The 55,169-nt window shown below is 57.0% G+C and carries 57 protein-coding genes and 1 pseudogene (1 of these 58 running past the window's edge); 32 read left to right on the top strand and 26 right to left on the bottom strand.

Features of this window, described 5'->3' with window-relative positions; all coding sequences use genetic code 11:
- Nucleotides 1-40 precede the first annotated feature (40 nt).
- The 3 genes from IFU29_RS01840 to IFU29_RS01830 are packed head-to-tail and all read left to right on the top strand — an operon-like array spanning nucleotide 41 to nucleotide 1,462.
- A complete protein-coding gene (locus IFU29_RS01840; RefSeq protein ID WP_191932409.1) occupies nucleotides 41-433 on the top strand; it encodes a YgiW/YdeI family stress tolerance OB fold protein in 393 nt (130 codons plus the stop codon).
- Between the two features lie 60 nt (nucleotides 434-493).
- Nucleotides 494-1,003 carry a hypothetical protein gene (locus IFU29_RS01835; RefSeq protein WP_191932408.1) on the top strand — a complete coding sequence of 170 codons (510 nt, stop codon included), beginning with the start codon at nucleotides 494-496 and terminating at the stop codon, nucleotides 1,001-1,003.
- Between the two features lie 12 nt (nucleotides 1,004-1,015).
- Nucleotides 1,016-1,462 (top strand): DUF421 domain-containing protein, encoded by a 447-nt coding sequence (locus IFU29_RS01830; protein ID WP_191932407.1) that lies wholly within the window; start codon nucleotides 1,016-1,018, stop codon nucleotides 1,460-1,462.
- A gap of 51 nt (nucleotides 1,463-1,513) precedes the next feature.
- Here the strand turns inward: IFU29_RS01830 and IFU29_RS01825 are convergent, their stop codons facing one another.
- On the bottom strand, nucleotides 1,514-1,738 hold the full coding sequence (locus IFU29_RS01825; protein ID WP_191932406.1) for a hypothetical protein: 225 nt from the start codon (nucleotides 1,736-1,738) through the stop codon (nucleotides 1,514-1,516).
- A gap of 149 nt (nucleotides 1,739-1,887) precedes the next feature.
- On the opposite strand from IFU29_RS01825, the gene IFU29_RS01820 reads away from it, so the two are divergent.
- The 3 genes from IFU29_RS01820 (at nucleotide 1,888) to IFU29_RS01810 (ending at nucleotide 3,644) form a co-directional block, all read left to right on the top strand.
- Entirely contained in the window at nucleotides 1,888-2,805 is a 918-nt protein-coding gene (locus tag IFU29_RS01820) for a sugar ABC transporter substrate-binding protein (protein WP_191932405.1), read from the top strand.
- 82 nt (nucleotides 2,806-2,887) lie between these two features.
- A complete protein-coding gene (locus IFU29_RS01815) occupies nucleotides 2,888-3,358 on the top strand; it encodes a ribonuclease domain-containing protein (RefSeq protein ID WP_191932404.1) in 471 nt (156 codons plus the stop codon).
- 1 nt (nucleotide 3,359) lies between these two features.
- Entirely contained in the window at nucleotides 3,360-3,644 is a 285-nt protein-coding gene (locus IFU29_RS01810; RefSeq protein WP_191932403.1) for a barstar family protein, read from the top strand.
- Here IFU29_RS01810 and IFU29_RS01805 read toward each other — a convergent pair.
- The 4 genes from IFU29_RS01805 to IFU29_RS01790 form a co-directional block, all read right to left on the bottom strand.
- The gene (locus IFU29_RS01805) at nucleotides 3,641-6,031 is read right to left on the bottom strand and encodes a virulence factor SrfC family protein (RefSeq protein ID WP_191932402.1); all 2,391 of its coding nucleotides are present in this window, start codon (nucleotides 6,029-6,031) and stop codon (nucleotides 3,641-3,643) included. The genes IFU29_RS01810 and IFU29_RS01805 overlap by 4 nt on opposite strands.
- Entirely contained in the window at nucleotides 6,028-9,012 is a 2,985-nt protein-coding gene (locus IFU29_RS01800; RefSeq protein WP_191932401.1) for a virulence factor SrfB, read from the bottom strand. Before IFU29_RS01800 ends, IFU29_RS01805 begins: the two co-directional genes overlap by 4 nt.
- Nucleotides 9,012-10,442, bottom strand: coding sequence for an SrfA family protein (locus tag IFU29_RS01795; protein WP_191932400.1), 1,431 nt, complete (start codon nucleotides 10,440-10,442; stop codon nucleotides 9,012-9,014). The genes IFU29_RS01800 and IFU29_RS01795 overlap by 1 nt, the downstream gene beginning before the upstream one ends.
- Before the next feature lie 184 nt (nucleotides 10,443-10,626).
- Nucleotides 10,627-11,268, bottom strand: coding sequence for a Vat family streptogramin A O-acetyltransferase (locus IFU29_RS01790; RefSeq protein WP_191932399.1), 642 nt, complete (start codon nucleotides 11,266-11,268; stop codon nucleotides 10,627-10,629).
- A gap of 128 nt (nucleotides 11,269-11,396) precedes the next feature.
- Between IFU29_RS01790 and IFU29_RS22700 the strand changes: the two genes are divergently transcribed.
- Nucleotides 11,397-12,188, top strand: coding sequence for a hypothetical protein (locus IFU29_RS22700; RefSeq protein WP_191932398.1), 792 nt, complete (start codon nucleotides 11,397-11,399; stop codon nucleotides 12,186-12,188).
- Nucleotides 12,189-12,259: 71 nt separating this feature from the next.
- Here IFU29_RS22700 and mqo read toward each other — a convergent pair whose 3' ends face one another.
- Nucleotides 12,260-13,915, bottom strand: a complete 1,656-nt coding sequence (mqo, locus tag IFU29_RS01780; protein ID WP_191932397.1) for a malate dehydrogenase (quinone) — start codon at nucleotides 13,913-13,915, stop codon at nucleotides 12,260-12,262.
- 352 nt (nucleotides 13,916-14,267) lie between these two features.
- Here mqo and IFU29_RS01775 point away from each other — a divergent pair, with 352 nt between their 5' ends.
- From IFU29_RS01775 to IFU29_RS01755, 5 genes are all read left to right on the top strand, one after another.
- The gene (locus IFU29_RS01775; protein ID WP_191932396.1) at nucleotides 14,268-14,852 is read left to right on the top strand and encodes a cytochrome b; all 585 of its coding nucleotides are present in this window, start codon (nucleotides 14,268-14,270) and stop codon (nucleotides 14,850-14,852) included.
- Between the two features lie 13 nt (nucleotides 14,853-14,865).
- Nucleotides 14,866-15,396: a tetratricopeptide repeat protein gene (locus tag IFU29_RS01770; protein ID WP_191932395.1), complete on the top strand. Its 531-nt coding sequence runs from the start codon at nucleotides 14,866-14,868 to the stop codon at nucleotides 15,394-15,396.
- A gap of 26 nt (nucleotides 15,397-15,422) precedes the next feature.
- Nucleotides 15,423-15,938, top strand: a complete 516-nt coding sequence (locus IFU29_RS01765; RefSeq protein WP_191932394.1) for a sigma-70 family RNA polymerase sigma factor — start codon at nucleotides 15,423-15,425, stop codon at nucleotides 15,936-15,938.
- Nucleotides 15,935-16,732, top strand: coding sequence for a hypothetical protein (locus IFU29_RS01760; protein ID WP_191932393.1), 798 nt, complete (start codon nucleotides 15,935-15,937; stop codon nucleotides 16,730-16,732). The genes IFU29_RS01765 and IFU29_RS01760 overlap by 4 nt, the downstream gene beginning before the upstream one ends.
- Nucleotides 16,733-16,821: 89 nt before the next feature.
- Nucleotides 16,822-17,217: an SgcJ/EcaC family oxidoreductase gene (locus IFU29_RS01755; protein ID WP_191932392.1), complete on the top strand. Its 396-nt coding sequence runs from the start codon at nucleotides 16,822-16,824 to the stop codon at nucleotides 17,215-17,217.
- On the opposite strand, the gene IFU29_RS01750 is transcribed toward IFU29_RS01755, so the two are convergent.
- Nucleotides 17,214-19,001: a sigma-54-dependent Fis family transcriptional regulator gene (locus IFU29_RS01750; RefSeq protein ID WP_191933094.1), complete on the bottom strand. Its 1,788-nt coding sequence runs from the start codon at nucleotides 18,999-19,001 to the stop codon at nucleotides 17,214-17,216. The two genes, IFU29_RS01755 and IFU29_RS01750, sit on opposite strands and share 4 nt — an antisense overlap.
- Before the next feature lie 284 nt (nucleotides 19,002-19,285).
- On the opposite strand from IFU29_RS01750, the gene exaC reads away from it, so the two are divergent.
- From exaC to IFU29_RS01735, 3 genes are all read left to right on the top strand, one after another.
- On the top strand, nucleotides 19,286-20,806 hold the full coding sequence (gene exaC, locus IFU29_RS01745) for an acetaldehyde dehydrogenase ExaC (RefSeq protein ID WP_191933093.1): 1,521 nt from the start codon (nucleotides 19,286-19,288) through the stop codon (nucleotides 20,804-20,806).
- 26 nt (nucleotides 20,807-20,832) lie between these two features.
- Nucleotides 20,833-21,858, top strand: a complete 1,026-nt coding sequence (gene adhP, locus IFU29_RS01740) for an alcohol dehydrogenase AdhP (RefSeq protein ID WP_191932391.1) — start codon at nucleotides 20,833-20,835, stop codon at nucleotides 21,856-21,858.
- A 192-nt stretch (nucleotides 21,859-22,050) separates the two neighbouring features.
- Complete coding sequence (locus tag IFU29_RS01735) at nucleotides 22,051-22,959, top strand: LysR family transcriptional regulator (protein WP_191932390.1); 909 nt, start codon at nucleotides 22,051-22,053, stop codon at nucleotides 22,957-22,959.
- A gap of 40 nt (nucleotides 22,960-22,999) precedes the next feature.
- Here the strand turns inward: IFU29_RS01735 and IFU29_RS22435 are convergent, their stop codons facing one another.
- The gene (locus IFU29_RS22435; RefSeq protein WP_274604273.1) at nucleotides 23,000-23,173 is read right to left on the bottom strand and encodes a YnfU family zinc-binding protein; all 174 of its coding nucleotides are present in this window, start codon (nucleotides 23,171-23,173) and stop codon (nucleotides 23,000-23,002) included.
- A 395-nt stretch (nucleotides 23,174-23,568) separates the two neighbouring features.
- Here IFU29_RS22435 and IFU29_RS01730 point away from each other — a divergent pair, with 395 nt between their 5' ends.
- On the top strand, nucleotides 23,569-24,018 hold the full coding sequence (locus IFU29_RS01730; RefSeq protein WP_191932389.1) for a DUF4385 domain-containing protein: 450 nt from the start codon (nucleotides 23,569-23,571) through the stop codon (nucleotides 24,016-24,018).
- Nucleotides 24,019-24,030: 12 nt separating this feature from the next.
- On the opposite strand, the gene IFU29_RS01725 is transcribed toward IFU29_RS01730, so the two are convergent.
- Nucleotides 24,031-24,450 (bottom strand): GNAT family N-acetyltransferase, encoded by a 420-nt coding sequence (locus tag IFU29_RS01725; RefSeq protein WP_191932388.1) that lies wholly within the window; start codon nucleotides 24,448-24,450, stop codon nucleotides 24,031-24,033.
- Nucleotides 24,451-24,682: 232 nt separating this feature from the next.
- Between IFU29_RS01725 and IFU29_RS01720 the strand changes: the two genes are divergently transcribed.
- Nucleotides 24,683-26,515, top strand: a complete 1,833-nt coding sequence (locus tag IFU29_RS01720; protein ID WP_191932387.1) for a methyl-accepting chemotaxis protein — start codon at nucleotides 24,683-24,685, stop codon at nucleotides 26,513-26,515.
- A gap of 48 nt (nucleotides 26,516-26,563) precedes the next feature.
- On the opposite strand, the gene IFU29_RS01715 is transcribed toward IFU29_RS01720, so the two are convergent.
- Nucleotides 26,564-27,772, bottom strand: coding sequence for a diguanylate phosphodiesterase (locus IFU29_RS01715; RefSeq protein ID WP_191932386.1), 1,209 nt, complete (start codon nucleotides 27,770-27,772; stop codon nucleotides 26,564-26,566).
- Nucleotides 27,773-27,986: 214 nt separating this feature from the next.
- On the bottom strand, nucleotides 27,987-29,135 hold the full coding sequence (locus IFU29_RS01710; protein WP_191932385.1) for a Gfo/Idh/MocA family protein: 1,149 nt from the start codon (nucleotides 29,133-29,135) through the stop codon (nucleotides 27,987-27,989).
- Between the two features lie 287 nt (nucleotides 29,136-29,422).
- Between IFU29_RS01710 and IFU29_RS01705 the strand changes: the two genes are divergently transcribed.
- Nucleotides 29,423-30,313 carry a BadF/BadG/BcrA/BcrD ATPase family protein gene (locus IFU29_RS01705; protein ID WP_191932384.1) on the top strand — a complete coding sequence of 297 codons (891 nt, stop codon included), beginning with the start codon at nucleotides 29,423-29,425 and terminating at the stop codon, nucleotides 30,311-30,313.
- Nucleotides 30,310-31,431 carry an ROK family transcriptional regulator gene (locus IFU29_RS01700; protein WP_191932383.1) on the top strand — a complete coding sequence of 374 codons (1,122 nt, stop codon included), beginning with the start codon at nucleotides 30,310-30,312 and terminating at the stop codon, nucleotides 31,429-31,431. The genes IFU29_RS01705 and IFU29_RS01700 overlap by 4 nt, the downstream gene beginning before the upstream one ends.
- A 71-nt stretch (nucleotides 31,432-31,502) precedes the next feature.
- Here the strand turns inward: IFU29_RS01700 and IFU29_RS01695 are convergent, their stop codons facing one another.
- Entirely contained in the window at nucleotides 31,503-32,594 is a 1,092-nt protein-coding gene (locus tag IFU29_RS01695) for an ABC transporter ATP-binding protein (RefSeq protein WP_191932382.1), read from the bottom strand.
- A gap of 12 nt (nucleotides 32,595-32,606) precedes the next feature.
- Nucleotides 32,607-33,206, bottom strand: coding sequence for a GNAT family N-acetyltransferase (locus IFU29_RS01690; RefSeq protein ID WP_191932381.1), 600 nt, complete (start codon nucleotides 33,204-33,206; stop codon nucleotides 32,607-32,609).
- A gap of 530 nt (nucleotides 33,207-33,736) precedes the next feature.
- Here IFU29_RS01690 and IFU29_RS01685 point away from each other — a divergent pair.
- Genes IFU29_RS01685 through IFU29_RS01675 form a run of 3 tightly spaced genes read left to right on the top strand, consistent with a single transcriptional unit; the run spans nucleotide 33,737 to nucleotide 36,828 of the window.
- The gene (locus IFU29_RS01685; RefSeq protein ID WP_191932380.1) at nucleotides 33,737-35,080 is read left to right on the top strand and encodes an ABC transporter substrate-binding protein; all 1,344 of its coding nucleotides are present in this window, start codon (nucleotides 33,737-33,739) and stop codon (nucleotides 35,078-35,080) included.
- A gap of 60 nt (nucleotides 35,081-35,140) precedes the next feature.
- Nucleotides 35,141-36,010 carry a carbohydrate ABC transporter permease gene (locus IFU29_RS01680; protein ID WP_191932379.1) on the top strand — a complete coding sequence of 290 codons (870 nt, stop codon included), beginning with the start codon at nucleotides 35,141-35,143 and terminating at the stop codon, nucleotides 36,008-36,010.
- A 2-nt stretch (nucleotides 36,011-36,012) separates the two neighbouring features.
- Nucleotides 36,013-36,828: a carbohydrate ABC transporter permease gene (locus IFU29_RS01675; protein ID WP_191932378.1), complete on the top strand. Its 816-nt coding sequence runs from the start codon at nucleotides 36,013-36,015 to the stop codon at nucleotides 36,826-36,828.
- A gap of 14 nt (nucleotides 36,829-36,842) precedes the next feature.
- Here IFU29_RS01675 and IFU29_RS01670 read toward each other — a convergent pair whose 3' ends face one another.
- On the bottom strand, nucleotides 36,843-37,280 hold the full coding sequence (locus IFU29_RS01670) for a GNAT family N-acetyltransferase (RefSeq protein WP_191932377.1): 438 nt from the start codon (nucleotides 37,278-37,280) through the stop codon (nucleotides 36,843-36,845).
- 20 nt (nucleotides 37,281-37,300) lie between these two features.
- Complete coding sequence (locus IFU29_RS01665) at nucleotides 37,301-37,513, bottom strand: hypothetical protein (protein WP_062743257.1); 213 nt, start codon at nucleotides 37,511-37,513, stop codon at nucleotides 37,301-37,303.
- Between the two features lie 100 nt (nucleotides 37,514-37,613).
- Here IFU29_RS01665 and IFU29_RS01660 point away from each other — a divergent pair, with 100 nt between their 5' ends.
- Together IFU29_RS01660 and IFU29_RS01655 are read left to right on the top strand one after the other, a co-directional pair.
- Complete coding sequence (locus IFU29_RS01660) at nucleotides 37,614-38,150, top strand: cytochrome b/b6 domain-containing protein (protein ID WP_191932376.1); 537 nt, start codon at nucleotides 37,614-37,616, stop codon at nucleotides 38,148-38,150.
- A gap of 73 nt (nucleotides 38,151-38,223) precedes the next feature.
- On the top strand, nucleotides 38,224-38,643 hold the full coding sequence (locus tag IFU29_RS01655) for a GFA family protein (RefSeq protein WP_191933092.1): 420 nt from the start codon (nucleotides 38,224-38,226) through the stop codon (nucleotides 38,641-38,643).
- A gap of 16 nt (nucleotides 38,644-38,659) precedes the next feature.
- Here IFU29_RS01655 and IFU29_RS01650 read toward each other — a convergent pair whose 3' ends face one another.
- Complete coding sequence (locus IFU29_RS01650; RefSeq protein ID WP_244633605.1) at nucleotides 38,660-39,649, bottom strand: aldo/keto reductase; 990 nt, start codon at nucleotides 39,647-39,649, stop codon at nucleotides 38,660-38,662.
- Nucleotides 39,650-39,803: 154 nt separating this feature from the next.
- On the opposite strand from IFU29_RS01650, the gene IFU29_RS01645 reads away from it, so the two are divergent.
- Both IFU29_RS01645 and IFU29_RS01640 read left to right on the top strand, forming a co-directional pair.
- Nucleotides 39,804-40,739, top strand: a complete 936-nt coding sequence (locus IFU29_RS01645; protein ID WP_191932375.1) for a LysR family transcriptional regulator — start codon at nucleotides 39,804-39,806, stop codon at nucleotides 40,737-40,739.
- Nucleotides 40,740-40,795: 56 nt separating this feature from the next.
- Entirely contained in the window at nucleotides 40,796-41,545 is a 750-nt protein-coding gene (locus IFU29_RS01640) for a hypothetical protein (protein WP_191932374.1), read from the top strand.
- Between the two features lie 20 nt (nucleotides 41,546-41,565).
- On the opposite strand, the gene IFU29_RS01635 is transcribed toward IFU29_RS01640, so the two are convergent.
- The 3 genes from IFU29_RS01635 to IFU29_RS01625 all read right to left on the bottom strand — a co-directional run bounded on the left by IFU29_RS01635 (nucleotide 41,566) and on the right by IFU29_RS01625 (nucleotide 45,361).
- Complete coding sequence (locus tag IFU29_RS01635) at nucleotides 41,566-42,678, bottom strand: glycosyltransferase family 9 protein (RefSeq protein ID WP_191932373.1); 1,113 nt, start codon at nucleotides 42,676-42,678, stop codon at nucleotides 41,566-41,568.
- Between the two features lie 159 nt (nucleotides 42,679-42,837).
- Complete coding sequence (locus IFU29_RS01630) at nucleotides 42,838-44,043, bottom strand: MFS transporter (RefSeq protein WP_191932372.1); 1,206 nt, start codon at nucleotides 44,041-44,043, stop codon at nucleotides 42,838-42,840.
- A gap of 202 nt (nucleotides 44,044-44,245) precedes the next feature.
- Nucleotides 44,246-45,361, bottom strand: coding sequence for a metallophosphoesterase (locus tag IFU29_RS01625; protein WP_191933090.1), 1,116 nt, complete (start codon nucleotides 45,359-45,361; stop codon nucleotides 44,246-44,248).
- A gap of 169 nt (nucleotides 45,362-45,530) precedes the next feature.
- Here IFU29_RS01625 and IFU29_RS01620 point away from each other — a divergent pair, with 169 nt between their 5' ends.
- Nucleotides 45,531-45,776, top strand: a complete 246-nt coding sequence (locus tag IFU29_RS01620) for a YmjA family protein (RefSeq protein ID WP_062743265.1) — start codon at nucleotides 45,531-45,533, stop codon at nucleotides 45,774-45,776.
- Between the two features lie 112 nt (nucleotides 45,777-45,888).
- Here the strand turns inward: IFU29_RS01620 and IFU29_RS01615 are convergent, their stop codons facing one another.
- Entirely contained in the window at nucleotides 45,889-46,419 is a 531-nt protein-coding gene (locus IFU29_RS01615; RefSeq protein ID WP_191932371.1) for a hypothetical protein, read from the bottom strand.
- A gap of 169 nt (nucleotides 46,420-46,588) precedes the next feature.
- Between IFU29_RS01615 and IFU29_RS01610 the strand changes: the two genes are divergently transcribed.
- Together IFU29_RS01610 and IFU29_RS01605 are read left to right on the top strand one after the other, a co-directional pair.
- A complete protein-coding gene (locus IFU29_RS01610) occupies nucleotides 46,589-47,017 on the top strand; it encodes a hypothetical protein (protein WP_191932370.1) in 429 nt (142 codons plus the stop codon).
- A gap of 106 nt (nucleotides 47,018-47,123) precedes the next feature.
- Nucleotides 47,124-47,612: a hypothetical protein gene (locus tag IFU29_RS01605; protein WP_062743268.1), complete on the top strand. Its 489-nt coding sequence runs from the start codon at nucleotides 47,124-47,126 to the stop codon at nucleotides 47,610-47,612.
- Between the two features lie 148 nt (nucleotides 47,613-47,760).
- On the opposite strand, the gene arsC is transcribed toward IFU29_RS01605, so the two are convergent.
- The 5 genes and pseudogenes from arsC to IFU29_RS01580 all read right to left on the bottom strand — a co-directional run bounded on the left by arsC (nucleotide 47,761) and on the right by IFU29_RS01580 (nucleotide 51,088).
- Nucleotides 47,761-48,186: a glutaredoxin-dependent arsenate reductase gene (gene arsC / locus IFU29_RS01600; protein WP_191932369.1), complete on the bottom strand. Its 426-nt coding sequence runs from the start codon at nucleotides 48,184-48,186 to the stop codon at nucleotides 47,761-47,763.
- 15 nt (nucleotides 48,187-48,201) lie between these two features.
- Entirely contained in the window at nucleotides 48,202-49,488 is a 1,287-nt protein-coding gene (locus IFU29_RS01595; RefSeq protein WP_191932368.1) for an arsenic transporter, read from the bottom strand.
- A gap of 44 nt (nucleotides 49,489-49,532) precedes the next feature.
- On the bottom strand, nucleotides 49,533-49,853 hold the full coding sequence (locus IFU29_RS01590) for a metalloregulator ArsR/SmtB family transcription factor (RefSeq protein WP_191932367.1): 321 nt from the start codon (nucleotides 49,851-49,853) through the stop codon (nucleotides 49,533-49,535).
- Between the two features lie 460 nt (nucleotides 49,854-50,313).
- Nucleotides 50,314-50,505, bottom strand: a pseudogene (locus IFU29_RS01585) (helix-turn-helix domain-containing protein); the annotation flags it as partial.
- A gap of 199 nt (nucleotides 50,506-50,704) precedes the next feature.
- The gene (locus tag IFU29_RS01580) at nucleotides 50,705-51,088 is read right to left on the bottom strand and encodes a nuclear transport factor 2 family protein (protein WP_191932366.1); all 384 of its coding nucleotides are present in this window, start codon (nucleotides 51,086-51,088) and stop codon (nucleotides 50,705-50,707) included.
- 308 nt (nucleotides 51,089-51,396) lie between these two features.
- Here IFU29_RS01580 and IFU29_RS01575 point away from each other — a divergent pair, with 308 nt between their 5' ends.
- Nucleotides 51,397-52,788 carry a glycoside hydrolase family 10 protein gene (locus tag IFU29_RS01575; protein ID WP_191932365.1) on the top strand — a complete coding sequence of 464 codons (1,392 nt, stop codon included), beginning with the start codon at nucleotides 51,397-51,399 and terminating at the stop codon, nucleotides 52,786-52,788.
- Between the two features lie 244 nt (nucleotides 52,789-53,032).
- Nucleotides 53,033-53,395 (top strand): cupin domain-containing protein, encoded by a 363-nt coding sequence (locus tag IFU29_RS01570; RefSeq protein WP_191932364.1) that lies wholly within the window; start codon nucleotides 53,033-53,035, stop codon nucleotides 53,393-53,395.
- Between the two features lies 1 nt (nucleotide 53,396).
- Here the strand turns inward: IFU29_RS01570 and IFU29_RS01565 are convergent, their stop codons facing one another.
- Nucleotides 53,397-53,894 (bottom strand): GNAT family N-acetyltransferase, encoded by a 498-nt coding sequence (locus IFU29_RS01565; protein WP_191932363.1) that lies wholly within the window; start codon nucleotides 53,892-53,894, stop codon nucleotides 53,397-53,399.
- Nucleotides 53,895-54,072: 178 nt separating this feature from the next.
- Between IFU29_RS01565 and treZ the strand changes: the two genes are divergently transcribed.
- Nucleotides 54,073-55,169, top strand: partial view of a malto-oligosyltrehalose trehalohydrolase gene (gene treZ, locus IFU29_RS01560; RefSeq protein ID WP_191932362.1) — the 5' portion only. It continues 691 nt past the right edge of the window; the window shows 1,097 of its 1,788 coding nt (coding positions 1-1,097); its start codon is at nucleotides 54,073-54,075; its stop codon lies beyond the right edge, outside the window.

Genomic DNA, 55,169 nt, shown 5'->3' with positions numbered 1-55,169 from the left:
TCATGTGCCAGGCTTAATCCTCATATACCCAGGAGGAAGAATGAAATCAGTTATCTTAACAGCAGTGTTATTAGCGGTGACCGGTTCAGCAATGGCAGAAAAAGGCGGCTTTGAAGCCGGTGAGCAGGCTCCCCCGGCTCACAAGCAGGATGCCGGCTATAAGGGCACGGAAGACACCACGGAAAGCCAGGTAAAAACCCTGCGGGATATGAAAGAAGGCAGCTGGGTCACGCTTGAGGGCAATATTACTGAAAAGCATTCCGACGATCGCTACACCTTCAGGGACAAATCAGGCTCTCTTCCGGTGACCATCAGCCAGAAGGTGTGGAAAGAGCGAACGTATAATGCCGCCGACCTGGTCCGCATCAGCGGGCGCACGGAGGGCCAGGGCAAAAATATAGCCCTTAATGTCGAGCGCCTGGATGAACCTTAAACAGCGGGCGTGATGTCCGGCGCGGCGGGTGGAAGAACAGACACCCTGACAGGTGATCACATGACTGAAAAAGAGCCCCCTGTGACCCCACGCGGCGTTGATGAACGTCCACGCTGGATCGCTATTGAGCAAAAGATCAGGGCCTGGGGCACCCTGTTACTTTTTATCTTTACCTGCGCAGGCGCGCTCGGTCTTTTTTCAAAAGGCTATCTTAGCGAAGGCGTGGTGGCAAACTCCACCGGCGATCTTAGCGTAGAATATGAACGCTTTGGCCGGATAATCAGCGATATGGACCTGAAGGTCACCTGGCGGGGAAGCGGGGGAACCGGCTCCACGCTGACCCTCGGCGGGGATTTTATGGATCGCTTTGAAGTCCTAACCCTGCATCCCCGTCCGCTGCGTGCTTACAGCCGCGATAGCCAGCTTATTCTTGAATATCCTGCCAGCGATGCGCAGCACATTCATACACTGTGGATCGGTGTGCAGCCCCGTCAGGCCGGAGTGGGCCGGGCAACGTTCCGCGTTGACCGCAAGGAGCCCGTGACCCTGTCCCAGCTGATCTATCCGTAACGGGAGCAGACTATGGAAACCGTACTTCGCGCCGTGGGGATCTACTTTATTCTGCTGATTGTCTTTCGTATCGCCGGCAGGCGGGCGCTTTTGCAGATGACCTCATTCGACCTGATCCTGCTGCTGATTATCAGCGAGGCAACTCAGCAGGCGCTGCTGGGCGATGATTTTTCGGTTACCGGAGCGGCCCTGACCATTATTACCCTGGTGGTGTTAGACATCACGCTGGGCTATATCAAGAAAAAGACCGGGTGGTTTGATTATCTACTGGATGGCTCTCCGGTTATTCTGGTGGAAAATGGCAGGGTGCTGGAGAATAAGTTGAAAAAATCCGGAATAACGCTCGATGATATTTTAGTCTCTGCCCGGACTAATCAGGGGGTGTATGAGATAGCCAAAATTAAATTCGCCATCCTGGAGAAAAACGGTCATATATCCATCATCCCCTTTGACCAGTAGTGTCCCGAATGGGCGTCCACGTTCCCACGCCAGTGCCCACAGACAGGCAAGTTATTGATCGTTTTTTCCGGCATGGTAGCCTTCAGCCAGCAGCGCGGTGGTGGGGGATAGCAGATAGCTGGTGGGGGAGAAACAGAAATGTACGGCCGGTAAAAAAATACCCGGTATACACCGGGTGGTATAATCTGCACCATTAACGGAACCAGCAACGATCCCGGCCGTAAGAATAGCCTCAGGTAGCAAAAGCGCCAGTCCGCTCGCAATAAATATTTTCACCGTCTTTTTCCCTTTCACAAAGCGTGATGAATGTTACGATTCCGTTAAATTTCGATTGCTGAAAAATCATTTATTTCATTATCCTCAACATGCGGTTGTAGCATTTCATTTTTCCAGCCGCAGATACGTTGCTGCCTCTGGAGATGATCATGAAAACGATAAAAAAACTGCTGCTTGTCGCGGCGTTAAGCTGCTCTTCGTCCGCTATGGCGGAAACCATTGGAGTGTCGATGGCCTATTTCGATCAAAACTTCCTGACGATTATCCGCCAGGCCATCGATAAGGAAGCCCAGGCGCGTGGCATCACCGTGCAGTTCGAAGATGCGCGCGGGGATGTAGGCCGCCAGACGGATCAGGTACAGGCCTTCATCAGCGCCGGAGTGGATGCCATAATTGTTGATCCGGTAAACTCTGCCGGGACACCGGCCATGACGAAACTGGTCAGTCAGGCGAACATTCCGCTGGTCTATGTCAACCGCACGCCGGGCGATAAGACACTGCCGCCGGGCGTGGTATTTGTCGGCTCCGACGAAAAACAGTCGGGAACGCTGCAGATGGAAGCGCTGGCGCGTCTGGCCAATTATCAGGGCAATGTCGGCGTGATGATTGGTAACCTCAGTGACGCGGGCGCACTGCAGCGCACCCGGGACGTGGAGCAGGTGGTGGCTAAATACCCGAAAATGAAAGTGGTCCAGAAGCAGACGGCAAACTACTCCCGCAGCGAGGGTATGGACCTGATGTTGAGCTGGATCACCAACGGTGAAGCGATCGATATCGTCGCGGCTAACAATGATGAAATGGCCATCGGGGCCATTATGGCACTTGACCAGTCGGGCAAGAAAAAGGGCAGCGTGCTGGTGGGGGGTATCGATGCGACACCGGACGGACTGAAAGCGATGGCCTCCGGCAAGATGCAGGTGACGGTTTTTCAGGATGCGGTCGGTCAGGGTAAAGCCTCAGTGGCGGTGGCCCAGCGCATGATAAAAGGGGAGAAGGTGGACTCCTATCACTGGATCCCGTTCGAGCTGGTAACGCCGGAAAACATGAAACATTACGCGGAGAAATAATCCCTTCCTGACGCGCGGCCTCCCGACAAAGCCGCTGCGTTTTCTTCTACGCCTGGCGTTCACCGTTTGCTAAACTGCGCCCATGAATAAGAAACTGATTATTGCCGCCATCCTGGCGCTGGTGGCCAGCTATGCCGGGCTGCGCGAACACGGGCAACCGCAGCAATCCGCCGTCCCGACTTCAACGCCAGTATCTGCGCCCCAGTCCCCGGGCGATGACATCAGCGTGCTGACGCAACAGCAGCGCGTGGCAGACTACCTGCGTCAGCATCGCCAGCTTCCTGGCTACTACATCCGCAAAGGGGAAGCGCGTCAGCAGGGCTGGGACCCGTCTAAAGGCAATCTGTGTCAGGTGCTGCCGGGGCGGGCGATCGGCGGCGATCGCTTCAGCAACCGGGAAGGGGGCCTGCCGCAGAAAAGCAGCCGGCGCTGGTTCGAGGCGGACGTTAACTACGCCTGCGGGCGACGCGGCACGGATCGCCTGCTCTATTCCAGCGACGGTCTGATTTACGTCACCCGTGACCACTATCGTCACTTTCAACAGGTGAACTGAGATGCAAAGGGTGACGTTTGATTTACAACATATCGGCAGTGCTGGTGAATTTTACCGACAGTTTGCCCGCAAGTTCGACCTGTGTTATTTCGGTGACAATCTGGATGCGCTATGGGATATGTTAACGGCAGGCATTCCTTTGCCGGTGCGAATTACCCTGCGCCACCTTAACGGCCACCCGCAGCAGGCAGCGCTGCTGCGGATCCTGCAGGTCATGCAGGAGGCCGAAGAGGAAACCGGCGGGGCTTTCAGCGTGCGCGTCAGCGCCAAGCCCCCCGGGGATTAACGGCGGATCAGTTTTAAAATCTGTGCCAGCTTCTCACGCTGCTCCTGGCTGATTTCGCGTGAGGCGGCATAGCCGGCGTTCTGCACAATCATCTCATTGAGCCCCACCAGCCAGTCATAGATGTAAAACGCAGCATGGTTGTTGGGCTTTAATGCCAGCCGCGTCAGACGCTGCCCCGGACCCAGATTAACGGTCTGCGCCTCCGGCTTGGCAAAAATCTTCTGCCCGCGATTGATGCGGCTGTCAGGTCGCTGAGCCTCCGGCAACTGCTGGAAGCCCAGCCAGGCGACAAAATCACCCAGTACGCTGAGCGCCCGTGAGACCTGACGGTCAGCGATCTGTTCGGCAGGCAGTCCCTGAGCATCGCTGTCTGCCAGCACCCGCACCAGCGCACCTTCCAGCTCCTGACGGACGCTGGCGGTGATCAGCTCTTCGGTCAGCATCTCCAGCGTGGGTTTGCTGACGCCCAGCAATTCCAGCAGCGGCGCGTTATCCGGCAGCAGGCGCAGCTGATTAACCCAGTGACGATAGACGCTCTGCGCGAATTCCGCCTCCTGGTCGACGACCGGCACACTGTGATAGCTGGTCTGTACGGCCGTCAGCGGCTCGTCGCTCAACAGATCAATGGTCATGCCGATGCCGAAGGGATCGTCTTCGCTGATGCTGTATTCATCGGCGGCCGTCCGTTCGGTACGGAGCTGGCGCTGCAGGAACAGGTGACGCAGGGTATCGCGCACGGGCACCAGCCGCTCTAACAGTTCACCGTGAACCCCGGTACGGGTTTGCAGGGCTTTCAGCAGGCTTTCGGCGATGCGCAGACGCTCCGCCGGGTCTTCGCCTTCGGCCGCCTGATACCAGCGCCCGAGCAGGTTGTCACACAGTTCACGCTGGATCTCCACGCGCTGGGCGGCAATGCGGGCAAGCTTGCTGTCAGCACGAACCTCATTGACCAGATACCCGGCCATGCGCTGTACCCCTTTCTCATCCATCGCCAGCATCGCCCCCCAGGCATCACCGGGGTTACCCACGAAACGCTGTACCGCCGCATCGTGGTTATGACCGTGGGTAATGCGCTGATCGAACGGCGTCATGGCCCAGATCAGTCCTGGTTTACGCCCGCTGCGCAGGGCAGTGGTTTCCCCCTGGGTCTGCTTAACCCAGAAATCGAGCAGGCGGCCAGTACGGCGGGTTTCATTCCGGTGTACCGAGGCGCTGCAAACCAGCAGATGGGTGACATCCTGTTCAACGGCGGCACGCTGCAGCAGGAACGGACGTCGGGCCTGTAAAAACTCCAGCGCCAGCTCATGCTGCTCATCGTCAGGCAGTACGGTTAAATCAATAAAGCCCGGGAAGTCGAGCAGATCGACTTCACTGAACAGCGCCTCACGCGGTGCGCTGTACAGGGGCAGCAGCACTTCCCGGCTGAGCAAGGTCAGTTCCGCCAGCGCCACGCTGACCGGTGCCAGGCTGCGGCCCGCATGGCGCGGTACCACCTGCAACGTCAGGTCGGCTGTGGCGTTAAACTGGCTGACGCCGGTGCTGTTCAGCAGGCTGTAAGAGGGCTCATCCAGCACGCTTAACGGTGCCAGCACCCGCGTTACGCAGGCAAGGTGATGCAGAACGTGTGCCAGCTGGCGGTAAAGGGCGGTGAGCTGACGATCTTCGCCCCACAGCAGAGAGAACAGGCGGGCACGATCGTCCACGCCCAGCAGCGGTGCCAGCTCGACGGCCTGCGGCCAGAAGTGGCTGTCCAGCGCGCTGCTGCGCGCCAGGCTGATATTCAGGCCGTCCCACAGTGCAACCATCTGATGACGGTTGATCCCGTCGACCGGTTCGGGTTGGCGGTACATCGCCACGTTCTGCACCCGATCGCCCAGCTGGGATTCATCCAGCGGCGCGGCAACGTCGCCACGGCGCTGTGCGTACTGCAGCGCCAGCACCGCGACCAGTTCACATTCGGTCAGCAGATCCAGCTGAACCGGCCAGCTGCTGTCGCTGCTCTGCTGCTGCCCGCTGAAACGCTGTACCAGGTTGGCAGTATGCTGCTGAGGATTAAGCTGGCTGGCGTAATCGAGCACGCTGTTGCCCAGCGCGCACTCCATGCGGCCTTTTTCGCTGGCGGCGAGGGCATTGATCAGGTAGGACTTACCCGCCTGCGCCAGGCCAAACAGCCCGATGGCGCAATTCTGCGGCGTATTACGTGCCAGTACGCTGGCATGATTGTGCTGACGCAGAAGCTTGATCGCCAGACGGTCGGCTTCCATATTCAGACGCGGGGCCTGCTGGCGGTTAACCTCCAGCCAGGCGAGCGCCTGCTCAATACCCTGGGTCAGGGCATCACGCTTTTTATTGGCCTGTGCGGTCAGGATTTTATTGAGAGATTTCATTTCTTAAAGACGCTCCCGCTGTCAATCCAGTAATGCGCCATACCCGAGGCCCCGCTGGCCAGCGTATTCAGGCGCAGGCGCAGGTGCTCCAGCGGCACCTGGCTGCCGTCGTCCAGGACGGCATCGGCGATATCAAATCGTTCCGGGCCAAACTCTCCAAACGGACGGCTGACCGCCAGTTTGATACGTAATACTTTATCCCCGGCGACGCTGCGCGCCAGCTGCGGGTCGACGATAGTCAGCGTATAGAGCGGCGAGGCGGGCCAGCGGTCATTGTCCAGCTGACGGAAACCGAGGGTGATCGCCCCCCGCACCTGGAAGCGGCTGCGCACATCCAGGGTAAAAGCGTGCTGATCCAGGTCGATATCGCTGTACCAGACATTGTCGGCCGTCAGCGCACCAGTACCGTCCAGCATCCCCAGATAGCGAATGGTCGAGTAGGGCTGGAAGTCACCGGCCTTAAACCAGAAGTTGGCCAGGCGCAGATCGAGCGACAGCAGGCAGAGCATCGCCCCCACCGCCGCCGTCGATTTCGGGTTCTCGATTTTTCCCTGCTTATTGAAGGGATACCAGTCGTTGGTGTGGTAGCCATCCAGCGACAGAATACGGCTCACCGGCAACGGTTGCAGGTGGCGGAACAGCGCCTGCACGCCGGGGAAGCGTGAAGGGCGGCCGGTCAGCAGCAGCACGTCGCAGTCGTATACCGCCACCACCTCTGACATCGACCGCAGACTGTGGGTGATATTCATGCGCGGCGACAGGAACTCGGCGTGCAGCTTGCTGAGGCGAACAATCAGCGGCACCGCCAGGATATCAAAGCCTTTCGCTTCGCCCGGCAGTTCGCGCTGGATCTCCCGGTTGATGTAGTCGAGCAGCTTTTCCGTCGGTGCCTGGGCCAGCAGCTCACCGAAGCGCGCGTCAATTTCAGCGGTCAAATCAAGCGGGTCGAACGTTTCATAAGCTTCGAGGATCGCCTGACCTAACGGAATAAAGATCTGTAGTGTGACCTGCTGCCGCAGGGTGGAGTGCCCGTCAAGACGGCCTTCGTGCCCAAACAGTCGGGTCATCACCGCTTCCGGGTTGACCATGCCTGCCTGCTTAAAGGCAGCCTGTAAGGCGGGCAGGACGTACAGCTGGATCACATCCAGCAAAATATCGTCACCCGCCAGCTTAAAGCCTTCGCGGAACAGCAGGCGGGGCATAATTTTAACGTTGTTGCCCACGCCATCGTCCAGACGGTACTGCGTGATGGCCAGGTCAGTGGTACCACCGCCGATATCAATCGAGGCGATACGCAGGGTTTTTCCTGCCGGTTCATCAGCGGCGCGGGCGCGATCCGGGCGCGCCATGCTGGCAAAGAACGCCTCAGCGCGGCCGCCAAAGTTAACCTGCGTTTCATTATACAGATAGACCATCTGGCCGCAGGTGGCCTCATCCCACTCCATCTGCACGTCGGGAACCGGTACGCTGCTTTTCGCTTTATCTTCCGCGTGAGTGAAATCGTCATCCATCGGGTGCCAGCCCATTGATTTCCACACCAGGGCGATAGCCTCCAGCATGCGGCGGCGGAAGATCTCCCGCTCCGGCTTCGGCATGGCCGAGGGCAGGGTAAGGATGATATTGCGCAGCTGGCGTGGCGCGCTGCTGTGCAGCATCTTCTGCCGCTGTAAGGGGCTGTTCATCTGCAGCAGCGCCTGCGCCAGCAGTTCGGAGAGCATCAGGCTCATCACCGAGCTGCGGCTGTAATGCGGGGCAAACACCGGCAGGCGCTCTTCCAGCGGAATCGTGTACAGAGGCTGGCCTTCATCGTTGATCAGATAGGTCAGCGGCAGTGCGGTGGCCAGCGGCTCCTGCTGCAGATTGCCCGGTGTGTGGCTGAAGCGCCACCCGGGGGTGTAACTCTCTTCATCCCACAGATAACGGCGCGGGCTGGAAAGGCCGGTTGCCCCTTCGGTCCCCAGGCGCTGGAGCGCCAGCTGGCCCGCCTCACGTCCCACGCGGGTAATCGACGGCCAGATAAAGGCGTCGTCGCGGCCGCTTTCCAGCGAAAAGTTTTGCTTACCGAAGCTGGCCTGGGCAAATTCCACGCGGCTTTCAAACAGCTCGTTATAGAGCTGATGCGGCTCACTGAGATTTCGCATCTGTAATTCGTAGGTGTGCTTGAGGCCCTGGTGATCATCGACATGATCTTCCACCATAATGCCGCAGGTGTGGGAGTTACCCACGTCGAGGATCAGATCGACAGCAATCGCTGGCTCCTGCAGCGTCGCCGCGCTGATTTTGAGTTCAGGAATGGAGAGCTGCTGCCCGAGCAGATGCAGGATATTCAGATAGTGCGCCTGATACTCAAACTCACGCAGGGCAGCTTTGATATTGACCTGCGGACGCAGTTCCAGTGCCGAGGCGGCTTGGGTAAAGGCTTCACGCAGCCAGCCGTCCACCCAGGTGTGATCGAGGAATTCTCCCAGTTCGTCGCTGCGGTGCGCCAGCGCAAAGCTGACGCCATTTTTCACATCATTTTCATTCAGCGCCAGCGACTCATCTTCGCCATCTGCCCAGACTTTGGTATCGAACGCCAGCACCACGCGGTGGCTGTTGCCACTGGCATCCGGTTTATCCAGCGCCACCACGCGCACGCGCGCCCAGTTATCCGGGCCGCCGATAAACGTTCGCGGCGGGTTAAAGCGGAAAAACGGCAGCGGCAGCCACTGGCCGTTAAGCAGTGTCAGCGACTGGGCCAGCGGGAAACTGAATTCAGGCTTCACCACTTCCGGGCTGCTGCCTGCGGCCTGCGGCAGCAGGTATTTTCCGGTCTGCGCATGGTAATTCAGGCGCAGCAGCGGGCCGTTGGCGGTCTGCCGGACAAATTTGCCCGGCCAGTCAGCATTGAGATCCGGTATCAGGGCAAAGTCGAGGAACTGGACGCCGCTGTTCTGCACCAGCGTCATGTTTGGTTTAAAATCCGCAATTGTCGCCAGCATTATGATTTACTCTCACGCTTCATGGTCATCGGCAACACCGTATCGGCGTTATAGCTACCGCTGCACTCGGCAGGGCCGGTCAGGCCCTGTTTACACACCAGCTCCGGCATCTGATAGCGGGAGCCATCGCTGCAGCGCGCTTTAGTGCGGCTGTTGATCACCAGGTTACCGGAGGACATCAGCCCGGCGAAGACCTCCACCTTACAGCTGACGCCGTCACCCTGAGTAATGCGCGCGGTGCCTTTGCCATTCTTCATCTGATACTTGAGCATCGGCGGGGTACCGGTCGGCAGGTTTTTCTGCACCAGGACGCGCCAGCTGCCGTTAAGGAACTTGGTTGAACCCAGTTTGACCGCATCACCCGGCAGGACCAGATCGTCCCGGGCAACGGGACGCGCCTCCGCGACGGTTTCCACGGCTGGTGCCGGTGCGGGAGCAGGGGCAGGCGTGACTGGAGCAATCACGGCCGCCGCCAGCGGTAAGGTTGTCGGTTTAACGTCTGCGACCGGGGCACGCTGGGCGATCGCCGGGGTAACAGCCGGCGTGACCGCCGGTACCGGCGGGGTGACAGACGGTGTTGCGCGGGCCACCGGTGCGTCCGGTACCACTTCTGCCGGTTTGTCGCTGCCTTTTTTCAGTTGGAAACCAAACACCACCAGCAGTGCCACTGCAGGTAGCACCCAGCCATAGCGCAGCCAGATATTCACCTTTGGCTTCACCGGCAGCGCAGCGGACGGCGTTTCATCTGCAACGTCTTCTGGCTCATCGATAATGTCCAGCGCGGGCATCGGCGGAACAACCACCGGTGGAGGGACAGGAACCGTCGCCGCAGCGGCGGGTTCAGGCGTAATCAGCGGCGCAATCACCGGGGAGACGGAGGCAGCAACCGACAGCGGCGTTGCCACGGGGGCAGGGGCCAGCAGGGAGAGACCCGGTTTGGGCTCATCGTCCTCAATCTGCAGGCAGTCAAATACGTCCTGGCGGGATTTTTTATCCAGGCTGACAAACCCCCAGAAGGTGATCACCGGTTTACCGCCCACCAGATACACGTAGTTCTGGTCAGGGAACTGCAGGGCTTTATTCAGCAGGGCGCCAAACAGTTTCTGGCTGGGCTTATCAGACTGCCGGGCACGTTCACCGATTTCCGCAATGGCGGTCTGGCAGGCCTGCAGCTGACTGAGCGCGGCGGTACGCGCGCTGTTGCTGGCGGCGGCCCAGGAGGTCACCTTACCTGCCACCGGTGAGTACCAGTCCAGGCGGGTGCCTGCGTCGTCAGGCTGGGGGATCGCCAGACAGTCGGCAACCTGCGACTGTTTTCTCAGGCGCAGGGTTTCGCGCAGTTGCAAAGCCGAAAGATATACCGGCTGTCCGTTCTCACCCAGAGCGAGAACAGCGTCAAGATTACCGCTGCGTAAGAAGATTTTTGCCACGCAAAGAGACCTTATAGTCAGAGTTCGGAAGTAAAAAGCGTGTGTAATCAGACTATTTTAGTGGTACGTGACTTAAATCAAATGCGCAAATAAGCAATAAAACAGGTGAGTACTTAGGGCTTAGGCTCGCAGCCACGTCAGTACGGAAGGGCCGACCAATGAAAAGGTCGACCCGTGAAACGTTCTATGATGCGCTCTGAAGCGCCTTTAAGCGCGCAATATCCCCGGACGTTATCGCCGCCAGATTCTGCGTGATCTTCTCTGGCGGCCAGTCCCACCAGGCAATGTTTTCCAGCTCAACAATCACTTCATCGCTGAAACGCTGACGGATCACCTTTGCCGGATTTCCTCCAACAATGCTGTACGCAGGAACATCAGACACCACCACTGAACGTGACGAGATAATCGCGCCGTTACCGAGGGTGACGCCGGGCATCACCAGGCAGTCATAACCGATCCAGACATCATTACCCACGCGGGTGTCGCCTTTATACGGCAGGTCACCGGGCTGCGGCGCAGCACTTTCCCAGCCGTTGCCGAAGATAAAGAAAGGGAAGGTAGAGAGGCCGGAGGTCTTGTGATTGGCCCCATTCATGATAAATTTCACCCCGCGCGCCAGGGCGCAAAACTTACCAATAATCAGCTTATCGCCGATGAACGGGTAGTGATAGAGCACGTTGCGCTCAAAGTTCTCTGCACCTTCCGGGTCGTCGTAATAGGTGTAATCACCAATGATGATATTGGGACGGGTGACGCTGTTTTTAATAAAACAGACCTGAGGGAAGTCAGGTAAGGGATGTTTCTCGTCCGGATGGGGTCCGTACATAAAGTCCTCCTGTAGTCATAGCGTAAAGAGAGTGTAATTCAGAGGATACCGATCCGCCTAAGCTGTATTCAGGCACAGAGGGGCGTTATGATAGCTGCGCCAAATTCGGCCGAGGAGAATTCGCCATAATGTTGTATCGTTTTACGCTGGCAGCTGTCGTTGCCGCCACCACGCTGACCGGATGTGCTGCTTTTAAACCGGCGTCCACGCAGGCCCCGGTGACGGAGGCCGCCACTGCGCCCGTTGCCACCGCACAACCGGCAGAATCTGCACAGCCGGTAGAGGCTGCACAACCTGTCCCGCCTGCCCAGCCGGCAGAATCAACGCCGTCGGCAGACACCGCGCAGCCAACACCTGTCGAACAGCCGGTGCAGACGCAGCCGATCACCGCACCGGGTGCCGTTACAGAGCCCGTCACGCCAGCGGCGGCGACCGCAGAGACACCGGCCAGCAAGGCCGAAGCGCCAGTCACCTCACCGTCAGCCGACGCCCCCGCTGCGACCGCCAGCGCGCCGGTCCCCGTCGAAGAGACGGCACCTGCTGCGGCGGCACCGGTGAAGGACGAGAAAATTTCAGCGGCAGAAAGCACTCAGGCCGTGGCACCGTTCAGCAGCGGCCCGACGCAGATTGATGTTTCGCATATCGTGACCCGTGCAGATGATGGCTCTTCCATCACGCTAACCATTGACGGGACGGAAGCGGGGGTCCTCAAACGGGGGGAGAAACGGGTGGTATTTGTCGAACCCGGCAAGCATCAGGTGGGCGGTTACGTGCAGACGCTGTTCGGCCTGGGCCGCGTGACCATCCCGCCGGTGGAAATCACCACCGTACCCGGTAAAGTCAAAAAGGTGGCTTACTCGGTGACCCGCACCAAACCCGCTTTTACAGAAGCAACGGACAGTCAGAACAGCGCGGGCTGATGTGCATCCCCGTATTCAGCGCATAAAAAAGGCCGATCCTGAGGATCGGCCTTTTTCACGTCAGAAGGCGCTTACAGTGCCATGTCGTGCTGCGGGTTGTCGGCGCGCTTCTCTGGCTGAGAAGGGGCGTCTGCCTGCTTGTTGTGATCCATATCGATAACCGGTGGCTTAACCAGCTGCAGGGTGGCGGCGGTATCATCCCACACCTGCTGAGTCAGCGCGCTGTTGCCGTTTAACTGCTGGCCATAGCTCGGCACGATAGTGCGGATCTTGCTCTGCCACTCCGGAGAGTTAAACTGCTCAGGGAACAGTTTTTTCATCACGTTCAGCGCAATAGGAGCCGCCGTGGAAGCACCCGGGGAAGCACCCAGCAGGGCCGCCAGGGTTTTCTGCTGATCGGTCACAATTTCCGTACCCAGTTTCAGCACGCCGCCTTTTTCTTCATCTTTTTTGATGATCTGAACGCGCTGGCCTGCCTGAATTAACTTCCAGTCTTCTTTACGCGCGGCGGGGTAGTACTCTTTCAGTGCTTCAAAACGGTCGTTGTCATCCAGCATCACCTGACCAATCAGGTATTTCACCAGGTCGAAGTTATCCATACCAACGTGGGTCATTGGCATGAAGTTGCTGGTGGTGGTGGTGCTTAACAGATCGAACAGCGAACCATTTTTCAGGAACTTGGTGGAGAAGGTCGCGAACGGCCCAAACAGTACCACGCGTTTGCCGTCGAGGAAGCGGGCGTCCAGGTGAGGTACGGACATCGGCGGCGCGCCCACGGAAGCCTGACCGTACACTTTTTCAGTGTGCAGTTTGGTGATTTCCGGGTTCTCAGTCACCAGGAAGGAACCGCCTACCGGGAAGCCTGCGTAGTTATCCGCTTCCGGAATGCCGGTTTTCTGCAGCAGCTTCAGCGCGCCGCCACCCGCACCGATAAACACATATTTGGCATCGACTGCGTGCTCTTCACCGGTTTTGACATCGGTGATGGTCACATGCCAGGAGTTATCCGGGTTACGTTTGAAATCGGTCGCTTCAGCGGAAGTTTCCAGCTGGAAGTTTTTATCTTTCTTCAGGCTGCCGATCAGCTGACGGGTAATTTCACCGTAGTTGACGTCGGTACCCACCGGGGTCCAGGTCGCCGCGACTTTCTGCTGCGGATCGCGGCCTTGCATGGTCAGCGGTGCCCACTGTTTGATCTGATTCTGATCGGTGGAGAACTTCATGCCCTGGAACAGGGTGGTCTGCTGCAGCGCTTCATAGCGCTTGGTCAGGTAGTTAACGTTGGTGTCACCCCAGACCAGACTCATATGCGGCGTAGAGTTAATAAATGAGTGCGGGTTGTTCAGGATGCCGCGTTTGACCTGGGCCGTCCAGAACTGACGGGAAATCATAAACTGTTCGTTAATGTCCAGTGCCTTAGACACATCAATAGAACCATCCGGACGCTCGGGCGTGTAATTGAGCTCCATATTGGCGGAGTGACCTGTACCGGCATTATTCCAGCCGTTAGAGGATTCCAGCGCCACGCCGTCCAGCTTCTCTACCATCAGCTGTTTCCAGCCCGGCTGAAGTTCCTGTAACCAGGTACCCAGAGAGGCGCTCATAATACCGCCGCCGATCAGCAGGACATCGGTTTTTTCCGTGGCAGGAGTTTCAGCCCAGGTACTGGTGCACACCAGCACTGCTGACAGCGAAAGCAGGGGGATCGTTCTTTTAAAGTTAGACATATTAAATAAGGCATCAATATAGGTTAACAAATTGAGCGCATATTTTAGGCTCAATTTAACGAAAAGTTAATAACTATTTATTATATTTAAATCAAATCCCTAAATTAATTTACTTACTTAACGTTTAATTTAATTACCCTCTGAGTTTATTTACTTATAAATAGGCAAAAGCCTGTTATTCAATTATCGCGGGAAATGAAAAAACAGCAGCGGACTTTATGCCCGGGACGGGGCAATGCCGCACACTCTCTTGCCCACGCTGTCGGCCAAAAAAGGTGACACTTTTTTCGAATAGAACACCGTCCTCAGGTGTTAACTGAACATCTTCCACTGCGACAGGAAAACCCTCGCGATGTCATTACCTCCCTCACGGCCCCTGCGTCAGCGCTATGACGCTCTGACCCTGGCGCTGCACTGGCTCACCGCCGGCAGCGTTATCTTTCTGTTTGCATCAGCGCATATCTGGGCGCTGCTGGAGCGCGGGACGCCGCTGCGTAAAGGCTTACAGTCAGTGCATATCTCCTGCGGCATTCTGCTGGCGACCGTCATGGTTATCCGTCCGCTGTGGCGTATCTTCAGCCAGCACCGGGCGCGCTTTGCCCTGCCACCTGCAGCGGGATCGCGCCTGTCACGTGTTGCCGCGCACGCCGTCCACGGGGCGCTGTATCTTCTGCTGTTCACGCAGACAGGCCTCGGCTTTATGTTGCGCTGGGCGCAGCAGGAGCCCTTTACCTTCTTCGGTCTGTTTCATATCCCTGCGTGGATCGCCGTCGATCCCGGCCGACGCCATCAGCTGGCAGGCTGGCACGACAATGTGGCGTGGGCGCTGATTATTCTGGCGGGCGCACACGCGCTTGCCGCACTGTTCCATCACTATGTTCTGCGCGACAGCGTCCTGCGCCGAATGCTGCCCGTTCGCAACACTTCCGCTTCCTGACAGGATAACGACCATGAAAAAAATGATGTTACTGATGACGCTTCCGGCGCTGCTGTTTACCCTGCACGCACCGCTGGCGCAGGCCATGGGTGATGACAATAGCGAGAGCAAAACCCCGGACTGCCCGAAAGGTCAGGTGTATGACAGTACCCGCAGGCAGTGCGTCGTGGAAAAAACCAGCCGCCTCAGCGATGAGGATAAAACCCGCTACGCCTACCACCTGGCGAAGAAGGGCGATTATCAGGCCGCGCTGAATCTCCTGGACAGGCTTAAAAATCCGGATACCCGCGAGGCATGGAATTATCGTGGCTATGCCACGCGGAAATCAGGGCGTACGGATGAGGGGATAGGCTATTATCAGCGCTCGATAGCGCTCGATCCACACTATGCCCGGGTACGCGAATACCTCGGTGAGGCATGGATGATTAAAGGGCGTCCTGACCTGGCGCGCGAGCAGCTGGCGGTTATTCGCTCCCTGTGCGGGGTGAACTGTGAAGAGTACCGGGATTTACAGGCGGCGATTAACGGCCACCCTGAGTCCTGAACGGCCGGCGGCCTGGAGAAGAAAACATGACCAGCAGCGAAGTCCGCCATCATCTGGCAGACCATCTTACGCGCCTGTGGCGCTACGGGATGGTGCTGTCCCGTAACAACGAGGTGGCCCGGGAGCTGGTGCAGACCACCTGCGTCCGGGCGCTTGAGCGCAGCGCACAGTTTACCCCCGGTACGCGCATTGACCGCTGGTTATTTACGCTGCTGCATTCGGTGTGGATCAACGATCTGCGCGCGCAGCGCGTGCGCCAGGGGCAGGGATTTGTCGACAGCGACGAGCTTTATGCCCCGGACACCTGGCAGCATGACGATAACCATCTGCACTATCAGCAGGTGATGCAGCGCGTGGCCAGACTGCCCGAGGCGCAGCGGAATGCCGTGTTCCTTGTCTACGTTGAAGGTTTTACCTATCAGGAAGCAGCTGACACGCTGACCGTACCGATCGGCACCATTATGAGCCGTCTGGCGGCGGCAAGGACTACGCTGGCACGAGCCGAAACCGGTACAGCGACCGTAAAGGAGAAACGCCTGTGAACAGAGAACGGTTAAGCGCCCCCTGGAGCGATGAAGCGATTACCGCGTGGCTGGACGGTGAGATGAGCGCAGACGAGATGCAGGACTTTGAGCAGCAGCTGAAGCGTGATCAGACGCTGTCCGCCCGCACCGCCGCACTGATGAAGAGCAACCAGCCGTTTGAAGCGGCCTTTGAGCCGCTGCTGGCGGCGGCACCGGCGGCGCAGATGAAGAAAGACCTCGATCGCCTGCTGGCGCAATCGCCCGCCCCGGCAGCCACCGGACAGGTCAGCCGGCGGGCGCTGATTGCCGCCTCGCTGAGTTTCCTCGCGATCGGCTCCAGCCTCGGCTATTTTGCCCGGCCCGATGGGGCGCAGCGTGAAAGCGAGAAGATCCGCGACCTGGAAGCCGGGTATATGTCCCTCTACAGCCCGCAAACGCTGGCCGACGTGGACAGCTCCGCGCCGCTGATTGCGCGGGCGCTGGAACGCACCTCGCAGCAGATGGGCCTGCAGCTCAGCGCGGAACAGCTGGCGTTACACAATGCCGCGCTGAAAAGCGTGCGGCTGCTGCGCTATGACGATACCAGCATCGTGCAGATCGCCTGGGAACATGCCCAGTGGGGGCCGGTGGCACTCTGCGTCTCGCGTGAAAAGCATGAAAATGAAACCGAGATACAGGCGGAGCGGCGTCACGGGATGAACCTTGCCTGGTGGCACGCCGGGGGATATCAGTTCGTGCTGATTGGCCGCAGTCCGGCACAACAGCTGCAACAGAGCGCCGGGAGGCTGAGGCAGGGGTTGAGCGCAGCCTGAGACAAACAGAAAAAAGGGGTAAATCCCTTGTTTTCTGGCACCGTTATGACAGGGTGAAAAACCAACCTTATCCGTCAGGAGCCATTAACGTGAATTCACACCCGATACGACGCATCATAGAAGCCTGTGACCGGGCGATCACCGCCCGGGATTTTGACAGCCTGATGGGCTGGTATGCCGCTGATGCCAGCCTGGTGGTGAAACCCGGGATGATTGTGCAGGGGCACGATGCCATTCGCCGGGCCTTTGTGGCGATTGCCGACCACTTTCAAGGCCAGCTCAGGGTAGAGCAGGGCGAGATGCAGGTCATCGAAGGCAGCGGAAACGCCCTGGTGATAATGGAAACGGTCCTGCACTATCCTGACGGCGCGGGAGGAACCGTCACCACCACGCGCCGGGCCACCTATGTCTATCGTCAGGAGCCGGATGGCGGCTGGCTTTGCACTATCGATAACTCTTACGGCACCACGCTGCTGGACGGTTAATCTCCGCAAGACTGGCGCGCCGCCCGCCGGTAGAGCGTGCTGCGCGCCACCCCCAGTGCCTCCGCCGTTTTACTGACGTTGCCGTTAAAGCGTTGCAGCGTTGCCGCAATCAGGGCGTCGTCATGCTGTTGCAGTGCGGGGCGCGGTGGGGCAGCACAATGCTGATACTCCGGCGGCAGACTGTCCGCATCCAGTTGGGTGTCATCATCTGCCAGCGCCAGTAACACCTTCAGCACGCTGCGCAGCTGCCGGACATTTCCCGGCCACGCCTGCTGTGTCAGGGTAGCCAGCAGCCGCGGCGACAGACCGATGCCCCGCTGTTCCCCACCCATTTCCTGCCAGAGCTGCAGAATAAAGGCGGGCAGTTCCGGCCACTCGCGCAGGGGGGGCAGAGTCAGTGAAAATTCCTGCAGACGGTAGAGCAGGTCTTCGCGGAACTCACCGCTGGCGACCCGCGCGGGCAGGTTGCGGTGCGTCGCGCAGATCACAGCAAAATTTACCGGCCAGCTGCGGCTTGATCCCAGCGGAGCGACCTCTTTTTCCTGTAAAACACGCAGCAGACGGGTCTGCAGCGCCAGCGGCATATCGCCAATTTCATCCAGAAACAGCACCCCGCCGTCGGCTTCGCGAATTTTACCGATATAGCCGTTCTTGCTGGCACCGGTAAAGGCCCCCGGCTGATAGCCAAACAGTTCCGATTCGATCAGCGATTCGGGGATCGCTGCGCAGTTAATGGCAACAAATTTCCCCTGACGCCAGCGACTCTGCTGATGCAGCATCCGGCTGACATACTCTTTGCCGCTGCCGGTTTCGCCCTGTACGCAGAGAGATACCCCGGCATTCAACAGGCGCACCAGCTTATCTCCGCCGTCACGCAGCGGCAGCGGGAGAGGGCAGGCTCCGGTCTGCAGGGCAGGAACGTGGCGACGTGCCGGGGCTCGCAGGCGGAAAAAATAACGTTGTGCATCACAGGTGGTCAGGGACTGCGGGACCTGATTAGCGTGCTGTTGCAGATGCGGGAAGAGCTGCTGAAAGGTCAGGCTGCCCATCTGTTCAGCGCGCAGCGTCAGCTCACGCATCGCGACACGGTTGGCCGCCATCAGAATATTGTCAGAAAACACCAGTAACAGCTCTTCAGCCCGGTCCAGCCCCTGCAACTGCAGATGCAGGCTCATCAGCCACTGGTCAGGATGCAGGGTCTGCTTCACCCAAAGATACTCAATTTGTCTGGCTGCCTCATTGATCCATGCCAGCGTATGCGGATGGGCAAAATGCGCCGGACCGGAAATATCCAGTACCCCGGCGACCTGCCCGCCGGGGGTTTGCAGCGGAATGGCCGCGCAGTACAGGCCCTGGTTACGGGTGAGAAAATGCTGCTGACCGTCGATTTCACAGCAGTCATCAATGGCCAGCGCCGTGCCGATGGCATTGGTGCCGCGCCCGCACTCGCTCCATAAATTACCGGGTGCCAGTGCAAAACGTTCGGCTTTTTTCAGCGCCTGCATATCGCCAAAGGTGTTCAGGACCAGACCGCTGGCGTCGGAGAGGATCACCACGGCCTGCTTGTCGGCCACTTTTTCGGCGAGGGCATGGATGGCAGGCCGGGCAAACTGCTGCAGCGTGGCGTGGTGGGCCAGCACATCCGCCAGTTCCCCCTGACGCAGTCGGGGAAAATCATCGGAAAGGCGATCCAGACCGTATAGCTGGCTGCGAAACCAGGAGTCGCTCAGAAGGGGATCGGGCGCGATCGCGGAGGGAATGGCCGGTGACGAAAATCCCTGCATTGATAACCTCATACCGTCGTCAGAGTGTTGCGACATTGTAGCTATCTGGTATTCAGGGTGTTGCGATTTGCAACACAGTTGCGGAATTTCGCTCTCAAACTTCCCGTTACTGATAAAAAGAACAGCCCATCCTGCTGATTTTTAACATCATTATAAACGGTGACATATCGTCCCGAAACTGGCACGCCATATGCAAAAGGGATCGTTCAACCGTGACAACGTATGAACAACAGTACGGCGCGGTTGATTATCTCTCTGAGAACCCCCTACAAGAGGATTTTGCGATGCGTTATTCCCATCCCGGCACGCCCGGAGCCCTGGTGTCCTTTAAGGCCGCCTACGGCAACTTCATTGATGGCAAATTCGTCGAACCGCTGAGCGGCCAGTATTTTATGAATACCTCGCCGGTGAACGGCAGTGACATTGCACAGTTTCCACGTTCCGATGCCCGTGATATTGACGCCGCGCTGGATGCCGCACACCGTGCAGCGGACGCCTGGGGAAAAACCAGCGTTCAGCACCGTTCCAACCTGCTGTTGCAGCTGGCGGACCGGATCGAAGCGAACCTGGAATACCTGGCCGTGGCAGAGAGCTGGGACAACGGGAAACCGATCCGCGAAACCCTCAATGCGGACCTGCCGCTGGCCGTGGATCACTTCCGCTACTTCGCCGGATGTCTGCGGGCGCAGGAAGGCAGCGCCGCCGAGATTGATGAGAAAACCGTTGCTTATCACTTCCACGAACCGCTGGGCGTGGTCGGGCAGATTATCCCGTGGAACTTCCCGCTGCTGATGGCGGCCTGGAAGCTGGCCCCGGCGCTGGCAGCCGGTAACTGCGTGGTGCTGAAGCCCGCTGAACAGACACCGCTGGCGATCACGCTGCTGCTGGAACTGGTCGGGGATCTCTTCCCGCCCGGGGTGCTCAATGTCGTGCAGGGCTTTGGCCGGGAAGCCGGAGAAGCCCTGGCCACCAGCCGGCGTATCGCCAAGATTGCCTTTACCGGTTCAACGCCGGTAGGCCGCCATATTATGGCCTGTGCGGCGGAAAACATCATTCCCTGCACCGTGGAGCTGGGCGGTAAATCACCGAACATTTACTTTGCCGATGTGATGAACGGGGAGCCTGATTTCATTGATAAAGCGGTAGAAGGGCTGGTGCTGGGCTTCTTCAACCAGGGCGAAGTCTGCACCTGCCCGTCACGCGCCCTGATCCATGAAGCGATCTATGCACCCTTTATGGAAAAAGTGATGGCAAAAGTCGCCACCATCAAACGCGGTGACCCGCTGGACACAGAGACGATGATCGGGGCGCAGGCATCACGCCAGCAGTTCGATAAGATCCTCTCCTACATCGATATCGCCCGCCTGGAAGGCGGCAAAATTCTCACAGGCGGTGAACGCGCCAGCCTGGGCCCGGAGCTGGACAGCGGCTACTACATCCAGCCGACGCTTATCCAGGGGGATAACCAGATGCGCTGTTTCCAGGAGGAGATTTTCGGGCCGGTGATTGGCGTGACGCGCTTCCGGGATGAAGCGGAGGCGCTGGCCATCGCCAATGAAACCCAGTTTGGCCTGGGGGCGGGCATCTGGACGCGCGACTCGAATCTTGCCTATCGCATGGGCCGCAGCATCAAGGCCGGACGCGTGTGGACTAACTGTTATCACATATACCCGGCTCACGCCGCCTTTGGCGGTTACAAGCAGTCGGGCGTCGGGCGCGAGACGCACAAGATGGCACTGAACGCCTATCAGCAAACTAAAAACCTGCTGGTCAGCTATGACACAGCACCGTTAGGGCTGTTTTAAGCCTGTTTTCCCGTAAGGAGTGCATAATGAAAACCATGAAAGCTGCCGTCGTGAAAGCCTTTGGTCAGCCGTTAGTGATTGAACAGGTGCCGATCCCCGAGGTGGGACCGGGTCAGCTGCTGGTCAAAGTCATCGCCACCGGCGTCTGCCATACCGACCTGCACGCCGCCGAAGGTGACTGGCCGGTCAAGCCGCAGCCGCCGTTTATTCCGGGGCATGAGGGTGTCGGGTATGTGGTGGCGGTCGGCGAAGGCGTCAAACATATTAAAGAGGGCGACCGCGTGGGCGTACCGTGGCTCTACTCCGCCTGCGGCCACTGCGAACACTGCCTGGACAGCTGGGAAACCCTCTGCCATTCGCAGCAAAACGCCGGTTATTCGGTGAACGGCAGCTTTGCCGAGTACTGCCTGGCCGATGCTAACTACGTTGGGATCCTGCCGGACAATATCGATTTTAATGAAATTGCCCCCATTCTGTGTGCCGGTGTCACGGTCTATAAAGGACTGAAAATGACCGAAGCCAAAGCCGGGGACTGGGTGGTGGTGTCCGGTATCGGCGGGCTTGGCCATATGGCGGTTCAGTACGCGGTGGCCATGGGCTTTAACGTGGCGGCAGTCGATATTGATGATGACAAACTGGCCTTTGCCAGACGACTGGGGGCCAGCGTCACGGCCAACGCCCGCAACGTTGACCCGGCGAAGGTGTTTAAAGAGGCGTTCGGCGGCGCACACGGCGTACTGGTCACGGCCGTCTCGCCCAAAGCCTTTGAGCAGGCCATTGGCACACTGCGCCGCGGCGGAACCATGGTGCTGAACGGGCTGCCGCCGGGCAAGTTTGACCTGTCGATTTTCGATATGGTGCTGGATGGCATTACCGTGCGCGGGTCGATTGTGGGTACGCGTAAGGACCTGCAGGAAGCTCTGGACTTCGCCGGTCGCCACAAGGTGGCGGCGAATATCGCCGTCGAGCCGCTGGCCAATATCAACGATATTTTTGCCCGCATGCATGCCGGTAAAATTGAGGGGCGTATCGTTATCGATCTGGCTCTGTAGCCCGGCCGGCCGGGCCACCTCCGGCCGCCATCACAGGCGCGGCAGCGCGCTGTGCCTGTTCGCAAACCACCCACTTTCAGTGCTATCATCGGGCGGATGTTTCCCTGGTAAAAAACCCGCTTATGACGCTGACCCTGCAGGATATTGAGCACTTGATGGCACCGACTGGCTTTGCGGCGAGCGTGCGCTGAGATGGCTGAAGCTGATTTGAACTTGCTGATCGCCCTGGACGTCCTGCTGGCCGAAGTCAGCGTGGCGGCGGCTGCGCGCCGTCTGGGGCTCAGTGCCTCCGCCATGAGCCGCACCCTGAGCCGCCTGCGCAGCGTGACCGGCGATCCGCTGCTGGTGCGGGCGGGGCGGCAGATGGTGCTGACGCCCCGGGCCGAAGCCCTGCGTGAAAGCACCCGGCGTGCCGTAACCGAAGCCCGTGCCGTGCTGCGGCCCGCCAGTACGACGCTGGAACCGGCCACCCTCGATCGTGAGTTCACCCTGCGCGCCAACGACGGCTTTGTGGAAGCCTTTGGTCCGGCGCTGATCGCCGCAACCGCCAGCGCAGCCCCTCTGGTGCGGCTGCGGTTTGCTCCAAAACCGCAAAAGAGCATAAAGCCGCTGCGAGAAGGTCTGGTGGATATTGAAATTGGTGTCGCCGGAGAGATGGGCCCGGAAATTCGCCTTCAGGCGCTGTTTCGCGATCGTTTCGTCGGCGTGGTCCGCCGGGATCATCCGCTGGCGCAGCAGGCGGACGTCAGCGTCACTCAGTATACGGCTTATGGCCATGTCGTGGCCTCACGCAGCGGCCGCAGCACGGGGCCGGTGGATGCGTCGCTGGCGGAACTGGGCCTGCAGCGCAAGGTGCAGGCCGTGGTGCCGGGCTTTCCCGCCGCACTGGCGGTGGCCCGGGCCTCTGACCTGGTGGCGCTGGTGCCGGCATCCTTTTTAATTAATCAGCCGGAGGGCTGGCTGGCGATGTTTGAACTGCCGGTGAAAACTGCCCCCATTACCGTGTCGCAGATGTGGCACCCGCGATCGGAGGTCGACCCCGCCCACCGCTGGCTACGGCAGTTGCTGCTCACCGTTTGCCGTCAGCACGTTCCTTTGTGACAGTGTCACACTAAGCCGTCTGCGTCGGCAAATCGCAAGGTCAGGAATGGGGAACGACAAACAGGGATTTGCAGGCGGGGCAGAGCAGCGTTTTTTGTTGACGAATTTTGATCGCAGCATGGGATGAGCGATGCCCGCAAACCGGACACACGGCCTGGGTAGTTGACGCCGTGGCGCTGGTTAAGCGCTTCATAACATCATTGATAAATGACATAAAACCTCACTGACTGGCGGTGAATATTATTGCTGCGAGAGTGCCGCTGACGGTTCCCTGGCCGGAAATAAACAACCTTTCGACATGCCAGAGGAGCCGGTTATTGCCGGGAACCAGCAGAAAACGCGCCCGGCCTGAGTGCCGACACTTTATACCGACAGAAGCACAGTGTCCGGTTAAACGCGCCAAATAATGTACAACGCCGCAATGTCTGTTTTATTTAGCGTTGCCTTCTTTAGTGCGCCGCTTTGCGCTGCTAATCAGCAGATATCACTATCGCCTGTACCCTAACCAGCATCACTGTCTGAGTTATTCCGCGTGCGTCTGGCGGCAAAGCCGTTCAGCCTGTGCCAGGCTGGATAAACGAACGAGGCTAATTTAGCTAAGGAACGGAGATGAAGGCGTTTGACTACCAGAAGGACTACACACAGCTCGACTGCCGCAGGCATCCGGAACACTACCAGGTCGGGCGCGGGGAGCAGGGCGTACTGATGGTGGAGCCCTATAAAGGGGAGATCCTGCCGCACTGGCGTTTTAAAACGGTGGCGATAGCGGAAGCCTCCGCTAAAAAGATTATGGCAATGTTTGAAGACTACCGGAATAACGACGATTTTGTTGGCATGGACATGGCCCGCAAATTTATTCAGATGGGTTACACGCGCGCCCGCCGCTATGCCAACCATCAGGGCGGTAAGAAATACGACGCTGACGGAAATATTCTGCCTTATACCCTGAATGAAGAGAAAGCCGCTGCGGCCGCCGTGTTTAAAGCCTGCTGGGACAGCATTCGCGCCGATAAAGATTACCTGGCGCGCAGGAAAAAACATCAGCAACAGTATGGATAATACTGGCAGGGGCTACACCAGACATTTAGTCAGATAATATCGCTGTATGCCCGGGTCGGGAAAATCCGCTAAGGTCATCTGCAACTGATAGCCCTGTTTTTGATAAAAGGGCAGCGCCTGAAAGCTGAAGGTATCCACCAGTGCCTGGCGCGTCCCTTTTTTAATCCCTTCGCGCTCCGCCGTCTGGAGCAGCGTCGCCCCCAGCCCGCTGCCTCTGGCCGCTTCGCTGACCCACAGGTATTCAACATTCAGCCACAGCCCGACTCTGGAAGCGATCAGCCCGCCCAGAAGGACGCCGTTATCACCGCGACTAAACAAGCCAAGATCGCCCCAGTTATCTTTATTGATAAACTGGCGGTTATAGCTTCTTAATCCGGCCAGCAAATCCTCTTTGTCCGACTCTGAAATATGTTCAACAACGGTTACATTCATGAGTCACCTTATACGCAGGAATAAAAAAGACAGAGCAGTGGCCGGTAAACATAGTCGGGAATTCAGGATAATAACAGGAAAAAAAAGACTTTTTCGTTAACTCAGTGGCAATAACAAATTGTTACCAATAGGTGATAATAAAGTAACTAAATAAACTATTTCTCGCCCCTGCGCTGCCGATAACAGAGCGATTTACTAAAACAAGCGTCGTTCAACAAAGGAAGTTTATTTAATGAAAAAGTTGTTTGTTTACTTTGAGAATATGGCCGTTGGAAAAAAGTTAATGTCAGGTTTTGGCCTGGTTCTGATCCTGAGTATTGCCGTGGCACTCTGCGGGATCAAAAGTCTGGATGATATTGGCGATCGCGCCGGTAAAGTGCGGATGTTGAAAATACTGACCGATCAGTTTGCTTTAGCGAAAGATTCCCGCCTGCAATATATCAAAACACACGATGAGCAATTTATCAGCGCCAACGACCGGCACCTGCAGGAGGTTGAGGCGCAGATTAATGAACTGAAACAGCGCCACTGGAGCGGCGAAAAACGAGCGCAGCTCGACAGCCTGACCGGCTATATCGCGACCTATCGCGATAAACGCGCGGAAACGGTGCTGGAAACCCAGAAGCGTAGCCAGATCGCCTCTGCGCTGTCCGTCAGCAAAGAAAGAGACACGATAGCCAGTCTTTCTGCCGCATATGCCGGTCAGCCCGAGTTTGCTGCGCCCGCAGCGGCCCTGGCGGAGTCGGTTAAACATCTTGATGGCGTCGCGACCCGCCTGACGCTGCTGGAACTGCAGAACAGTGAAGCGGCGCAGGATGCACTGGCAGGCTTTATAACTGAATCGATTCAGTTATTGCAGGCGGTGGCACCTCAACTGAAGCCCACAGAGCGTGAGCGTCTGGAGTCCGTCGTCGCTACGCTGGAGATGAAAAAACCACAGGTCGCCAGCTATCGCACTTCATTCCTGGCGGAACAGGAAGCCACCCGGTCACTGGCAGCAGCCGGACTCAAGCTCACTTCGATTAGCGCACAGCTGTTCGAACAGGAAATTGATGCCACCCAGGAGGATATCCGGCAGGCGGTTGTCTGGATGGTGGCAATCCTGCTGACCGCCGTAGTGACCGGCATTGTGATTGCGATGGTGATCACCCGCCAGATCACCCGTCCGCTGTCATCCATTCTGACATTCACCCGGCGCATTGCCTCCGGCGATCTCAGTATGAATATGGCCACCACGCGGCGTGACGAGATGGGTAAACTGATGAATGCAGTCGGCGGTATGAATGACGACCTGCGCCGCATTATCAGTGATATCCGCAACGGCGTCTCACAGGTCAATCTGGCCTCTGCTGAGATTGCAGCGGGTAATGAGGATCTCTCGTCAAGGACGGAACAGCAGGCCGCAGCGCTGGAGCAAACGGCCGCCAGCATGGAACAGCTGACCGCCACCGTGAAAAATAACGTGCAGAATATCCATCACTCCACCAGCCTGGCGCAAACCACCGCGTCTATTGCCAATAAAGGCGGCAGTATCGTCACTCAGGTGACGGAAACGATGCGCGCCATTACCGCCAGCTCAGTGAAAATTAATGACATCACTACCGTCATTAACAGCATTGCCTTCCAGACCAATATTCTGGCGCTGAATGCTGCCGTTGAAGCGGCGCGGGCGGGCGAGCAGGGACGGGGCTTTGCCGTGGTAGCGACGGAAGTCAGAAACCTGGCCCAGCGCAGCGCAGAGGCCGCCAAAGAGATTGGCACGCTGATCGAGGCGTCGGTAAAACAGATCGACTCCGGCGCGGTGCTGGTGGAGCAGGCCGGTGGAACCATGCGTGACATTGTCACTTCAGCCGAGAACGTTACCGGCATTCTTAATGAGATCGCGCAGGCCTCTGATGAGCAGAATAGCGGTATTTCGCAGGTTGGCGTAGCCATTACCGAAATGGATAACGTTACGCAGCAAAATGCCGCCCTGGTGGAACAGTCTTCTTCAGCGGCGAATGCCCTGCGCGATCAGGCAGAAAGCCTGTTGAATTCAGTATCACGCTTTACCACCCACGCCTGACGGAGGGCCACGTAAAAGCCCGGTGCGCCAGCACCGGGCCTGACCGGATCAGCTGAGATGGGGCCAGGCCACCGCCGGGATGCCGTTCAGCAGCGGCCGGGCAAACAGATATCCCTGAAAGTGGTGGATCCCTGCCGCTTCCAGCCAGCGCCACTCGGCGGCCGTCTCCACCCCTTCCGCTACCACGGTGATCTCCAGCGATGCGCAGCAGTTGACGATGGCTCTGACAATCGCCTGTTTCGGCCCATTGGTCTGAATCGACTCAATCAGGCTGCGGTCAATCTTCAGTTTTTCTGGCTGAAGCCTGGCCAGCAGGGAGAGGCCGGCAAAACCCGCACCAAAGTCATCAATCGCCAGGCCAATCCCGGCATAGCGCAGCTGGTGAATAGCCTTTTCAAATTCATCAAACCGCGAGATAAACTCATCTTCGGTCACTTCCACGATCACCTGTTCCGGCTCCAGCCCGTGCCGCGTAATCTGCTCCAGCAATATATCTACGGCTGAAGGCACCAGCACCAGCGACATGGGGCGCAGATTCACCGCGATCTGCGCGTGGCCGATATCCAGCTGACTGGCGAGAGCAAAGGCCGCATTCTTGGCATGCAGATCCGCCTCATACAGCTTATCCGCGGGAAGCGCGGCAAAATAATCCGCCGGGGAGCCGCCAGACGGGCTGCGGATCAGGGCCTCCAGATAGCCGATGCTGCGGGCACCGGGATTCACCACCGGCTGCAGAGCAAACTGACAGGGTTCGCCGTCAGGAGCGAAAGTCCGCATCTGCATGGCGTCCGCTTCAGCGGTGAACCGCCACTCAGCGCTGTCATCGGGCAGCGACAGATGATTCTTTCGCGGTCCGGTAACAAAGGTTTTGATAAATTTGAACACCCGGTCGCCATAATTCAGCGGATATTTAGCGGTGCCGCGGCTGAGGACGTTGTCCAGGATCCGCTCAGAGGTGAGATTGCGCATATCGATCACCTCCATGCCCAGCCTGCCGAACCGACGCTCAGGGGCATAATCACGCATCAGCTGCACAATCTGCGTGTGTCGTGGATCGGTGCGTACGCGGTTATACACCCTGTCGATGGCCTCAGCGGGGCCTTCGAGGATCTGAAAAAAATAGTCACCATCAAACAGCAAGATACCGGTGACGCTGACCGTTTCATTAAAGCGCTGCGCTTTTCCCGCCAGCTGGGCCAGAAAATGTACGCTGACGCTGCGACTCAGGCGACTACGGTAAATAAGCGTCGTTAACATGCGTTCCTGACCTGGTTGACGTGAGAAGGGCGTTAGTTACAGTTGAATTTATCGCAGAGTGATTGTTGGTCGCAAGAAAACACTGGGTAATGCGGAAAGTAAAAAAAACCGGCCCGGTGGCCGGCGGAGACAACGAGCCAGTCTGTAGCGCTATGACAGCCTGCCCGGCGAGGGGGATACGCCGGATCAGGGGAGGTGTAAACTCACCTCCTGGTTACCCCTGGTGGTGGGCATCGAACTGTTTCCAGGTATCGGTCAGGTCAATCACCTGCCGGGTTTTGCGGGCTTCATCAATCTTAATCGCGGTCAGGCCCGCTTCCAGCGCATCCACCACTGATACTTTCAGCGGCGTACCCTGGGTAATGTGTTTGACAATCTCTTCTGCCATCAGCGCGTCGGCCCCGTAGTGGCCGTCGTAGGCATTGCCGCTGTAGGCGGTATCCACTTCTTTTTCACCGGTGCGGGCGTTGTGTACGCGGAAATAGTTGCGAACAAAGTCCCCCTCGGCCATCCCGTCAGTGCCGATGACACAAAAGCGGCGAAACTCATCAGGGACGTTGAGGTTGGCGTGGAACGACAGGGCAGCCCCGCTGGCATACTCAATCATTGCCGTCTGGTAGTCGACAATATCCGCATCGCTGTCAAATACTGCATCGGTCGATGACCAGCCACTGGGTTTTACATGGTAGACCTCTGAGTCTGCCGTCACGGCCCCCTTTGGAGCATGCTGCGGAGTGAATGACTTCCGGCCACCGAAGCTGGCCACCCTGACCGGACGTTCGCCGATCAGCCCCTGATAGAGATCGATATCATGGCAGCATTTTTCCAGAATATAGGGACCGGCATACTTCTCCAGCCGACGCCAGTCGCGCTGAAAGAATGCCCCGTGATAGGGCTTGATATGCTCGGTGGCTTCGATCGAGGTAATTTCACCCAGCTGGCCGGCATCCCGGGCGGCCAGCAGATCGTGATAGAGGGGGGAGTAACGCAGCACCAGCCCGACCAGAATACGGTCCTGACCATATTCGCGTACCAGCTTCGCCATTTCCATCGTCTGCGCTTCGTCAATCACCACCGGCTTTTCAGTAAACACGCGATAACCCGCCGCCAGTGCCTGACGAATATGCTCAAGGTGCATGAAGTTAGGCGACCCCACCAGGATCAGATCGAGATCGCCATGCTGTAACAGCGCGTCCACTGAGCCATAAGCCGTACCGGCAGCGATACCAACGTTCTGGAGGTTCGCCAGACCTGCCGGGGCCGGGTCGTAATAGCCTGCCAGTTCAAACGTCGCATCGGCTTTGCTGAACTCGTGAACGACATGGGACAGGCGGAAACCCAGACCGATAATGCCTACTTTCATGTTAAAACCCCTGACGGAAATGCCGAAGCATGAGGTAACGGTAAGCTGACCCGAAAGGGGCGTCAGCTGGAGATTATCTGACCACCAACTTATTACGACAGAAAAAGTAATGTCAATATACGCGCCATCACACTTACGGGATAAAAATCTTAATATATTGATTTTAATCAATTTAACATTGTATGATTTTCGTCATATTTATTTGTTATTGCGATTTAAGTTTTTTTCACCTATCGTTCGCACACTACAGTCACCTCTGTTCACCTGGCTTAATTGGGAGGAAACGCGTGCACCCAGACTATCTCCTCGGTATTGACGGCGGAGGCACGCGCAGCCGTGCGCGGCTAACCGATTACAGCGGCCGCGTGCTGGCCGAAACCACCGGCGGACCGGCCAATGTCTGGTCCGATTACGCGCAGGCTATCCAGGGGACAGATCAGCTTATCGCCCGGACCATCGCAGAAGCAGGCCTGCCGCCCGATGCACTGACCAGAACCGCCCTGGTCGCCGGACTGGCCGGGGCCAATGTCGCCTCGGTACAGGCACGCCTCGCCAGCTGGCGGCCTGCCTGTGCCGCTGTGCAGGCCATCACCGATGTTGAAATTGCCTGTGCCGGGGCGCACGACGGCCAGCCAGGTGCCGTGCTGATTGTCGGCACCGGCAGCCAGGGTGCGGCCTGGAACGGGGAGCATTTTACGCTGCTCGGCGGCTGGGGCTTCGCACTGTCAGACCAGGGGGCAGGTGCCGACCTTGGCCGCCGGACCCTGCGTCTGGCGCTGCTGGCCCATGAAGATATCATCGCAAAAACGGACTTGACTCACAGCGTGATGGCGCGCTTTCAGCAGAGTGCAGAGTCAATGCTACTCTGGACGCGCACCGCCACGCCGGGCGACTGGGCCAGCGTCGTGCCCGACGTGTTTAGCGCCGCCCACGCTGGCGATCCTCATGCCGTGGCGCTGATCCAACAGACCGCTGACGACATCGCTCTGCTGGTGCGCCGTCTGCACCGCCTTAGTAACGGGCGCATTGCCCTGATGGGCGGGCTGGCCTCACCTGTTGAACGCTGGCTGCCTGACGCGGTCCGCACGCTGCTGGTGGCTCCCCGGCAGGATGCCCTGGCGGGCGCACTTTATCTGGCCCGCCATAACGCCTCACTGGCAGAAACAAGGGATATATGACCGCGCCAAACGTAACCGCGCGCATTCTGCGCCTGATTGTTGAAAATGCCCCCATCAGCCAGTCCGACCTGAAAGTGCGGACTGGCTTAAGTATGTCGACCGTTTCCCAGGCCACTAACCGCCTGCTGGCCCATGAGGTCATTCAGGAACTGGGCCTGCGCCGCGTATCGATGGGGCGGCCAAAAACGCTGCTGGGCCTCAACCCTGACCGGGCCAGCGTGGTAGGCATTCAGCTCAATGCTGAACGTAACCTGATCGTGATGACCGATCTGAACGGTAACCTGCTCAGTGAACAGCAGATCCCGTCGGGGGCAATGACCCCACGTCAGCTCAGTGATGCGCTGGCAAAATTTTTGCGCGGCGTGGAAGGTAAACGCGTCGGTGCCATCGGCCTGGCGCTGTCCGGCCTGGTGGACGCGGAGCAGGGCATCTGCATCCGTTCCAACGTGCTGGACTGGGATAACGTGCCGATAGCACAGCTGCTTGAAGCGCGCTTTGACCTGCCGGTGTTTATCGAAAATGACGCTAACGCGATGGCCCTGGCAGCGATGGTGTTTGGTCAACTGGGAAACGTACAGTCGGCGGTGATCGCGACCTATGGCAAAGGTATTGGCGCAGGTATTCTGCTGGATCGTCAGCTCTATCGCGGGCGTCACGGTAAAGCCGGAGAGATTGGTCATGCGTTACTGGGTGACGGGTCATTACGTCTGCTGGAAGAAGTGGCTTCTTCAAGGGCGGTGCTTCAGCGGGTCAGCGGACCTGAATCCACGTCAGCCACGCTGAAGTCGCTGGACAGCAATCCGACACCGGAAGTGCTTGAAGCGCTGGAAGAAGCGGGGCGACATCTGGGGATCTCCCTGGCCAACCTGTCCATTGCCTACGATCCGGACGTGGTCTATCTGGCGATGGAGCCGCAGATGGCATCCCGTATTCTGCTCGATCATATAACGCTTAACTTCCAGGCCTATCGTCTGAAGCTGACGCCGCAAACCACGCCGCTGCAGTTCCTCACCGAGTCGAGCCGCATGTGGGCGCTTGGAGCCGCCGGGTTTGCCATTAATAAGCTGCTGGATCTGCTGGCCGCCCGGGCCAATGACGAGGCAGAATCGCCGGTATAACCGGCGGATGTCCCCTGATGCGGTGGCGTCCCCTTTGTGAGCGGTCCGCCCGGTGCCATACCCCGGCCCGACTAGCGGATCCGCTGCCCCTGCTCATCAAACAGCAGGCAGTGGGCAGAGGGGATCGTCCACGTCACCGGCGTCCCTATCTCCCGCTCGTGTACCTCGCGCTCTTCCACCACCAGCATGGCGTCGCTGCCGGTCTTCAGGTACAGATAGTTGGTGTGCCCCAGTAGTTCACTGTAGGTCAGCTCCGCGCTGAAACGTGCGGCCGGGCCCTCCCCGCTGAACGGCTGGAAATGCTCGGGCCGGATGCCCAGCGTCACCCGCTGCCCCTCATGGCAGTCTGAATGCAGGGGCAGCGTCAGCATGTCGATGCCTAAAGACGGCAGGCGCAGCTGCACTTCTCCGGCCCGACAGGCCAGCACCTCCCCGGCAATAAAGTTCATTTTTGGCGAACCAATAAACCCCGCCACGAACAGATTATCCGGATCGTGATACAGGGAGAGCGGAGACCCGACCTGCTCAATACGCCCCTGGCGCAGCACCACGATGCGATCGGCCAGCGTCATCGCCTCCAGCTGGTCATGGGTCACATAAATCATCGTGTTCCCGAGCGAAGCGTGGAGGCGGGCAATCTCAATGCGCATCTGCAGGCGCAGCTCCGCATCCAGGTTAGACAGCGGCTCATCAAAGAGGAAAATACGCGGATGACGAATAATGGCGCGGCCAATCGCCACCCGCTGACGCTGGCCCCCCGACAGGGCGCGCGGGTGCCGATCGAGTAATTCGGTCAGGTGCAGTTTGTCAGCGGTTTCTGCAATCGCGCGGGCGATCTCTGCCTTGGGTTTTTTTGCCACCTCCAGCGGGTAGGCGAGGTTGCCGCGCACCGTCATATTGGGATAGAGTGCGTAGGACTGGAAAACCATCGCCACGCCGCGTTCGGTGGCCGGACGCTGCGTCATGTCCTCTTCATCAATCAGCAGCTGCCCGCCGCTGATCTCCTCCAGCCCGGCAATCATCCTCAGCAGGGTGGACTTCCCGCAGCCGGAAGGCCCGACAAAGACCACAAACTCTCCGCTGTTAATGGTCAGATCAATGCCTTTGATCACACTGATATGGTCGTAAGACTTTTCAACGTTCTGCAATCGCAAACTGGTCATCGGCTGCCTCACTCAGAGTAACTGGCCCATATAAATGGCGTTGCTGCGCAGCAGGGGCCGGAAGCCCATCCGCTCGTAAAAAGCACACACCTGCTCGTTTTGCAGACTGACGCCCAGATGAACCCCACGTACCCCTGCGGCCCGCAGCGCATTCAGCTGATGCTCAATCATTTTGCGGCCCCAGCCGCCTTTCTGCTGCGCCGGTAACAGGTTGATATGCAGATGGGCAGGCCAGTCGCTGACCAGCTCTTCCGCGGCGGTCTCAGGATGGCGAATACTGTTCAGCAGGTTGCCATCCAGCGGGGCTTCCGGCTGGCGCTGGCGGTACTGCTCTTGTAAGGCAGGCCACCATGATTCATTCAGCCGGGCCTCAAACGCCCGCGTATCCGGTGCGGCCACAACGTAACCCATCACTTCACCGCCGACGTCGAGCACAAAGGCGAAGTCGGGTGCAAAGCGGGCATAGGGCACAGCAAAGCGCTGACCGGGATAGTCCGGGTCAGAGTAGAGCGCCGTGGCGTCCTGACCGGCATGGGCGGTTTGCAGACAGATGCGGTACAGCGCCGGATAGTCTGCGGGGGTGGCCGCACGGATCCTACTGGGATTATTCATTTTCTCTTCTCGTTGGTCAGCCATTGAGCCATTTCAACGTTAATGAATGCCGACTTAGTTTTCAAGATGAAATAATTGCGTTACTTCACAAAGCGGGGCGAACGCACGCCCCCAGATGGCCCGGTAACGGTTACAGCGGTCATCAGTTCCCCTGTAGCCCTGCGGCTTTGGTCATTTAACAAGAGAGTGCAGTGGCGACAATTCGCGGCGGCATATGATTTTCATATGGTTTTACAGAGGCTTAGTTTTCAGACCATTTTATCAGTGCATCGTGCTGGCAGTGCAGAGTCATAGCGGATTGATCGCCAGAGGTACAGCGTTCTGGCGCGATAACCTGCGGGTCCGCTGCGCAACCTGCTGATTTTTCGCCCCGGATCACAGTGCGGAAATTCCCCCCGACAGGGGTTTGACTTTGTTTTCCTATTAAAGTAAGTATTGAGAGGTGCGATAATAATCGTGGCGTCAGTCTGCGGGATGAGCAGATGTCGAGATGAAGGGATGCCCATTCCGTGATGGAGAAACCGAGCACTATGTCTAATTCATCTGTTCGTTCGTCCCAGTTTCGCGCTTCCGTACGCCTGCTCTCACGCCTGATTGCAGCGGGTACGCTGGCCGGATGTCTGGCGCAAAGCGCCCATGCCGCCGTCACGCTTAATGAATGGGATATCTACAACTACCCGCAGCAAACCGCCGCCGTGGATGAAGGGATTAAAGCCTTTTCCCAGAAAAACCCGGGCATCATTATTAACCGCTCCGTGCACTCCTTTGAAGACACCCGCATTCCGCTGAAGCTGGCGTTAACCGCCGGGGACGGCCCACAGATTGCTCAGGTCAATCAGGGCGGTGGGGATATGGGCTCGCTGGTCAAAGATAAGCTGCTGATCCCGCTGGACGGTTATGCCAGCACTTACGGCTGGACCCAGCGCTTCCCGGACTCCATCCTCAAGCGTAACCGCTGGTCTGATAAAGGTGATTTCGGCAGCGGTAAGCTGTACGGCGTGGCCAGTCTGGGTGAGATGGTCGGGCTCTACTACAACAAAGCCCTGCTGGATAAAGCCGGAATTGCCGTACCGAAGACGCTGCCGGAGCTGGAAAGCGCTATGGCGAAGCTGAAAGAGCAGGGTGTAGCCCCGATGATGCTGGGCCTGCTGGACGGCAATATGGGCCAGCAGATGCTGAGTACCCTCTGGCAGGCACAGATCGACAGTAAAGACCGTAAAACGCTTGATGATCTGATCTATGACGTGGGCGGTACCTTCAAGGATCCGAAACTGACCAAAGCCGGAGAGATGCTGAAAAGCTGGAATGATAAAGGCTGGTTCTTCCCGGGCTTCCAGGGCATTGGTAACGATGATGCGGCCACCCTGTTCCAGAACGGTCAGTCAGCCTTCCTGATCAGCGGTACCTGGTACCTTGGCCAGTTTAAAGATAATAAAGATATCCACTTTGCCGCCATGCCGGCAGGTGCCGGGGTCAAGCATCCTTTGATGGTCGGCGGTACGGACCTGGCCTTTTCGGTGACCAGCACGGCAAAAGACAAAACCCAGCAGGATGCAGCGGCGACCTTTATTGACTACATGGTGTCAGACGCCATGGCTGACCGCTGGTTAAAAGCCGGTTTCCTGCCAGCCAGCTCGAATAAAAATGCGCAGGTGCCTGCCGATAATGTGCTGCTGAAAGAAGCCTGGCAGGTGTGGTTAACCCTCAATGAGTATGACGGGCTGGGCCACTACGTTGACTGGGCCACGCCGACCATGAACGCCGAACTGAATCAGAACGTCCAGCTGCTGCTCGGTGGCCGCCAGACGGTCGATAAGATGGTGACGAACTTTGACGACAATTATCAGCGCTACCTGAAAAGCATGAAGCATTAAGCCGCATGGCCCGGCGGTACACTGCCGGGCCTAAAGACGTTCTGGCCTGTGAGTACGTTTATGTTGAATCTGAGTCCCTGGCGTAACTTTCTTTATCTTCTTCCGGCCGTGCTGGTGTACGCCGTGTTTATCCTGCTGCCGCTGCTGGCCTCGCTGGGCATCAGCCTGACGGAATGGGATGGCACCTCATCACCGCTGTTTGTCGGTATCAGTAACTATCTGCGCATGTTCAGCGACCCGGTATTCTGGATTGCGCTGGGCAATAATGCGCTGCTGATGCTGTTCTATACGCTGCTGCCGATCGGCATCGGCCTGCTGCTGTGCAGCTTCCTGAATGATATGCGCAGTAATACCGAGCGCAGCCTGCTGCGTATTCTCTTTTTCCTGCCCTACATCATGCCGATGGCGGTGCTGGGCGTGGTGTGGCGCTGGCTGTATAACCCGGCCTTTGGCCCGATTGACCAGCTGCTGCGCGCCGTGGGCCTGCCGCATCTGGCACTGTCGTGGCTGGGGGACTTTACCTGGGCACTGCCGGCGGTCGGGATGGTGGCCACCTGGTACTTCTTTGGCTTCTGTCTGGTGCTGTTTATGGCGGGGCTACAGCGCATGGATCCGTCGCTGCTGGAGGCGGCCGACCTTGACGGGTCATCACGGCGGCAGAAGTTTATGCGCATCACGCTGCCGGGGTTGCGCCCCGAAGTGCGGATCGCGCTGCTGCTGACCGTCATTGCCAGCCTGAAAACCTTCGACCTGGTGTACGTCATGACCCAGGGCGGCCCCGGGACATCCACAATGGTGACCAATATCTTTATGTACAAGCAGGGCTTTGACCTGCACTATTTTGGCTATGCCTCTTCGGTTGCGGTCTTCAGTATGCTGATCGTGCTGCTGATTAACTGGCTGATTCTTCTGGCGTTGAAGGAGCGTTGATCATGAACAAAACGCCGCTGAGTTCCCGCGCGCTGATTTGGCTGGTGGCGCTGCTCACCATCCTGCCGTTTCTGCTGGCGCTGCTGACCTCATTTAAAACGCAGATGGAGCTGTTTCAGGGCGTGTTCACCTTGCCCGGTTCACTCAACGTTAAAAATTACATCACCGCCTGGCAGCAGGGACACTTTAACGTCTACTTTCTGAACTCCGTGCTGGTGGTGATCCCGGTCGTGATCTGCAGTCTCTTTCTCGGCATCCTGGCCGGCTTCGGCTTTGCCTGGCTGAAGGTGCCGGGGAAGCGGGCGATCGCCGCCATGTTTGCGCTGGGTATGGTTCTGCCCGGCGAGGCGTTTATCATTCCGCTGTATCACGAGCTTCGCTGGATGGGGCTGACCAATACCTATCTGGCACTAATTATCCCGCAGATTGCGCTGTCGCTGCCGTTCACCACGCTGATGATCGCCAGCGCTTTCCAGCAGGTACCGAAAGAGCTGGTGGAAGCGGCGGTAATGGACGGTGCATCACGGGTTAAAATCCTCTGGGGACTGCTGGTGCCAGCCATTGGACAGACGCTCTCCACCCTGGCGCTGCTGCTGTTTATCTGGACGTGGAATGAGTTTCTGATGCCGCTGATACTGGTCAATAAAGATGAACTGCGCACGCTGCCTATCGGCATGATGCTGTTCCAGAACCGCAACACCATTGATATTCCGGTGCTGATGGCAGGAGCGATGATCGTGATCCTGCCGCTGATGGCGGTGTTCTTACTGTTCCAGCGTAAATTTATCAGCGGCGTGACGGAAGGGGCAGTGAAGTAACCGGGACGATAACTTCAGGGGCGGCGCTTTTCCAGACGGATATCCCCGTCGCCGATATCGGTTTCATTCCCCCATCCAGTATGGCGGTAAAACGCCGCTGCACGGGTGCGCTTTCCGGTTTCCAGCCAGGCGCAGGGATGCAGGGTGAACAGCGCATCCTCCGCCACGCTGACCAGCCGTTTGCCGATCCCTTTGCCCTGATGACCGGGAAGAACAAAGGCGGCAAACAGGCAGGCTTCCTCCGGGATAATCATCGAAAAGCCGATGATTTCTTCGCCCTGCGTGGCAACCCACGCACAGTCTGACGCCGCTATCATGGCGCTGACCGACGCCTCTGTAATGCCCAAAGCCTGCATTTCTTCGCGGGTCATCACATTTTCCTGCACTGAGGTGCGCACGGTAAATAAACCGTTAACATCGGAGGGCACGGCTACGCGTATCCTGACAGACATGACATTTCTCCCTGGCCGGGTTAACGGCCTTTTTCTTTTCTGACTAACGCCGGGTAACTGTACTCCGCTGAGTGGCCGGTGCGGATATCCAGCACCCGGTAGCGGGCATCGGGAAAGCGACCGTTTTTGTCGGTGATCAGCAGGGCGCGTCCGCGCTGGTCATTAAACATTTTTCCGGCGGGATAGGTTGGCGCATCCGGGTTCTTGCAGGGACAGTCTGACTGGCAGGCCATGATGTTGCCTCACAGAAGGGGTAAGGGGTGTTGTCACGGTGTCTATTCTGCCACAATGCGCGGCAGAATAGGGCTGTTCATTTCGCGGGTGAATTAAAAAATGAAGTTTTCATTTCCTCTGATCCTTCTGCACTGGCTGACGGTATTGCTGCTGCTACTGGCCTATGGCTCTATTCTGATCAGCGACTACGCCCGGCCGGGTAGCTGGCACGGCTACGCCATCGCCGTCACCCACGTCACCGCCGGGGCCACCGTCTTACTGACGATGGTGGCGCGACTGGTGATACGGCTGCATCAGCGGTCCCCGGCCATCATTCCGCCCCCGAAACGCTGGCATACCGCGCTGAGTCATCTGACCCATGCCTGCATCTATGCGCTATTCATTTCCCTGCCGGCCCTGGCGCTGGCGTCACGCTACTTCTGGGGAAGTGAGTGGAGCCTTTACGGTCTGGCCATGCCCTTTAGTCAGACCGCCCGTCCGGCGCTTTCCGCCAGCCTGAACCACTGGCATACCGTGCTGGCACCTGTGGGCTACTGGCTGATTGGCATCCATGCGCTGGCAGCACTGGCTCACCATTATATTCTCCGCGATAACACCCTGATCAGGATGATGCCGTCACGGCAAAAAACGAGCTGAAGATCACACTTTTGTCACCCGCGTGGCTGATAATATGCAGCCCACAGAAGCGAAAACCTACGGGGGAATTGCCATGCCAGATATCATGCCCGCCCGCTGCCACTGCGGTTCGGTGATGTTTAACGTCACGCTGGTCGACGGGCTGAACACCGCCCGACGCTGTAACTGCTCCTTTTGCCGGATGCGCGGTGCCGTGGTGGTCTTTGCCTCAGCGCTGGATATCACCAAAGGCCAGGAGAGCCTGACCGAGTACCGTTTTAACAGCCGGGAGGTGGCACACTATTTCTGCGCTGTGTGCGGTATTTATACCTTCCATCAGAGCCGATCAAATCCGCAGCAGTACGGGGTTAATGCCGCGTGCCTGGCCGGGATTTCCCCCTTTGACTTTGCCTCGGTTAACGTCACGGATGGCATCAACCACCCGAAAGATGGCGGAGCAGGCGGCATTGCCGGCACGTTGTCCTTCACCCCCACACCGCCCGATGATCATTGAACATCACTGAACACGGCTACCAGCGCTGATGCACCCAGGGGGCAATTTTATCGTCATACAGACGTTTCAGCGCGGCCAGCGTCTCGTCCGGCAGGGCGCTCATCGCGCTGGCACGGGCGTTTCCTGCCGACTGGACGGCATTTTTTGCACCGGGGATCACTACGCTGACGCAGTCATTCATTAAGATCCAGCGCAGGGCGAACATGGCCATCGTGTCATCCCCCTTCACGTACTGGCGGATCGCCTCCACCGCCTCAAGGGCGACATCCCACGGGACGCCAGAGAAAGTTTCACCTTTATCGAAGGCTTCACCGTTGCGGTTAAAAGTACGGTGATCGTCGGCAGAGAAGGTGGTGGCCGCCGTCATCTTGCCGGTCAGCAGACCAGAGGCGAGCGGCACCCGGGCAATAATACCGACGTCGCGACGCTTCGCCTCGCGCAGCAGCAGTTCGGCCGGTCGCTGGCGGAAAATGTTATAAATCAGCTGGATGGAGGCTACGTTGGGGTATTCCAGTGCCTTCAGACCTTCCTCGACCTTTTCCACCGACACGCCGTAATGGCGAATTTTCCCGGCCGCCACCATCTCATCCATGACTGCAAACACCTCCGGGGTGTAATAAATCTCGGTTGGCGGACAGTGCAGCTGCACCAGGTCCAGGGTTTCCATTTGCAGGTTGTCGCGTGAGCGATCGATAAAAGCATTCAGATTTTGGGCAGTGTAACCCTGTGCCTCATGGAGGGAGAGGCGGCGGCCCAGCTTGGTGGCGACGAACGGACGCTCTCCTCCGCGCTGGTTCAGCACCTCAGCAATGATTTTCTCTGAGCGGCCGTCACCATACACATCAGCGGTATCAATAAAGGTCATACCGGCATCCAGCGCAGCATTTAAGGCTTCCCGGGCATCGTCCAGACTCACTTCACCCCAGGTGCCGCCAATTGCCCATGCACCGAATCCGATCTCCCCGACCCGCTGGCCTGTTTTGCCAAGCATTCTCTGTTTCATCATCGCTTCCTTCATACGGTTAGGTAACGCGGGTGAGCGCGTGCGTACGCGCGTCGCCGCCTGAATCATTTCATCAGCTTAACGTTTACGCCGGGGGATAACCCGTGCTAAAAGATGAATGCCATTCATTCTGACAGTTAACCTGGTTCACCTTTCTATGGAACGTGTTGATTTTGCCGACCTGCAAATTTTTCTGACGGTGCTGCGCTGCCGCAGCTTTAAGCTGGCCGGTATTGAGCGCGGGTTATCATCATCAGCGGTGAGCCATGCGATACGGCGGCTGGAGACCCGCTTAGGCGCACGCCTGCTGAACAGAACCAGCAGAGCGGTCTCTTCTACTGCGCTGGGCCAGGACCTGGCCGAAAAGCTGGCAGGGGGGTTTGACGCCATCGCCGCCGCGCTGGAAACCCTGAATGCCCCCGGCCGGGGCAGCTTTGGTGTGCTGAGGTTGAATGTCTTTGCGGATGCGGCGCATCAGCTTATTGCCCCTGCGCTGCCTGAATTTGCCACGCAGTGCCCGCAGGTGCGCTTAACCATCGTCGTGGAAGACCGGCCGGTGGATATCACCGCCGGAGGATTTGACGCAGGCATGCGCTACGGCCATCTGGTGCCGGAGGATATGGTTGCCGTACCGCTGACCGGGCCGCAGCGGTGGATAGTGGCCGGTTCCCCTGATTACCTCCGACGCCGCGGAACGCCACAGACGCCTGCCGACCTGGCCGGCCATCACTGTATTCAGCTACTGCTGGGCGATAACGCTTACTTTCGCTGGGAGTTTGCTGGCCCGGACGGCGCTTACAGCCTCAGTGTGCCCGGCTTAATCACGCTGAAGGATACGGCCACCTCGATATCGGCGGCAAAGGCAGGTATGGGCTTAACTTACGTGCTCGAGTCCCGTATAAAGCAGGAGCTGGCAGCAGGGACGCTGGTCAGTACCTTGCCGGCACACGCTGCGCACGGTGACCCCTTTAACATTTATTACAGCAGCCGCCGGTATGTGCATCCTGCGCTGAGAGAATTGGTGAATATCATTCGTACCGGCAATGGCCTGCAACCCTTGCCCGCGATTCCGAGCGTCACGCTGCAGGAATAGCACCGGTCCGATACCCCTTTTTGTCTATAACCCTAATGACTATCAGGCAGATAACAATGAACACTATCCTGGCCGTGCTTCTCACCCTGACATCGTTTTCCGCTATGGCCAGCCCGACACCCGCCGCGCTGAAACCGGTTCCTCTGATTGCCATAAAAAAACAGAGTGAGCAGTATCATGAGGTCTGTCAGGCGATAAAGAGCGGATGCCCGGCTGAGTCAGCGCTCTGGCGGGAAAAAGGGGACGGGAGAGCCGTTTACTTAACCAGCCCGGGGCCCACATTAATCAGAATGAACAGGGCGAATGGCGAATGGGTGATGGATGGCCGCTGGGACTTTAGCCACCACGAAAGCGGCGATAACAGCGATGACGGCGAGCTGACCCGCAGTGAGGTTGCTCTGTTTCCGGCACTCTATCCTCTGAGCCAGACAAAACAGGCAGTGGCGCTGGTATCCACCTGGTCAACGGGGTACTCCGGCGGCGGGCGGGAAGAAGCGTATGCCGACTTTCTGATGCTGAATGCTGACGGGGGGGTTCAGACCGCATTCAGTAATGTTCCTTTTTCCTCACGGGAGATGATCCGGGCCTGTTTTTCTGAGGAAGATTATGCCAAAAAATCGCACTGTCATGATGAAAGCTGGCGCATTCTTACCCTGCAGTTTACAGACGAGGGCAGGGAGTATTACAGCTGGAAATTTATCACCAAAGCCTCGGACTGGCCTTCCTTTACTGATAAATCGGCCATTACCGTCGGCGTAACGGAGAAGACAGCCTATCCCTTCCAACCCGATACGTCAGCGCAGTAATCATGGCCGAAAACGTCGCGTTAACGCGCGTGTGGCAGGGGCAGCGTCACCGTATCCTGATGCTCCGGGGTAAAGCGCTGCCCGGCTCTGGCTAACAGTCGCCTTAATACCGATCGGAATTCATCAAGATCGATATTATCAATCTGACTGCCGACCACAATGGCTTCTGAAATATCCTGCATCGCAGGCCAGCGCGTCTTGTAATTGGCATAAACGGCGATAGCCGGAATATTATAGGCGCTGGCCATATGCAGAACAGATGTATCCGGCGTGATGGCAAAGGTCGCGTTTTTTATCACTGCCGCCGAGCGTGCAATCGACGGGGGGAGTGAAATACGGTGTGCCCGGTTATAAAGCCGGATTAATGCGGTCGCTTTATCGCAGCCGTCAGGGCCGTGAACAATCACTACAGGCATTTTTGTTTCACCGGTAATCCGCGCAATCAGCTTTATTGCCGTGGCCAGCGAGAAGGTGCGCTCCGCTACGCTTCCGTCCAGATTAAGGGCAATATACGGATCAAACTGCCGGGTTTCCTGACTCACTTCGTCCAGCACATGATCACTGAGGGGAAATTCAAACGCGGGTCTGACTGACGGAAAACCCGCTTCTCTCATCAGCACTGACCAGGTCATGGGCACGGGCGCACGGAAAACTTGATCCATTCGGGAGGCTATCTGACACAAAGGTGAATAACACTTCATCGTTAAGCCCACGGCCTGTAAATTTGTTTTTGCCCTTAACCGGCTGATAAAGAGCATGGTTTTGAAGTTCTTTTTACGCATAGCCTCAATGCAGAGATCCGGTACGCCGTATTCCTTTCTTATTTTCCCGGCTACCGCCTTAATGTCCTGATACGTTGCCTCGTCCTGACAGGGCATACTGATAACGGTCAGCGTTGTGTGCCTGAGCGTGAGGGCGTCGAAGACGGGTCTGTTGAGTCGCGAAGCCACGATGATCAGGCGATCGATGCGGTGATACTCCAGCGAACGGATAAGTGGGAATATGGACATCGCATCCCCGATCTGGTCGGGAATGTGAATAACGGCAAGGGAAACAGTGTCAGTGTTGATTGCAGCTGCTGGGTAGTCGTAAAAAGAATAGGCAAAGTGCCTCAGCCCGGACAGTAATGACATATTACGACACGCTCCCTGCGAAAATAGTCATCCCTTATGACCTAACAGGCCGCTGATTATAACGGCTCCGAAGCGCGGCCTGTAAGGTAATATTGCTCCGGCCACCCCTTCAACACCACCAGCCCCTTCCCGCACCCGGCGTCAACAGGCCCGGCCCCTTCAGGCTGCAGTACCCCGCACTGCCCGCCGGTGCCCCATACGGAAGAACACCAGACCGGCAACAGAAAAACCAATCAGGGCAATAAACATCACCGGCGGCGGGGTAAAGCTGAGTAAAAAACCGCACAGTACGGGGTTAATCGCACCGCCGATATTACTCAGGTTCTGCATTCCGTAGTAACTGCCTTTCATATGGTCAGGTGCAATGAAATCGATAAACATATACTCCACAGGGATGACGATCAGTTCGCCAAAGCTGAAAATGACCATCGCCAGCATCCACAGCAGCACCGACGGGCCGGCCAGCATAAATCCGGCCAGACCGAGAATAAAGAACAGCGTGCCGAAAAATAGCCATTTGAACAGGTTATCCTGCTTCATACCGCTGCTCATCACGTACTGAAAGGCAATCACAATCGTCGCGTTAGTGATCATGATGGCACCAATCACTTTATAGGCATAAGCGGCATCGGCGATAATGATCAGGTACTGCGACAGATAACCGGTGAACTGCCCGAAGACAATCGACCCGCAGGTGCTGCCCAGCGTAAACCAGACCAGACAGCGGTCTTTGAGCAGGATAGAAAACGTCTGGCGCAGACCGGGTTTTTCCAGCGGCTTCAGCTCGATATCATGACGTTCCGGGCGGTCAGGAATATGGCGTAATCCCACCATCAGGGTGATAACCGTTCCCAGCGCCAGCGTGCCGGAAATCATAAACGGCAGACGGGGATCAAAACCAGCCAGCCAGACGCCAAGCGAGGACCCCACGGCCCAGCCGACATTGATCAGCGTGTAGTTCATTGAAAAGGCTTTGACCCGTTTTTCCACTGGCAGCCAGGCGGCAATGCAGGCCTTAATGGTAATACTCAGAAGGGCGTATGAGGCATTGAGCAGGGCGATGACCATCACCACGCTGCCCACTTCCGGCAACAGCGGCAGTAAAAAAAAGCTGAGTGCAAACAGGCTGACTGAAAAACCAATCAGCTTACGGTGACTGAACCTGTCAACCAGATAACCGCCGTAAAGACTGCTGAAGATGCCGATGGCCACGCTCGCCCCCATGATGAGACCGACGCTCTCAGGCAGCAGATGATAGTGCTCCGTCAGATAAATAGTCAGGAATGGCAGCGTGACACCACGACCGATGGTCAGCACCAGGGAGCCTGCAAGCAGGGCAAGAATAAGCGGCGGCATTCCTTTCATTTAGTTCACATTTTTCCATCAAAATATTAACAACAAGTCCTGTTACTCTACGCGGTTACGCAGGATTTTTTGTGTCGTTAAAGCAACGTTTATCAAGGTGTTAATAAGACAAAATGCTACAGAAACTTCTTATTGTGGTGGGGAATAGGGACACCGCGATCCGCTGTTTCTGCCCACGCCGCTGGCGTGAGCAGAAGCGCCATTATTTTTTGCGCGTCAGGGTGATACGGGTCAGTTCCGAGGGGCGTCCTAAGCGTACCGCCATCCCCGGCCAGAGCCCGGTTCCGTTGTTCACGTACAGCTGCATGCCGTCGACGTCGTACAGACCGGAGACAAAACCGCCGTTGGGCGCGGCAAACAGGCGGTCAAACCCCAGGATCAAACCGCCGTGCGTATGCCCGGAAAGCTGAATATCCACCCCCTGCGTTGCATTCTGGCGGGCATTTCGCGGCTGATGGTCAAGTAACACCACTGGCGCGTTGTCCGGTGCTCCGGCCAGTGCCTTGCTCAGATCTGACCCTTCAGCCCCCCGCGCGGACGCGGAGGCGTCCGTCAACCCGGCGATCACCAGCTTTGCGCTGCCGCGAGTAATAACAGTATGGCGGTTGAGCAGGGGATGCAGCCCCAGCGTGGCCAGATGCGCCGTCCAGGCTTCCTGCTCAAAAAAATACTCATGGTTGCCGGTGATCGCCAGGACACCGTCGGGGGCCTGTAATCCCCGTAACGGTGCCACGTCCTGCCTGCGGTTTTCCAGCGTACCGTCAATCACATCCCCGGTCACCACAATCAGATCCACGTTCAGTGCCGTGGCCCGCTTCACTAATTCCGCAGTCCAGCGGGCATTAAACAGCCGGGTGATATGTAAATCCGTTAACTGCAGAAGCTGATAACCTTCAAACTCTTCCGGCAGATTGGCAACCGGGATGGTGACATCCTTCAGAGCCGGCACGCGGATGGCCTGCTGCACGCCGTAGGTGGCCAGGCCGATGGCCAGTATGGCAGCCAGGTAGCGCACGCCCGGGACGATGGTCAGCGGATGCCTGACCAGCATTGAGATCAGCGTCACCGCATCAATCACGATCTGTATGAATGCAAGGAACAGCACGACACTGAAGGCCCAGTTAAACAGGATAATCAGCGTTCGCGGCATCTCCGGGGCAAAAACACTGCCAGAGGTAAAACGGCTGACTAACAGGTACTGGGTGGCCAGCAGAGCCAGCAGCGACAGGATGATTTTTAACGCCAGGGGCTGGGACAGCGGAACGATAAACCGCCCAATGACATACCAGGCGGGGAGACTGAAAATAAGGTGAAACATCATTATTTCCCTAACAAAAGTGCGTACTTACGCAAAAAAAATGAAAACAGCGGATTTTATCGACTGACGGTTAACCTGTGACGATGAAAACGTGAAAAAGGTGTCAGATCAGAGGCCATTACACAGTACACTTCTTACTGAATCAGAGATTAACCCTGGAGAGCGACTGATGAGTAATGACGTACCCCTGAAATTTTATGACATCGTAGATGAGTACTCGACGGAAACCACCCAGCCGGTGCAGGAAGCCGATCGCACACCGCTGGCACACTATTTCCAGCTGCTGATCACCCGCCTGATGGACGGCGAAGAAATTGGTGAGGATACACAGAAAGAGATCGCCAGTGAAGCCGGTATTGACGCGGAACGGATTGATGAAATCGCCACGTTCCTGAATCAATGGGGCAATGAGTAGCCGCTGATGCCGGTGATGTGAATTTCACTCGGGCATTCACATCACCTTCATCACGTGGCACGTTTCTCTGCCCGCTATCATCGGGTCACCGGCAGAGCAGGGAAGTGAGGTCTCAGTAAAAATCCTCCCATTCGCCCCGGGAAGGCATCGGGGTCGTGCAGGGCTTATATTGAATGACAGATCCCATTTGGGCATTATCAATGGGTTTCACCGTGATCGTCTGACCGTCCATCAGCGACCCCGTATCTAACGTCAGTTTAAAATAGCGCCGCCGGGCGTTGGGGACTGTGTTATCACAGGTTTCGGCAACTTCAATATACAGGCCGGTCAGATACAACGCGGTAAAGCCGAGTGAGCCGCTGGCGGGGAATTCGCCCTTATAAATAGACTCTTTATTAGAGGTGCCACAATTCTTGCCACCGCCGCCCAGTGACGGAATGCTGAGGCAGAAAAACCGGTCGGGGCCAGGCACGAGCTGGTAAACTTTTATCGCCGTAGGGGTCAGCGGCCCACCGTTCTCATCCTCTACGCGCACGGTGAGGTGCAGCGGTTTGCGTAAAAGATGATCTTCCTTGTGCGTCATGCAGGTAGTCAGGGACAGTGTTATAACGGCCAGCGTGGCCAGGAGAGGCAGTAATTTCATCGGTGATGTGATTCTCTGTGATTCAGTCCCGGAAAACCGTCCCGTGCTGACGACCTCACAGGGGGAAACGTACAGGATTGTAGCACGTTATGTCAGACCGGCACGGGTGCTTCAGTAAATAGCCCTTGTCGCTGCATCACCGAATAGTATTGATAACAGGGATATTTACATGAGATTTATTGCTGCCATTATTGTTTTAACGTCATTCACCTCTTCTGCTCAATCTCATGCCATCGAATGGAAAACACGCTGTGATGACGAGGGATTTTCACTGCCAGTTGATCAACAAAGCCATCCGTTAGTGGTCAATGAAAATCAGATAGTAATATCGGTTCATACGAAACGTATTGACGCTAATAAGATTGGGTTCTTCCTGGATAAGACGCTCGATCTTGGCACGGGAGGCATGACGCTTAACTGGGACAACTTTAGTAAAACAGCAAAAATAGCGGATATGACCTTTAAGGGCAGGGAAGGCGTATTTCGCTGGTATGGTTTCTTTGATAAAGATCAGCAGAAACGCGTCTGGGTGGCGCAACCTGACTTTGTGGAAACCTATGCCAAAAATGGCCAGATTAAACTGATCACATGTGATTAATTTTCCCCATTACTCAGTAGGCGTAATACCCGCGCGAACGGCGATAGTGGTAAAATTATTTATCAGGATTATATCATCCCGGTTCAGAAGGTAATCAAAACAGAATATGCGTATCCATAATGAAAACCGCGTAGATAAACTCTATCGCCGGGTGAATACCACAACACGCCACCATTCAAATAATCCCGGCGCGGATTATCGCTGGGAACGAAACCGGAAGAAAAGGGCAGATGAAGAATTACCGCAGCGTGAATCAATGCACAGTAAGCAACAGCGCGGTCTGGACTATTCTCCTCTGTTTCATTTTTTACTGAGTAAAATCGGTCAGAAGTGGGACGAGGTTTACAGCGAAGCGAAAAGCCGTCTGGACAGAGACGAGCCCATTTTCTGGTTAGTGGCCCGACACGAGCACAAGCAGCGGGACTACGTTTGCTGTGGCGACTTCAGCTTTTATCCTGGATTGTTTGTTGACGAGCTTGGGTTCCTCAGGCAGGTCAATCCACATATTACGGCCGACGATATTCCGGTCACGTGCCGTTGCTGCACGCATACGTTTATCGGCGTGCCACTGTCTTGGAAAGAACCCGAGGAATAAAGAGCAAAACGGCGGATGATTATTAGTTACGCTGTGTGCTGTTGCTATGCGAATTCTGGTCCCGTGAAAACCGCAGGATGCTTTGTTAACACGGATTTTATTAGATATAAAAGGGCGCGTTCTCTCGCCCTTCGTCACCAGAACGCGTTTAGTTCAGCCGCTGACCTTGTTCATCAACCACTCTCTCACCGTCCTCTTTCGTGAACGCGCCTTTCTGTGCATCAGGAAGAATATTCAGCACGACGTCAGAAGGGCGGCATAGCCGGGTACCCAGCGGCGTCACCACGATGGGGCGATTGATCAGAACAGGATGCTGCAACATAAAGTCGATTAACTGATCGTCAGTAAAGCAATCTTCCGCCAGCCCTAACGCTTCAAAAGGGTCGACATTCTGACGCAGCAGCGCCCGTACCGAAATGCCCATATCCGCAATGAGTTTGACCAGTTCATCTCGTGAGGGGGGTGTCTCAAGATAATGAATAACGGTCGGCTCTTTACCGCTGTTGCGGATCAGCTCAAGGGTATTGCGTGACGTGCCGCAGTCCGGATTATGGTAAATAGTGATGTTGCTCATATCAGTATCCTCGCTCTAATTGAAAGACAGACGAAGCGCCAGTGCAGCCAGCGTGACAAACAGCACGGGGAGGGTCATCACAATCCCCACCCGAAAGTAATAACCCCAGGTGATTTTGATATTTTTCTGCGACAGAACGTGGAGCCACAGCAATGTAGCCAGACTGCCGATAGGGGTAATTTTAGGCCCCAGGTCGCTGCCGATGATGTTGGCGTAAATCATCGCTTCTTTGATAACACCGGTCGCTGTGCTGCCATCAATCGACAGCGCCCCGACCAGCACGGTCGGCATATTGTTCATTACCGATGACAGGAAGGCCGTCATGAAGCCAGTACCCAGCGTTGCCGCCCATAATCCTTTCTCAGCCAGCTGATTCAGCACGGATGAAAGATAATAGGTCAGTCCGGCGTTACGTAATCCGTAGACCACCAGGTACATCCCCAGCGAGAAGATAACAATTTGCCATGGCGCACCGCGCAGCACGTTCACCGTATTAATGACGCGACCTTGTTTCGCTACGGCTAACAGGAGCAGGGCACACGTGGCCGCAACCAGACTGACCGGGACCCCCAGCGGCTCCAGTCCGAAGAACCCCACCAGAAGTAAAAACAGAACCAGCCAGCCGGTTTTAAAGGTATTCACATCGCGTATAGCGTCTTTCGGTTCTTTTAAAAGAGAATCATCGTAAACGGCGGGAATGTCCCTGCGGAAATAAAGATGCAGCATTACCAGCGTAGCCGCAATGGCCGCCAGGTCAACCGGGACCATCACGGCAGCATAGTCGGAGAAGCCAAGCTGAAAGAAATCTGCCGAGACGATATTCACCAGGTTAGAGACAACCAGCGGCAGACTTGCCGTGTCGGCGATAAACCCTGCGGCCATGATAAAAGCTAAGGTTGCCCCACGGCTGAACCCCAGCGCCAGCAGCATCGCGATAACGATAGGCGTCAGGATCAGTGCTGCACCATCATTGGCAAACAGGGCTGCCACCATTGCGCCCAACAGGATTATCCAGGAGAAGAGTAACCACCCCCGGCCATTCCCCCAACGGGCAACATGCAGCGCGGCCCATTCAAAAAACCCAGATTCATCGAGCAGCAGACTGATGATGATCACGGCAATAAAGGTGGCGGTGGCATTCCATACTATCTGCCAGACCACCGGAATATCCCCGGGATGAACGACGCCGGTCAGCAACGCCAGACATGCCCCCAGCGAGGCACTCCAGCCAATTCCCAGCCCTCTGGGTTGCCAGATAACCAGAACGAGCGTGAACAAAAAAATAACACCAGCCAGTAACATCAGAGCCTCCATCACATGTGATTATTCGAATGTGTTTATCATTTTTAACAGGAGGAAGTTGTGGTGCGACTGAGCTTAATACGTATGTTTTCTCGTTCACAATTCCAGGCTGAATCAATAATACCGGCAGCCCATGCAGGCATATGAGGCGACAGCCGGTAGTGTACCCATTTTCCTTCGCGGCGGTCGATGACCAGCTCCGCCTCACGCAATAACGCCATATGACGGGATATTTTCGGCTGTGACTCTGTCGTTGTCGCAGAGATATCGCAGACACACATCTCACCAGCCTCTCTGAGGAGCATCACGATAGTTGAGCGCGTGTCGTCAGCCAGTAGTTTAAAAAGTTGAACCGGTTGTAGCATGTTAGATCCCGTTAAACACAGCCAAACAGATATGATATTTCATATGTGTATATTTTAACAGCATCGTTTAACCCACGGCAGGTTTTTATGACGCATTTACCCCTAATCGAATCTGAGTTCGTGCAGGGGGCCATTTTCCGCAAAGCTGGCCATCACCAGTGGGCTACACAGCCATCAGACGGGCAGGGAAGTCGCGTTCCTGTGTGAATTCTGGTGTGCCATACCCCTGCGAAAATCGCAGAATTCACGTAGCGCGATCATCTTTTATTTTCATTATTTATGAGGACAGTGCTGTACGGCTGACGCTGACAGGGCTGATTTTTCTGAACGGTTGATGATCCTTCAGTACCCGAACATAGCTTTATCAGGCGGGTTAACGCCATGTTGGTTCAACACATAAAAATGCAGCGGATGACTGAACAGCGATGGAATGTTGTTTATCGTCGGGATTGGTCATAGTCCCGGGCAAACCGCGACGGCTGTTCGTCAGCCCGGCAGCACCGGACTCCCGGAAGCGGTTCATCAGACGCTGCACCTGACGTTCAGTGAGATCCAGCTGAGAGGCAACATCACAGCGAGGCAGGCGCTTTTCAACAACGCCCTGGATCAGCGGCAAGCGGTGAAGTTCTTTATAGGACATGGTTACCAGCATCAGAAGAGATCTCTCAGAAAGGTGGAAAATGCGCCGTATCTGGGTGACATCATAAACTAGCTAAAAAGTGACATTATCAAATGGGACTTACAACGCCGGTGCGCATAATGTATATTATGTTAAATTGCATATCAGATCAGGTACCCGGCCGTGGGCTTTGCTCACGGGTACCTCGCCTGCCTCTCTTTGCCGGAGCCGTTCAATCTTTTGCAGGCGTCCCCTGATGGAAACGCATCTGCCAGTGACCGACCTTTGCAGACCAAATCCAGATAGATGTTCGCATGGTCCTGTTAGCCGTTATCCCTGTCGCATCCCGTTGCGTACTGATGTAATTCAGCAGTACCACGCCATCGGCGAGCATGGTCAGTGTAAAATCACCGGCTTCGATGGCTGTTCGATCACGTTCCTTCGCCAGCGCGTCAATGACTTGCTGCCGGCTATAGCGTATCCCTGACCGGCCAGTCTCTGTAAAATCCTGATGCAGCAACGCATTAACCTGCTGCGCATCATGCCGAATAGCCGGCTGATGCAGTTGGATTTCCAGCCGCTGAAGGACCAGCAACAGCTCAGATAAATCAGTCAAGAGACCTCCGCAGAACTCTGGAAATGAAAAAATAAGGGTTAACTAAAACCGATCGCGCTACGTGAATTCTATGAGGTTATCAGGGGTATGACACGCCAGAATTCACACAGGAGCAGCAAAAAACGCACCTCCCTGCCCTCTGATGAGACTTATCAAGATCGCAGCAGTTCGCCAGTCTGGTGACAATTCGTCACATTTTATCCGTCTGATCAGACCATTTTTGCCATAGGGAAAACGAATGTCATGCCACTGGCGGACACCGGACTTCTCTGTCCCGATCCATTGACTTTGCCCCGGATAGGTTGAGAATGTCCTTTGCATTCAATCCTCAGATAAAACCGGAGCTTATCATCACCCGTTCCCGTCGCATTGCCTCTGCCGCCACCGCGAAAAAAGCCAGCGCTTTCATTGTGGCCGCCGCGCTGTTACTGGCCAGCTGCTCCACCCAGCCACCAAAATCTCTGGTCACGCCGTTTCCCTCTCCGGTTAAACCGCCGGGATCAGGCCAGCCCGTGCGGAGTTCACAGCCGATGCGCGGCGTCTGGCTGGCAACGGTATCACGCCTTGACTGGCCACCGGTCTCTTCGGTGAATGTCAGCAGTGCGGCCCTGCGTATCAGCCTGCAGCAGAAGGCGCTGACCGATAAGCTGGATAAGCTGAAACGTCTTGGCATCAACACGGTATTTTTCCAGGTGAAGCCTGACGCCACCGCACTGTGGAATTCTAAAATTCTGCCGTGGTCCGATATGCTGACGGGCAATATCGGCGACTATCCCGGCTACGATCCCCTGCAGTTTATTCTCGATGAAGCGCACAAGCGGGGCATGAAAGTGCATGCCTGGTTTAACCCCTATCGCGTTTCCGTTAATACAAAATCGTCCACGGTGGCGGAGTTGAACCGGACGCTGTCGCTCCAGCCCGCCAGCGTCTTTGTGCTGCACCGCGACTGGATCCGTACGTCAGGCGACCGCTATGTGCTCGACCCGGGGATCCCGGAGGTGCGGGACTGGATCACCAGCATCGTGGCCGAGGTGGTGGCAAACTACCCGATCGACGGCGTGCAGTTCGATGACTACTTCTATGCAGAGTCTCCCGGTTCTGCGTTGAACGACAGCCAGACGTTCCGGCAATACGGCCAGGGGTTTATCAGCAAGGCCGACTGGCGGCGACACAATACGCAGCAGCTGATCGAACAGGTATCCCGCACCATCCGGCAGCTGAAACCGGGCGTTGAATTTGGCGTGAGTCCGGCAGGCGTCTGGCGCAATCTCTCGCACGACCCGGCGGGTTCGGATACACGCGGTGCGGCTGCCTATGATGAGTCTTACGCCGATACCCGCCGCTGGGTGCAGCAGGGACTTCTCGATTATATTGCGCCACAGGTTTACTGGCCGTTCTCGCGCCAGGCCGCCCGGTATGACGTGCTGACAAAATGGTGGGCCGATGTGGTCAGGCCAACGAAAACCCGCCTTTACATTGGCATTGCGCTGTATAAAGTGGGCGAACCGTCAAAAACTGAACCTGACTGGACGGTACAGGGTGGCGTGCCGGAGTTGAAGAAGCAGCTCGATTTAAATGAATCTCTTCCCGGCGTCAGCGGTACCATTCTTTTCCGCGAGGACTACCTTAACCGGCCGCAGACTCAGGATGCGGTGCGCTATCTGCAAAGCCGCTGGGGCGATAAATCCAAAACACAATAAAATAGCTTACAGGATCAGCGAGTTCGCGCCCGCTGGTCCAGTCTCCTCTGCAAGATCCTCGCAAAAGTTTCTACCAAACTCAGGCCGGTTTGCATGCAAATATGTTAACGGACACCTTAAAAATTCCGCATTGTTTTTAGCAAACCCCTTACTCTGAATAACGAAAGCATACCGCATGACAGTGCGTTTTTATCCCCCTGCCGCCATTATTAGGTGACAGTGTCACCAACAGGAACTCATTGATATGAAAGTGCAAAAAATAGAACAACCTGCCACCATTAAGACGATGGAATCCTGGGGTACGGTTGAGGGTCTGCCGGGCACCGGCACCATTCCGTTATCCGGCATTCAAACAGTCATCCCGGGCAAAGAGAATATTGATACCGGAATTTTTGAGTGCGGTGCGGGCAGCTATCGCCGGGGGGTAAAGCAGGCTGAGGTGATGCATTTTCTCAGCGGCACGGGCTCCTTTACCCCGGACGGCGAAGCCACATTACCCTTTAAAGGGGGCGACAGTTTCTTCTTTGCTGCTAACACCGAAGGCACCTGGGTGGTCGATACACCGATGCGCAAGCTGTATGTTATTTTTGATGTCGGGACAGAATAAATCATGCCGGATCGGTCTGGCCTGTCGCGTTATCTGACATCAGCATTTTCCGCATCCGGTAGTTAATAAACTGCTGATCGCGCACCCTGACCTGCTGTGCCTCAATCATCCGGAAGCCCTGCCGGCTGAAAAACGGTCTGGCGGTGATACTGGCTTCAGTGAAAATGGCCGGTAGCGCCCTATCGGCCACCGCCTGCTCCAGTCGTTTCAGCAGCGCGGTCGCCACGCCGCAGCGCTGATGCCCGGGATGGGTAAATAACATATCCAGATGCCCGTCAAACTCCACGTTGCCAAAACCGGCAATCTCGTCATGGCGAACCGCCAGCCAGCAGCAGCTTTGCTGAAATCGCTTCTCCCAGCTTATCCGGTCTACCTGTGACCAGGCCGCTATCTGTTCAGGCCGGTAATCCCGTGACGCGATCTGTCGGACGGATGCCTGAAACAGCGTAATGACGGCATCGAGGTCACTCACCTGGAATGCTCTGATAGTGATGCTCATCTTCCCCCTCATTTCCTTCTGGCCTGCGGGTCGTAACATCCTGGTCTATGATTGTAATGCCCTGACCGCTATCCATATCCTGAAGACACCTTTACCCGACTGATATCTTACCCCCTTTGCCGGGGTGCCGCCGTGATGTCAGCGATTTTTGCGTACTGGACTTAAACGAGGAGACCGAATGGAAACCCGATCATTCCCGAAAAGTTGGGGTGCCGAATTTGTGGCTGCCGACACCGTGCGTTTTCGTCTCTGGGCCTCTGGCCAGAGCGAAGTCACCCTGCGACTTTCCGCGAAAGACATTGAGATGACGCCAACCGGCAACGGCTGGTTTGAAGTTGAGGTCGCTGGCGTCAAGCCCGGCGAGGAGTATCAGTACGTGCTTGCCGATGGCAAGACGGTCGCGGACCCGGCCTCCCGCGCGCAGCGCGATGACGTCGGCGGGCCGTCGCTGGTTATCGACCCTGCCCGCTATGCCTGGCAGAATACCGGCTGGGCAGGCCGCCCCTGGGAAGAAACCGTGGTATACGAGCTGCATATCGGCACCTTTACCCCGCAGGGAACGTTCCGTGCCGCTATCGACAAACTGCCGCACCTCGCCGGGCTGGGGATCACCATGGTCGAGGTCTTACCCCTCGCCCAGTTCGGCGGCCGTCGCGGGTGGGGCTATGACGGCGTACTGCTCTATGCTCCTCACGCGGCGTACGGTTCGCCGGAGGACTTTAAAGCCTTTGTCGACGCCGCGCACGGCTACGGTATCTCGGTGGTGCTGGACATCGTCCTGAACCATTTTGGCCCTGAGGGCAATTATCTGCCCCTGCTGTCTCCCGACTTTTTCCATCCGGAGCGCACCACGCCCTGGGGAGCCGCAATTGCCTGGGACGTGGATGCGGTACGCCGCTACATCGTCGAAGCCCCGCTGTACTGGCTGCAGGAATACAATCTGGACGGGCTGCGCTTCGATGCCATTGACCAGATTGAGGACAGCCAGCAGCCGCACGTGCTGATCGAGATCGCGCAGCGCATCCGGGCAGAGATACCGCAGCGCCCGATCCACCTCACTACCGAAGACTGCCGCAACGTGATCTTCCTGCATCCCCGCGATGCCGACGGCAGTGCTCCGCTGTTTACCGGCGAGTGGAACGACGACTTTCATAATGCGGTACACGTGTTCGCCACCGGTGAAACACATGCCTATTATCAGGACTTCGCTGATCAGCCCGAAAAAGGCGTGGCCCGGGCGCTGACGGAAGGCTTTATCTATCAGGGCCAGGTGTC

It is taken from the genome of Erwinia persicina, from assembly GCF_014838825.1.
GTDB lineage: Bacteria > Pseudomonadota > Gammaproteobacteria > Enterobacterales > Enterobacteriaceae > Erwinia > Erwinia persicina_A.
The sequence above is the reverse complement of the archived record's forward strand: the minus strand, read 5'-3'. Positions and strand labels throughout refer to the sequence as shown.

Excerpts from the sequence above, each read along its gene's own strand:
- IFU29_RS01590 (WP_191932367.1), bottom strand. The coding sequence starts at position 49,853 with ATGCTACAACCGGTTCAACTTTTTAAACTACTGGCTGACGACACGCGC.
- IFU29_RS01800 (WP_191932401.1), bottom strand. The coding sequence starts at position 9,012 with ATGCTGGCGACAATTGCGGATTTTAAACCAAACATGACGCTGGTGCAG.
- IFU29_RS01575 (WP_191932365.1), top strand. The coding sequence starts at position 51,397 with ATGTCCTTTGCATTCAATCCTCAGATAAAACCGGAGCTTATCATCACC.
- IFU29_RS01805 (WP_191932402.1), bottom strand. The coding sequence starts at position 6,031 with ATGAAATCTCTCAATAAAATCCTGACCGCACAGGCCAATAAAAAGCGT.
- IFU29_RS01715 (WP_191932386.1), bottom strand. The coding sequence starts at position 27,772 with ATGTTAACGACGCTTATTTACCGTAGTCGCCTGAGTCGCAGCGTCAGC.
- IFU29_RS01765 (WP_191932394.1), top strand. The coding sequence starts at position 15,423 with ATGACCAGCAGCGAAGTCCGCCATCATCTGGCAGACCATCTTACGCGC.
- IFU29_RS01685 (WP_191932380.1), top strand. The coding sequence starts at position 33,737 with ATGTCTAATTCATCTGTTCGTTCGTCCCAGTTTCGCGCTTCCGTACGC.
- IFU29_RS01615 (WP_191932371.1), bottom strand. The coding sequence starts at position 46,419 with ATGAAATTACTGCCTCTCCTGGCCACGCTGGCCGTTATAACACTGTCC.
- IFU29_RS01830 (WP_191932407.1), top strand. The coding sequence starts at position 1,016 with ATGGAAACCGTACTTCGCGCCGTGGGGATCTACTTTATTCTGCTGATT.
- IFU29_RS01710 (WP_191932385.1), bottom strand. The coding sequence starts at position 29,135 with ATGAAAGTAGGCATTATCGGTCTGGGTTTCCGCCTGTCCCATGTCGTT.
- IFU29_RS22700 (WP_191932398.1), top strand. The coding sequence starts at position 11,397 with ATGTTGTATCGTTTTACGCTGGCAGCTGTCGTTGCCGCCACCACGCTG.
- IFU29_RS01625 (WP_191933090.1), bottom strand. The coding sequence starts at position 45,361 with ATGTTTCACCTTATTTTCAGTCTCCCCGCCTGGTATGTCATTGGGCGG.
- IFU29_RS01770 (WP_191932395.1), top strand. The coding sequence starts at position 14,866 with ATGAAAAAAATGATGTTACTGATGACGCTTCCGGCGCTGCTGTTTACC.
- IFU29_RS01670 (WP_191932377.1), bottom strand. The coding sequence starts at position 37,280 with ATGTCTGTCAGGATACGCGTAGCCGTGCCCTCCGATGTTAACGGTTTA.
- IFU29_RS01605 (WP_062743268.1), top strand. The coding sequence starts at position 47,124 with ATGCGTATCCATAATGAAAACCGCGTAGATAAACTCTATCGCCGGGTG.
- IFU29_RS01775 (WP_191932396.1), top strand. The coding sequence starts at position 14,268 with ATGTCATTACCTCCCTCACGGCCCCTGCGTCAGCGCTATGACGCTCTG.
- IFU29_RS01645 (WP_191932375.1), top strand. The coding sequence starts at position 39,804 with ATGGAACGTGTTGATTTTGCCGACCTGCAAATTTTTCTGACGGTGCTG.
- IFU29_RS01720 (WP_191932387.1), top strand. The coding sequence starts at position 24,683 with ATGAAAAAGTTGTTTGTTTACTTTGAGAATATGGCCGTTGGAAAAAAG.
- IFU29_RS01655 (WP_191933092.1), top strand. The coding sequence starts at position 38,224 with ATGCCAGATATCATGCCCGCCCGCTGCCACTGCGGTTCGGTGATGTTT.
- IFU29_RS01630 (WP_191932372.1), bottom strand. The coding sequence starts at position 44,043 with ATGAAAGGAATGCCGCCGCTTATTCTTGCCCTGCTTGCAGGCTCCCTG.
- IFU29_RS01660 (WP_191932376.1), top strand. The coding sequence starts at position 37,614 with ATGAAGTTTTCATTTCCTCTGATCCTTCTGCACTGGCTGACGGTATTG.
- IFU29_RS01820 (WP_191932405.1), top strand. The coding sequence starts at position 1,888 with ATGAAAACGATAAAAAAACTGCTGCTTGTCGCGGCGTTAAGCTGCTCT.
- IFU29_RS01835 (WP_191932408.1), top strand. The coding sequence starts at position 494 with ATGACTGAAAAAGAGCCCCCTGTGACCCCACGCGGCGTTGATGAACGT.
- IFU29_RS01650 (WP_244633605.1), bottom strand. The coding sequence starts at position 39,649 with ATGATGAAACAGAGAATGCTTGGCAAAACAGGCCAGCGGGTCGGGGAG.
- exaC (WP_191933093.1), top strand. The coding sequence starts at position 19,286 with ATGCGTTATTCCCATCCCGGCACGCCCGGAGCCCTGGTGTCCTTTAAG.
- IFU29_RS01695 (WP_191932382.1), bottom strand. The coding sequence starts at position 32,594 with ATGACCAGTTTGCGATTGCAGAACGTTGAAAAGTCTTACGACCATATC.
- IFU29_RS01610 (WP_191932370.1), top strand. The coding sequence starts at position 46,589 with ATGAGATTTATTGCTGCCATTATTGTTTTAACGTCATTCACCTCTTCT.
- IFU29_RS01675 (WP_191932378.1), top strand. The coding sequence starts at position 36,013 with ATGAACAAAACGCCGCTGAGTTCCCGCGCGCTGATTTGGCTGGTGGCG.
- IFU29_RS01840 (WP_191932409.1), top strand. The coding sequence starts at position 41 with ATGAAATCAGTTATCTTAACAGCAGTGTTATTAGCGGTGACCGGTTCA.
- IFU29_RS01690 (WP_191932381.1), bottom strand. The coding sequence starts at position 33,206 with ATGAATAATCCCAGTAGGATCCGTGCGGCCACCCCCGCAGACTATCCG.
- IFU29_RS01620 (WP_062743265.1), top strand. The coding sequence starts at position 45,531 with ATGAGTAATGACGTACCCCTGAAATTTTATGACATCGTAGATGAGTAC.
- IFU29_RS01570 (WP_191932364.1), top strand. The coding sequence starts at position 53,033 with ATGAAAGTGCAAAAAATAGAACAACCTGCCACCATTAAGACGATGGAA.
- IFU29_RS01735 (WP_191932390.1), top strand. The coding sequence starts at position 22,051 with ATGGCTGAAGCTGATTTGAACTTGCTGATCGCCCTGGACGTCCTGCTG.
- mqo (WP_191932397.1), bottom strand. The coding sequence starts at position 13,915 with ATGTCTAACTTTAAAAGAACGATCCCCCTGCTTTCGCTGTCAGCAGTG.
- IFU29_RS01725 (WP_191932388.1), bottom strand. The coding sequence starts at position 24,450 with ATGAATGTAACCGTTGTTGAACATATTTCAGAGTCGGACAAAGAGGAT.
- IFU29_RS01810 (WP_191932403.1), top strand. The coding sequence starts at position 3,360 with ATGCAAAGGGTGACGTTTGATTTACAACATATCGGCAGTGCTGGTGAA.
- IFU29_RS01565 (WP_191932363.1), bottom strand. The coding sequence starts at position 53,894 with ATGAGCATCACTATCAGAGCATTCCAGGTGAGTGACCTCGATGCCGTC.
- IFU29_RS01790 (WP_191932399.1), bottom strand. The coding sequence starts at position 11,268 with ATGTACGGACCCCATCCGGACGAGAAACATCCCTTACCTGACTTCCCT.
- IFU29_RS01750 (WP_191933094.1), bottom strand. The coding sequence starts at position 19,001 with ATGCAGGGATTTTCGTCACCGGCCATTCCCTCCGCGATCGCGCCCGAT.
- IFU29_RS01700 (WP_191932383.1), top strand. The coding sequence starts at position 30,310 with ATGACCGCGCCAAACGTAACCGCGCGCATTCTGCGCCTGATTGTTGAA.
- adhP (WP_191932391.1), top strand. The coding sequence starts at position 20,833 with ATGAAAACCATGAAAGCTGCCGTCGTGAAAGCCTTTGGTCAGCCGTTA.
- IFU29_RS01665 (WP_062743257.1), bottom strand. The coding sequence starts at position 37,513 with ATGGCCTGCCAGTCAGACTGTCCCTGCAAGAACCCGGATGCGCCAACC.
- IFU29_RS01640 (WP_191932374.1), top strand. The coding sequence starts at position 40,796 with ATGAACACTATCCTGGCCGTGCTTCTCACCCTGACATCGTTTTCCGCT.
- IFU29_RS01815 (WP_191932404.1), top strand. The coding sequence starts at position 2,888 with ATGAATAAGAAACTGATTATTGCCGCCATCCTGGCGCTGGTGGCCAGC.
- IFU29_RS22435 (WP_274604273.1), bottom strand. The coding sequence starts at position 23,173 with ATGTCATTTATCAATGATGTTATGAAGCGCTTAACCAGCGCCACGGCG.
- IFU29_RS01680 (WP_191932379.1), top strand. The coding sequence starts at position 35,141 with ATGTTGAATCTGAGTCCCTGGCGTAACTTTCTTTATCTTCTTCCGGCC.
- IFU29_RS01635 (WP_191932373.1), bottom strand. The coding sequence starts at position 42,678 with ATGTCATTACTGTCCGGGCTGAGGCACTTTGCCTATTCTTTTTACGAC.
- IFU29_RS01730 (WP_191932389.1), top strand. The coding sequence starts at position 23,569 with ATGAAGGCGTTTGACTACCAGAAGGACTACACACAGCTCGACTGCCGC.
- arsC (WP_191932369.1), bottom strand. The coding sequence starts at position 48,186 with ATGAGCAACATCACTATTTACCATAATCCGGACTGCGGCACGTCACGC.
- IFU29_RS01595 (WP_191932368.1), bottom strand. The coding sequence starts at position 49,488 with ATGTTACTGGCTGGTGTTATTTTTTTGTTCACGCTCGTTCTGGTTATC.